This is a genomic window from Phascolarctobacterium faecium DSM 14760 (genome assembly GCF_003269275.1).
GTDB lineage: Bacteria > Bacillota > Negativicutes > Acidaminococcales > Acidaminococcaceae > Phascolarctobacterium > Phascolarctobacterium faecium.
Genome location: NZ_QLTS01000005.1, coordinates 1 through 57,671 on the forward strand (window position 1 = coordinate 1; position 57,671 = coordinate 57,671).

47 protein-coding genes, 1 tRNA gene, 4 riboswitches and 1 other annotated feature (1 of these 53 running past the window's edge) are annotated in these 57,671 nt (G+C 42.5%); of the genes, 2 read left to right on the forward strand and 46 right to left on the reverse strand.

The window, feature by feature from the left end:
• Window positions 1–216: 216 nt before the first annotated feature.
• From mce to C8D73_RS06895, 30 genes are all read right to left on the reverse strand, one after another.
• Window positions 217–633, reverse strand: coding sequence for a methylmalonyl-CoA epimerase (gene mce / locus C8D73_RS06750; RefSeq protein ID WP_113077726.1), 417 nt, complete (start codon window positions 631–633; stop codon window positions 217–219).
• A gap of 33 nt (window positions 634–666) precedes the next feature.
• On the reverse strand, window positions 667–1,605 hold the full coding sequence (meaB, locus tag C8D73_RS06755) for a methylmalonyl Co-A mutase-associated GTPase MeaB (RefSeq protein WP_113077727.1): 939 nt from the start codon (window positions 1,603–1,605) through the stop codon (window positions 667–669).
• A gap of 87 nt (window positions 1,606–1,692) precedes the next feature.
• Window positions 1,693–2,082 (reverse strand): cobalamin B12-binding domain-containing protein, encoded by a 390-nt coding sequence (locus C8D73_RS06760; protein ID WP_021718263.1) that lies wholly within the window; start codon window positions 2,080–2,082, stop codon window positions 1,693–1,695.
• 34 nt (window positions 2,083–2,116) lie between these two features.
• On the reverse strand, window positions 2,117–3,763 hold the full coding sequence (locus C8D73_RS06765) for an acyl-CoA mutase large subunit family protein (protein ID WP_021718262.1): 1,647 nt from the start codon (window positions 3,761–3,763) through the stop codon (window positions 2,117–2,119).
• A gap of 218 nt (window positions 3,764–3,981) precedes the next feature.
• Window positions 3,982–5,502 (reverse strand): succinyl-CoA:acetate CoA-transferase ScpC, encoded by a 1,521-nt coding sequence (gene scpC, locus C8D73_RS06770; RefSeq protein ID WP_021718261.1) that lies wholly within the window; start codon window positions 5,500–5,502, stop codon window positions 3,982–3,984.
• A gap of 609 nt (window positions 5,503–6,111) precedes the next feature.
• Complete coding sequence (locus tag C8D73_RS06775; RefSeq protein ID WP_021718260.1) at window positions 6,112–7,836, reverse strand: NADH-dependent [FeFe] hydrogenase, group A6; 1,725 nt, start codon at window positions 7,834–7,836, stop codon at window positions 6,112–6,114.
• 17 nt (window positions 7,837–7,853) lie between these two features.
• On the reverse strand, window positions 7,854–9,644 hold the full coding sequence (gene nuoF, locus C8D73_RS06780; protein ID WP_046430641.1) for an NADH-quinone oxidoreductase subunit NuoF: 1,791 nt from the start codon (window positions 9,642–9,644) through the stop codon (window positions 7,854–7,856).
• 26 nt (window positions 9,645–9,670) lie between these two features.
• On the reverse strand, window positions 9,671–10,039 hold the full coding sequence (locus C8D73_RS06785; RefSeq protein WP_021718258.1) for a (2Fe-2S) ferredoxin domain-containing protein: 369 nt from the start codon (window positions 10,037–10,039) through the stop codon (window positions 9,671–9,673).
• A gap of 1 nt (window position 10,040) precedes the next feature.
• Entirely contained in the window at window positions 10,041–10,595 is a 555-nt protein-coding gene (locus C8D73_RS06790; RefSeq protein ID WP_021718257.1) for an ATP-binding protein, read from the reverse strand.
• A gap of 5 nt (window positions 10,596–10,600) precedes the next feature.
• Window positions 10,601–11,098 carry an NADH-quinone oxidoreductase subunit NuoE gene (gene nuoE / locus C8D73_RS06795; RefSeq protein ID WP_021718256.1) on the reverse strand — a complete coding sequence of 166 codons (498 nt, stop codon included), beginning with the start codon at window positions 11,096–11,098 and terminating at the stop codon, window positions 10,601–10,603.
• 124 nt (window positions 11,099–11,222) lie between these two features.
• The gene (locus C8D73_RS06800) at window positions 11,223–11,993 is read right to left on the reverse strand and encodes a PHP domain-containing protein (protein ID WP_021718255.1); all 771 of its coding nucleotides are present in this window, start codon (window positions 11,991–11,993) and stop codon (window positions 11,223–11,225) included.
• Window positions 11,990–12,334 (reverse strand): hypothetical protein, encoded by a 345-nt coding sequence (locus C8D73_RS06805; RefSeq protein ID WP_021718254.1) that lies wholly within the window; start codon window positions 12,332–12,334, stop codon window positions 11,990–11,992. The genes C8D73_RS06800 and C8D73_RS06805 overlap by 4 nt, the downstream gene beginning before the upstream one ends.
• Window positions 12,321–13,700 (reverse strand): [Fe-Fe] hydrogenase large subunit C-terminal domain-containing protein, encoded by a 1,380-nt coding sequence (locus C8D73_RS06810; protein ID WP_046430634.1) that lies wholly within the window; start codon window positions 13,698–13,700, stop codon window positions 12,321–12,323. The genes C8D73_RS06805 and C8D73_RS06810 overlap by 14 nt, the downstream gene beginning before the upstream one ends.
• Window positions 13,701–13,713: 13 nt before the next feature.
• On the reverse strand, window positions 13,714–14,157 hold the full coding sequence (locus C8D73_RS06815; RefSeq protein ID WP_021718252.1) for an ATP-binding protein: 444 nt from the start codon (window positions 14,155–14,157) through the stop codon (window positions 13,714–13,716).
• A complete protein-coding gene (locus C8D73_RS06820; RefSeq protein WP_021718251.1) occupies window positions 14,154–14,516 on the reverse strand; it encodes a DRTGG domain-containing protein in 363 nt (120 codons plus the stop codon). The genes C8D73_RS06815 and C8D73_RS06820 overlap by 4 nt, the downstream gene beginning before the upstream one ends.
• Window positions 14,517–14,607: 91 nt before the next feature.
• Window positions 14,608–15,894 (reverse strand): O-antigen ligase family protein, encoded by a 1,287-nt coding sequence (locus C8D73_RS06825; protein WP_113077728.1) that lies wholly within the window; start codon window positions 15,892–15,894, stop codon window positions 14,608–14,610.
• Window positions 15,894–17,198, reverse strand: coding sequence for a bifunctional folylpolyglutamate synthase/dihydrofolate synthase (locus C8D73_RS06830; RefSeq protein WP_021718249.1), 1,305 nt, complete (start codon window positions 17,196–17,198; stop codon window positions 15,894–15,896). The genes C8D73_RS06825 and C8D73_RS06830 overlap by 1 nt, the downstream gene beginning before the upstream one ends.
• A gap of 70 nt (window positions 17,199–17,268) precedes the next feature.
• A complete protein-coding gene (locus C8D73_RS06835; RefSeq protein ID WP_046430632.1) occupies window positions 17,269–19,923 on the reverse strand; it encodes a valine--tRNA ligase in 2,655 nt (884 codons plus the stop codon).
• A gap of 43 nt (window positions 19,924–19,966) precedes the next feature.
• Window positions 19,967–20,189 (reverse strand) — a binding site (T-box leader).
• 97 nt (window positions 20,190–20,286) lie between these two features.
• A complete protein-coding gene (locus C8D73_RS06840) occupies window positions 20,287–20,697 on the reverse strand; it encodes a bactofilin family protein (protein WP_021718247.1) in 411 nt (136 codons plus the stop codon).
• Between the two features lie 15 nt (window positions 20,698–20,712).
• Window positions 20,713–21,648, reverse strand: a complete 936-nt coding sequence (locus C8D73_RS06845) for a M23 family metallopeptidase (protein ID WP_021718246.1) — start codon at window positions 21,646–21,648, stop codon at window positions 20,713–20,715.
• A 239-nt stretch (window positions 21,649–21,887) separates the two neighbouring features.
• The gene (gene feoB, locus C8D73_RS06850) at window positions 21,888–23,897 is read right to left on the reverse strand and encodes a ferrous iron transport protein B (protein ID WP_170123183.1); all 2,010 of its coding nucleotides are present in this window, start codon (window positions 23,895–23,897) and stop codon (window positions 21,888–21,890) included.
• A gap of 45 nt (window positions 23,898–23,942) precedes the next feature.
• Window positions 23,943–24,164 carry a FeoA family protein gene (locus tag C8D73_RS06855; protein ID WP_021718244.1) on the reverse strand — a complete coding sequence of 74 codons (222 nt, stop codon included), beginning with the start codon at window positions 24,162–24,164 and terminating at the stop codon, window positions 23,943–23,945.
• 263 nt (window positions 24,165–24,427) lie between these two features.
• Complete coding sequence (locus tag C8D73_RS06860; RefSeq protein ID WP_113077772.1) at window positions 24,428–26,800, reverse strand: heavy metal translocating P-type ATPase; 2,373 nt, start codon at window positions 26,798–26,800, stop codon at window positions 24,428–24,430.
• Window positions 26,801–27,281: 481 nt separating this feature from the next.
• Window positions 27,282–28,502: an S-layer homology domain-containing protein gene (locus C8D73_RS06865; RefSeq protein ID WP_346265869.1), complete on the reverse strand. Its 1,221-nt coding sequence runs from the start codon at window positions 28,500–28,502 to the stop codon at window positions 27,282–27,284.
• A gap of 166 nt (window positions 28,503–28,668) precedes the next feature.
• Window positions 28,669–29,742, reverse strand: coding sequence for an ABC transporter ATP-binding protein (locus C8D73_RS06870; RefSeq protein ID WP_370831913.1), 1,074 nt, complete (start codon window positions 29,740–29,742; stop codon window positions 28,669–28,671).
• On the reverse strand, window positions 29,678–30,469 hold the full coding sequence (locus C8D73_RS06875) for an ABC transporter ATP-binding protein (protein WP_021718240.1): 792 nt from the start codon (window positions 30,467–30,469) through the stop codon (window positions 29,678–29,680). Before C8D73_RS06875 ends, C8D73_RS06870 begins: the two co-directional genes overlap by 65 nt.
• A gap of 24 nt (window positions 30,470–30,493) precedes the next feature.
• Entirely contained in the window at window positions 30,494–32,071 is a 1,578-nt protein-coding gene (locus C8D73_RS06880) for an ABC transporter substrate-binding protein (RefSeq protein ID WP_021718239.1), read from the reverse strand.
• Between the two features lie 68 nt (window positions 32,072–32,139).
• Window positions 32,140–32,970, reverse strand: a complete 831-nt coding sequence (gene nikC / locus C8D73_RS06885; RefSeq protein WP_113077731.1) for a nickel transporter permease — start codon at window positions 32,968–32,970, stop codon at window positions 32,140–32,142.
• A gap of 1 nt (window position 32,971) precedes the next feature.
• Window positions 32,972–33,916, reverse strand: coding sequence for a nickel ABC transporter permease (gene nikB / locus C8D73_RS06890; RefSeq protein WP_021718237.1), 945 nt, complete (start codon window positions 33,914–33,916; stop codon window positions 32,972–32,974).
• Window positions 33,917–34,026: 110 nt separating this feature from the next.
• Window positions 34,027–34,155, reverse strand: a riboswitch (adenosylcobalamin (AdoCbl) riboswitch).
• Between the two features lie 66 nt (window positions 34,156–34,221).
• The gene (locus C8D73_RS06895) at window positions 34,222–35,544 is read right to left on the reverse strand and encodes an MATE family efflux transporter (RefSeq protein WP_113077733.1); all 1,323 of its coding nucleotides are present in this window, start codon (window positions 35,542–35,544) and stop codon (window positions 34,222–34,224) included.
• A 187-nt stretch (window positions 35,545–35,731) separates the two neighbouring features.
• On the opposite strand from C8D73_RS06895, the gene C8D73_RS06900 reads away from it, so the two are divergent.
• Both C8D73_RS06900 and C8D73_RS06905 read left to right on the forward strand, forming a co-directional pair.
• Window positions 35,732–36,694: a M14 family metallopeptidase gene (locus tag C8D73_RS06900; RefSeq protein WP_113077734.1), complete on the forward strand. Its 963-nt coding sequence runs from the start codon at window positions 35,732–35,734 to the stop codon at window positions 36,692–36,694.
• Window positions 36,695–36,764: 70 nt separating this feature from the next.
• Window positions 36,765–36,855, forward strand: a riboswitch (NiCo riboswitch).
• Between the two features lie 67 nt (window positions 36,856–36,922).
• Window positions 36,923–37,825 carry a cation diffusion facilitator family transporter gene (locus tag C8D73_RS06905; RefSeq protein ID WP_113077735.1) on the forward strand — a complete coding sequence of 301 codons (903 nt, stop codon included), beginning with the start codon at window positions 36,923–36,925 and terminating at the stop codon, window positions 37,823–37,825.
• 343 nt (window positions 37,826–38,168) lie between these two features.
• Window positions 38,169–38,313, reverse strand: a riboswitch (cobalamin riboswitch).
• A gap of 274 nt (window positions 38,314–38,587) precedes the next feature.
• Here the strand turns inward: C8D73_RS06905 and C8D73_RS06910 are convergent.
• The 16 genes from C8D73_RS06910 to C8D73_RS06985 all read right to left on the reverse strand — a co-directional run.
• A complete protein-coding gene (locus tag C8D73_RS06910) occupies window positions 38,588–38,881 on the reverse strand; it encodes a hypothetical protein (protein WP_046430270.1) in 294 nt (97 codons plus the stop codon).
• A 66-nt stretch (window positions 38,882–38,947) separates the two neighbouring features.
• Entirely contained in the window at window positions 38,948–40,129 is a 1,182-nt protein-coding gene (meaB, locus tag C8D73_RS06915; protein ID WP_113077736.1) for a methylmalonyl Co-A mutase-associated GTPase MeaB, read from the reverse strand.
• A gap of 3 nt (window positions 40,130–40,132) precedes the next feature.
• The gene (scpA, locus tag C8D73_RS06920) at window positions 40,133–42,319 is read right to left on the reverse strand and encodes a methylmalonyl-CoA mutase (RefSeq protein ID WP_113077737.1); all 2,187 of its coding nucleotides are present in this window, start codon (window positions 42,317–42,319) and stop codon (window positions 40,133–40,135) included.
• Window positions 42,320–42,321: 2 nt separating this feature from the next.
• The gene (locus C8D73_RS06925) at window positions 42,322–44,511 is read right to left on the reverse strand and encodes a methylmalonyl-CoA mutase family protein (RefSeq protein ID WP_113077738.1); all 2,190 of its coding nucleotides are present in this window, start codon (window positions 44,509–44,511) and stop codon (window positions 42,322–42,324) included.
• A 481-nt stretch (window positions 44,512–44,992) separates the two neighbouring features.
• Window positions 44,993–45,168, reverse strand: a riboswitch (cobalamin riboswitch).
• Window positions 45,169–45,296: 128 nt separating this feature from the next.
• Entirely contained in the window at window positions 45,297–46,328 is a 1,032-nt protein-coding gene (locus C8D73_RS06930; RefSeq protein ID WP_113077739.1) for an AbrB family transcriptional regulator, read from the reverse strand.
• Window positions 46,329–46,339: 11 nt separating this feature from the next.
• Entirely contained in the window at window positions 46,340–46,978 is a 639-nt protein-coding gene (gene yihA, locus C8D73_RS06935; RefSeq protein WP_021718227.1) for a ribosome biogenesis GTP-binding protein YihA/YsxC, read from the reverse strand.
• A 1-nt stretch (window position 46,979) separates the two neighbouring features.
• Entirely contained in the window at window positions 46,980–49,301 is a 2,322-nt protein-coding gene (lon, locus tag C8D73_RS06940; RefSeq protein ID WP_113077740.1) for an endopeptidase La, read from the reverse strand.
• A gap of 129 nt (window positions 49,302–49,430) precedes the next feature.
• A complete protein-coding gene (gene clpX, locus C8D73_RS06945; RefSeq protein ID WP_021718225.1) occupies window positions 49,431–50,681 on the reverse strand; it encodes an ATP-dependent protease ATP-binding subunit ClpX in 1,251 nt (416 codons plus the stop codon).
• A gap of 22 nt (window positions 50,682–50,703) precedes the next feature.
• The gene (gene clpP, locus C8D73_RS06950; RefSeq protein ID WP_021718224.1) at window positions 50,704–51,306 is read right to left on the reverse strand and encodes an ATP-dependent Clp endopeptidase proteolytic subunit ClpP; all 603 of its coding nucleotides are present in this window, start codon (window positions 51,304–51,306) and stop codon (window positions 50,704–50,706) included.
• A gap of 86 nt (window positions 51,307–51,392) precedes the next feature.
• Entirely contained in the window at window positions 51,393–52,676 is a 1,284-nt protein-coding gene (gene tig, locus C8D73_RS06955; protein ID WP_021718223.1) for a trigger factor, read from the reverse strand.
• A 167-nt stretch (window positions 52,677–52,843) separates the two neighbouring features.
• Window positions 52,844–52,918: transfer RNA gene (locus tag C8D73_RS06960), tRNA-Gly, on the reverse strand.
• An 83-nt stretch (window positions 52,919–53,001) separates the two neighbouring features.
• Complete coding sequence (locus tag C8D73_RS06965) at window positions 53,002–54,606, reverse strand: Na/Pi cotransporter family protein (RefSeq protein WP_046430254.1); 1,605 nt, start codon at window positions 54,604–54,606, stop codon at window positions 53,002–53,004.
• Window positions 54,607–54,821: 215 nt separating this feature from the next.
• Window positions 54,822–55,061, reverse strand: coding sequence for a thioredoxin family protein (locus C8D73_RS06970; RefSeq protein ID WP_021718221.1), 240 nt, complete (start codon window positions 55,059–55,061; stop codon window positions 54,822–54,824).
• Between the two features lie 143 nt (window positions 55,062–55,204).
• Entirely contained in the window at window positions 55,205–55,837 is a 633-nt protein-coding gene (locus C8D73_RS06975) for a cyclodeaminase/cyclohydrolase family protein (RefSeq protein ID WP_021718220.1), read from the reverse strand.
• A 1-nt stretch (window position 55,838) separates the two neighbouring features.
• On the reverse strand, window positions 55,839–57,371 hold the full coding sequence (locus tag C8D73_RS06980; protein WP_113077741.1) for a bifunctional metallophosphatase/5'-nucleotidase: 1,533 nt from the start codon (window positions 57,369–57,371) through the stop codon (window positions 55,839–55,841).
• 96 nt (window positions 57,372–57,467) lie between these two features.
• Window positions 57,468–57,671: the 3' end of a RuvC family protein gene (locus C8D73_RS06985; RefSeq protein WP_113077742.1), read on the reverse strand. It continues 213 nt past the right edge of the window; 204 of the gene's 417 nt are visible here — the last part of the coding sequence; its start codon lies off the right edge, out of view; its stop codon occupies window positions 57,468–57,470.

A 57,671-nucleotide genomic window follows, 5' to 3' on the forward strand; every position in this document is an offset into this window, starting at 1 on the left:
GTTTTTCGCCGCCTGCAGCCAGAATTACTTCGGACTTTTTGAGCATTTTCTCAATTTTTGCTTGAGTAGACAAATCTTACACCTCCATCATTATTGGGAGAACCTTATTTTATATACATCTACGCGGATGCAGACTCTTTGGTCCGCATCCGTGTAGTATGTAACAACTTAAAATAAAATCTTCAAAAGATTTTTGTAATTCCGTATTTTACGGAATTATTTTTTTGCCGGAGCGCAATACTCAAGCAAAATACCTACGGATTTCGGATGAACGAAAGCGATATCCATTCCGCCAGCACCGCCACGAGGAGCTTTGTCGATCATAGCAGCACCTTTTTCAATAGTGGTATCAATAGCTGCTTGAACATCATCAACGCGAACAGCGATATGTTGGATACCTTGTCCATTTTTAGCGATGTATTTGCCGATAGGGCCATCGCCATTTTCAGTGATATCAACAAGGAGCTCAAGCAAAGTTTCGCCACAGGGAATAAATACGGTTTTTGCACCTTGCTCAGGAACAGCTTCTTCACCAGTGCAGCTCAAGCCAAGAACTTCAGTGTAGAATTTCTTGGAAAGATCCAGGTCTTTGCAAGCAATACCTACATGGTCAACACAAATTGTTTTAAACATTTCAAATTCCTCCTAAAAGTAATTTTGGTTGTTTTATCTTAAAACTTTACCAACAATATCAGCGACAACAGAATACGGCTCAATTTCACGAATTTGAAGTTTTTCAACTAAAATATCAAATTCGGAAGTAGCTACAACATTCTTGTCGATATAACGGTTGACCCTGTCATTAAGCATAGCAGTAACCTCGTTTTTAATACGAGCTTTGCGTATTTTGCTCAATTGATCAGATTCAATCAAATATGCTTTGTGCTCTTCAATAGAGTCAACAACAGCTTCTATACCTTCACCCTTGCTGGCAATGGTCCGATTGATCGGAGGACGCCAGCCAAAATGTTCGGGATTTAATTCCAACATCATTTCAATCTCAATGTTCAGCTTGTCCGTACCTTCACGGTCAGCTTTATTGATCGTGAAAAGGTCACCGATCTCAAGTATACCTGCTTTAATAGCCTGAATGTCATCGCCCATACCAGGAATAACAACAACCATTGTAGTATCAGCAGTTTTAACAATATCTACTTCAGATTGACCAACGCCAACAGTTTCAACAATAATAACATCAAAACCATATGCATCCATCAATTTAACAGCATCGCCCGCTTTTTGGGATAATCCACCCAAACTCCCGCGAGTAGCCATGGAACGAACAAAAATGCCTTCATCGGCAGTAAGGTCCAACATTCTAATACGGTCGCCTAAAATTGCACCACCGGAGAAAGGACTTGTAGGATCAATTGCGATAATACCAACTGTTTTACCGCGTTTACGATATTCTTTAGCAAGCTTGTCGGTCAAAGTACTTTTGCCAGCGCCCGGAGGTCCGGTTATTCCGATGACATAAGCATTACCGGTGTGGGGATAAATGGCTGTCATTATTTCAACAGCGTTATCATACTCGTTCTCTACGGCAGTAATAGCTTTCGCTAATGCTAAACGAGAATGGTTTAATACGCCTTCAACAATATTCAATGATCACACCGCCTTGTTGAGGTCCAATAAAAATTGTATTATGCAAGCCGGGACAAGCCCGGCCTGCAAAATTTTTGAGAACCTTAATTATTTTACGTTAGCGTTGATGAATTCAACAATGTTGCCAGTCGGAGTGCCAGGAGTGAATACTTCGGCAATGCCAGCAGCTTTCAAACCAGGAATGTCAGCGTCAGGAATAACGCCGCCGCCGATAACCAGAACATCAGTCAAACCTTTTTCTTTCAGCAGTTCAACTACTTTCGGGAAAAGGGTGTTGTGTGCGCCGGAAAGCAGGCTCAAAGCAACAACTTTAACGTCGTCTTGCAGAGCAGCTTCAGCGATTTGTTCCGGAGTCAGACGAATACCGGTGTAAATAACTTCAAAACCAGCGTCGCGCAATGCACGAGCTACAACTTTAGCACCGCGGTCATGGCCGTCCAGACCCGGTTTTGCTACTAAAACTCTAATATTAGACATTATTTCTTACCTCCCTATTATTGTTGGCTCTAAATTACAGAGCAGTATGAGATTGATATTCGCCGAATACTTTTCTCATTACGCCGCAGATTTCGCCTTCAGTTGCATAAGCACGTACAGCGTCAAGAATCAAAGGCATCAGGTTAACGGATTCGTCAGCACAGCCTTTTTCCAGAGCAGCTAAAGTTTCTTCAACTTTAGCATTGTCACGACGAGCTTTAAGGGCAGCAATCTTATCAGCTTGCAATTTGCCAACGGAACCGTCAACACGCAGCAAGTTTTTCGGCGGTTCTTCTTCTTGTTGGAATTTGTTTACGCCAACAATAATACGGTCGCCTTTTTCAATGTCCATTTGCCATTTGTAAGCGGAGTCTTGGATTTCTTTTTGGATATAACCTTTAGCGATAGCTTCAGGAGCGCCGCCAATTTCGTCAATCTTTTTGATATATTCCCAAGCTTCTGCTTCGATTTTGTTAGTCAAAGCTTCAACATAGTAGGAACCACCCAACGGATCAACGGTGTCAGCCAAGCCGGATTCGTAAGCAACGATTTGTTGAGTACGGAGAGCGATGGTTACAGACTCAGTGGTCGGCAATGCCAAAGCTTCGTCTTTGGAGTTAGTGTGCAAAGATTGAGTACCACCCATTACAGCAGCAGCAGTTTGCAGAGCAACACGAACGATATTGTTGTTCGGTTGTTGTGCAGTCAGCATGGAACCTGCAGTTTGAGTATGTACGCGGAGCATTTGAGATTTCGGTTTTTGAGCGCCGAATCTTTCTTTCATAACTTTAGCCCATACACGACGGGAAGCGCGGAATTTAGCAACTTCTTCGAGTACGTTGTTATGAGCGTTCCAGAAGAAGGACAGACGACCAGCAAAATCGTCAACGTTCATACCAGCTTTGATAGCTGCTTCAACATAAGCGATACCGTCAGCGATGGTGAAAGCGATTTCTTGAGAAGCGGTGGAACCAGCTTCACGGATATGATAACCGGAAATGGAGATGGTATTCCACAGCGGTACGTTTTTGGAGCAATATTCGAAAATATTGGTAATCAAACGCATGGAGGGTTTCGGCGGGAAAATGTAAGTTCCGCGAGCAGCATACTCTTTCAAAATATCATTTTGAATAGTACCGCGCAGTTTGTCAGCGGAAACGCCTTGTTTCTCAGCAACTGCGATGTACATGCAAAGAAGTACGGATGCAGGAGCGTTGATGGTCATGGAAGTGGAAACTTGATCCAAAGAAATTTGGTCAAATAAGATTTCCATATCAGCCAAGGAGTCGATAGCTACGCCAACTTTACCAACTTCGCCTTCAGCCATCGGATCGGTAGAATCATAACCGATTTGGGTCGGAAGGTCGAATGCGCAGGACAAGCCGCTGCCACCGTTAGCCAAGAGGTAACGATAACGTTTGTTGGATTCTTCCGCAGTGGAGAAACCAGCATACATACGCATGGTCCAGAAACGGCCACGATACATAGTAGGTTGTACACCACGAGTGTAAGGATATTCACCAGGGAAGCCAAGATCCTTCTCATAGTCGAAGCCTTCGATGTCGAGAGGGGTGTAGAGCCTGTTGGGCTCAAGGTTTGCACGTTCGGGATTTTTAGCAAGTTTAGCTTCTACGCCAGCCATGTACTTGTCAAATCCAGCTTTCAGAGTTTCATTTGCCATTCTCAAATCCTCCTTAAGAATATTGTTTTTGCACAATCCGGTTTGGACTGACCGAATTATGGTGAGAGTGTCCGTCATAGACGGTGTATATGGCAAAGCCCGAAGGCCTCGTCAACAGAATTTATTTACAGATAAGCTGTAAAGTTTGCCGGCAGAACTAGCTATCTGCCGGCAAAATATTTCAGACAACAATCTCAGTCAATCGTCTTGACTAAGAATTATTTTTCCATGGTGCCGGTTTTTACGAAACGATCATGGAAGGAGAAAGCTTCATCCATAATATGCGGAGTTTGGCTATTGCCACAAGCTTCGCAAGCTCTCTTGAAGTAATCAAGAAGCAGCGGTTGATATTTCGGATTAGCAACTTTATCAATGATAACCAAAGCGCGTTCTTTTGGAGACAAACCACGAAGGTCAGCTACGCCGCGTTCGGAAACGATAACATCAACGTCATGTTCAGTATGGTCAACATGAGAGCAGAAAGGAACTACAGAGCTGATAGCTCCGCCTTTTGCAAGAGATGTAGTGAAGAATACGGTCAGATAACCATTACGAGCATAGTCGCCGGAACCGCCGATACCATTCATAATCTTAGTACCGCAAATATGAGTGGAGTTAACATTACCATAGATGTCAACCTCAATAGCAGTGTTCATTGCAATGACACCGATACGACGAGCAACTTCCGGGCTGTTTGCAACTTCTTGCGGACGCAGAATGATATATTTTTTATATTTTTCTACATTGTCATAGAATTTTTTGAGGCAATCAGGGGATGGGCTCAAAGCGGTACCAGAGCAAACGCGGAGTTTGCCAGCATCGATCAAGTCGAACATACCGTCTTGAATAACTTCGGTATATACAGTCAAATCTTCAAAATCAGAGTTAACCAAACCGTTGATAACTGCGTTAGCAACAGAACCTACACCAGACTGCAGCGGCAACAGATTAGCGGGCAAACGACCTGCAGCAACTTCAGATTTAAAGAATTCAACCAAGTTTTTACCCATTTTTTGAGCATCTTCGTCGATTTCGCCCAACGGACGAACTTTATCAGTAATATCGCAGGGAACTACTGCAACGAGTCTGTCCAAATCGCAAGGAATATAAGGAGTGCCGATTACATCTTCCGGTTTTTCAACAGGAATAGCTTTACGATTCGGAGGATCCAAAGGCACATAGGAGTCATGCATGCCTTCCAATTCTACTGGTTGAGAAGTATTTACTTCAACAATAACTTTTTCAGCACATTGAACATAAGAAGAAGAATTGCCCATGGAAGTTGTAGGAATCAAACCAACCTGACCATTGCCAAGGTCAATGATTTTGCAGGCTTCGACGATAGCAACGTCTACACATCTGCGGTTTTCCATGAAACCATAGCGAGTCATTTGAGCAACATGGCTCAAATGCAGGTCAGTATATTTTACGGAACCGTTGTTGATAGCTTTACGCAGATCATTGTTAGTTTGGTAAGGCATACGACGAGCAACGATACCAGCTTGAGTCATTGCGGTATCCATTTCAGGACCTACAGAAGCACCGGTCCAAACGTTGATTTGGAAAGGAGTTTTTTTGCCTTTTTCTGCCAGAGCAAGAGGCACAGCTTTAGGATAACCAGACGGAGTAAAACCACTGGTACCTACGTTGTCGCCATCCTTTACAAATTCTGCAGCTGCTTCGGCGCTCATAATTTTGCCGGCTACTGCTTCGCATACGCGATCTTTAATGTCGATCATGTTTACCTTCCTCCTTGTAAATAAAACAAATTGTGGCTAATGCCAGCGAAGTCTATTAACTTCACTAGTAAAAATACACTTAGTCGGCTAAATACCAACTATAAAAGCATAAAGTATTATTTGCCGAATAAGATTTTACCCATAAAAAGGAGCACTTAGAAGTTTTGATTTACTAAAACAAAACATAGCCAAGTGCCAGCTTACTTCTATCCAAAGTGGCTACGCTCTGAATCGCAAACTGTCAGCAGGTAAAGCTTTCAGTTGAACTTCTTCGTTCTTCTGTCTACCAACCGCTAAAACATATCCAAGATATTTAGTTCTGCTTAATTTACTTCGACATTCCAACAAAAAATCCTTCAAAAAAAACTTTAATTGTGATTTCTTTTTGAACTTTTTGTGTCCAGCTCTATTATAACACATAAAGAAGCAGTAAATTTTAGGCAAAATCACTACTTTTTTTAGTTTTTAAACATTTTTTCTTTAAAACGCTATACTACATATGATATCAGTAAAACTGTAACATGGCAAGCATTTTCTTTACAATTTACAAAGAAACACCCCTTGAGCAAAACTACTCAAGAGGTGTTTTGTGGTATCAAATTAGTACTTTCAACGTGTCTGTTGGTGATAGTGCGTATGCAGTAGACTATGAGCTTTTTCTCCGAGAGGTTTACCTAACCAAGTATCATAAAGCTCTTTAATTTCCGGATTTTCATGTGATTTTCGTAACTCATTGGCACTATCACAATCAAACAACCCTTCTCTACGGGCTCTTCTAATTTCTGCATTAACGGGAATCGGTTGACCGCCGCCGCCAATACAGCCACCAGGGCAAGCCATAACTTCAATAAACTGATAATCTGCCTCACCGGCTCTGATACGCTCTAATATCTTGCGTGCAGAAGCAAGAGTATGAACAACTGCTATTTTTACAGTATTTCCTGCAATAGTCAGTTCCGCCTCGCGGGTCTGTTCCATCCCCCGCACATCATTGTAATCAACAGTCTGCAAATTTTCACCTGTTAAAACATCAGCTACAGTACGCAGAGCAGCTTCCATTACACCTCCTGTAGTACCAAAAATAACAGCAGCACCAGTACCTGTACCCAGCGGAGAATCATAGCTGTCTTCAGGCAAATGTTTAAAATCCAGTCCTGCTTCCCGTATCATACGGCCAAGTTCTCTGGTAGTAATAACAACATCTACATCACGATATCCGGAAGCATTCATCTCCGGACGTGCTGCTTCCGCCTTCTTAGCAGTACACGGCATCACCGAAACGCTGACTATTTTTGCCGGATCAATACCAGCTTTTTCAGCATAATAGGTTTTAGCAATAGCGCCAAACATTTGCTGGGGTGATTTCGCAGAAGAAAGATGTGGTAACAAATCAGGATATTTAAGCTCTATCATATTTACCCAGCCAGGACTGCAGGAGGTTATCATCGGCAATACACCTCCGTTAGTCAAACGATGGAGGAACTCATGCCCTTCTTCCATAATCGTCAAATCAGCCGAAAAATTAGTATCGAATATCTTATCGAACCCTAGATTGCGCAATGCTGCAACCATTTTCCCTGTAACGATAGAACCTGGTTCCATACCCAATTCTTCACCCAAAGCCACGCGTACTGCCGGAGCTGTTTGAACTATAACAATCTTATCAGGATCATTGATAGCCGACCATACTTTTTCCGTATCATCTTTTTCCACTATAGCTCCAGTAGGACAAACACTCGCACATTGTCCACAGTAAGAACATTCTACTTTTCCAAGATCCTGTTCAAAAGCAGTAGAAACAATTGTGTCAAAGCCGCGCTCAGCAAAGCTGTAGACGCTCATTCCCTGCACATCACGACAAACACGTATACAACGTCCGCACAAAATACATTTTTCCTGATCGCGCACTAAGCAGGGGTTACTGGCGTCAATAGTATGTGCTTTACGGGCTCCGCCTTCGAATCTGATCTTGCGCAATCCCAAATCAGCAGCTATATTCTGCAGTTCACAGTCACCGCTTTTTTGGCACGCAAGGCAGTCCTTGGGATGATTGGCCAACAGCAATTCTACGACCATTCGTCTTGCTGCACGGACTTTATCCGTATTCGTTTTCACTACCATACCTTCTGCAACAGGATAAACACAGGAGGCTACAAGCGTACGCGCTCCGGTAGCTTCTACGACACACAATCTGCAGGCCCCTTCCGGAGCAAGTTCAGAATGATAGCACAACGTAGGAATATGAATGCCGGCAGAACGCGCGGCTTCAAGAATAGTAGCATTTTTAGGGGCCTGTACAGTCTGCCCATTGATCGTTAAGGTAATCATTTCCATATCTATATAATCCTCCCTTAACCCTTAGTAATGGCCTTAAACGGACAAGCCGCCATGCAGGCACCGCATTTTATACATTTAGTTACATCGATAACATGTTTCTTTTTCACTTCTCCGGAAATGGCATTAACCGGGCACTGGCGTGCACATAACCCACAGCCTTTGCATGCATCAGTAATTTCATAATTGGCAAGCTTTTCACAGGCACCGGCAGGACAGCGTTTTTCTTTGATATGAGCTTCATATTCATGACGGAAATATTTTAAAGTACTCAATACAGGATTAGGAGCAGTTTGTCCCAATCCACATAAAGCAGTCTCTTTAATATTTCTGGCCAGTTCTTCTAACAGCTCTATATCGCCTTCTCTCCCCTGCCCTTCAGTAATACGTGTCAGGACTTCCAGCATACGCTTAGTCCCCTCACGACAGGGAGTACATTTGCCACAGGATTCAGATTGAGTAAAATTCAGGAAAAATTTTGCAACATCTACCATGCAGGTATCTTCATCCATAACTACCAATCCGCCAGAACCCATCATAGCACCTGCCGCTGTTAACGAATCATAATCTATAGACAGATCAAGCATTGATTCAGGCAGGCAGCCACCAGATGGACCGCCTATTTGAACTGCTTTAAATTTCTTACCTCCGTTAATACCACCGCCGATATCATAAATAATTTCGCGCATAGTAATACCCATAGGAACTTCGGCCAGACCTGTGTTATTTATTTTACCAGTCAGCGCAAATACTTTAGTTCCTTTTGACTTTTCAGTACCAAAACCAGCATACCAGTCAGCGCCATTAGTAATAATTGCAGCTACATTACCAAAAGTTTCAACATTATTGATATTGGTCGGCTTTCCCCAAAGTCCGGCAACTGCTGGAAATGGCGGTCTTGGCCGCGGCATACCGCGTTTCCCTTCTATTGATGCCATCAATGCAGTTTCCTCACCGCAAACGAACGCACCGGCGCCTTCCTTGATATGCAGTTTGAAGCTGAACCCGGAACCAAAAATATTTTCACCTAACAACCCCATAGCTTCAGCCTGTTCAATAGCTATGCGCAGACGTTTAATGGCCAGCGGATATTCCGCACGTACATAAATATAGCCTTCATCTGCACCTATAGCATAACCACAGACAGCCATACCTTCTAATATCTTATGCGGATCGCCTTCTAAGACGCTCCTGTCCATAAATGCACCAGGATCACCTTCATCTGCATTACAGATAACATATTTTTTATCACTTACAGACGCTTTAGCAAACTGCCATTTCATTCCTGTAGGAAATCCGCCGCCGCCACGTCCACGCAGACCTGATTTTTTGATTTCTTCAATAACATCTTCAGGACTCATGGTAGTTACAGCTTTAGCTAAAGCTTCATAACCGCCGACAGCAATATATTCTTCAATTTGTTCAGGATTGATAGCGCCGCAATTTTCTAAAACTAACCGATGCTGTTTCTTATAAAAATTTATTTCCGAATAATTAGGTATACTTTCATGAGTAAGCGGTTCATGATAAAGCAACCGTTCAACAATACGGCCCTTAAATAAATGGCTTTCAACTATTTCTTCTACATCCTCAGCTTTTACCTGGCAATAAAAAGTACCTTCAGGATACACTATAACCAGCGGACCATGTTCACAGAAACCATGGCAGCCTGTTTCTACTACCATAACCTCGTCGCTCAGGCCTTTAGCTTCAATAGCCCGACTAAAAGCAAGCTGTACTTCCTTTGAACCGGCAGATTTACATCCTGTTCCTCCGCAAATCAGGACGTGTGCTCTAATGTGCTGCATATGATTTCCCTCCAAATTTTATCAAATCAGTCTTGCATAATTTTGCCTACAACCATTTCTTCAACAATACGGCCATTGACAACATGCTCTGCAATGATTTTTTTCACGTCCTCAGGTTTTACTTTACCATAAGTAATACGAGGTTCTCCAGGACGGACAATATCTACCAGGACTTCTTTCTCACACATACCGATACAGCCCGTCTGCTGTACCTGAACATCATTAAGTTTACGCACTGCAAGCTCATTCAAAACGGCAGACATCACTTCGCGCGCGCCTGCAGCAATACCACATGTACCCATACCTATGATTATTTTAGTGCCGTCATTCTGACGAACTTTCATGTCTGCCTTTAATTTTTCACGTAGGGCCTTCAAATCTTCCAACGTTTTCATTTTATACCTCCTGCTCACACCTCAACTGCGATATTTCCTGCTTTAAATATTCTTCAAACCATGTATAAACTTCAGGTCTGGTAAAGTCTGCTTCATCACCAAGGAGAGATCTGATAACCCTCGTATCAATATCAAATCCCGATGTACCTATCTTATAGATAAACTTCAGTTCCAGATACGGCGTGCCTACCAGCAGCACTTTAATACTTGATACAATATCACCCAAAGGCGGGCGATCAATATTATCCTTTGCAAAAGCAGCTTCTACGACAGTACCTTTACCCTTACGAGATTGTATTAACAAATGTCCTCCGCATTGTTTAGTGACCATGTCCATAAAAGGTATTCCCATACCTACTTTACGTGTAGTCCGCGTAGTCACAAAGGGATCGCGAATTTTCTGCACCATTTCCTCACTCATACCATGTCCATCATCACTGATACGAAAAACAAAAAATCCATTTTCATTCTCATTTATTTCTATTATTACATTATGAGCTCCTGCCTCTATGGAATTCTGCGCTAAATCAAGGATATGCAAAGACAATTCACGCATGATTGTTATTGATATTTAGCTAAAATAGCCGACAGTTTGTCCGGAGTCAAACGACCATGAGTATCTTCATTAACCTGCATAACCGGTGCTAAACCACAAGCGCCGATACAAGCAACAGTCTCAAGGGTAAAACGCAGATCTTCCGTAGTATGTCCGGCCTTAATTCCAAGCTCTTTTTCGATAGTCTGCAAAATTACTTTACCACCACGTACATGGCAGGCAGTTCCCTGACAAACGCGGATAATATTACGCCCGCGCGGATTAAGGTGAAACTGGGAATAAAAAGTAACAACACCATAAATTTGAGCAATGGGTGTTCCTGTACTGGCAGCAATGTACTCTAAAGCATCTTTGGGCAAATAATTGTATAGAGCCTGTACTTCCTGCAAAATCGGGATCAAAGATCCTTTTTTACCCTGATATCTAGCCAGAATAGCATCAATCTGCACCTTTTCAGGATTTTCTCCGCCGCAGCAACTGCATCTTTTGTCAACCATATTCATAGTACACTCTCCATTTCCCTAAACTTTAATGTACGAATACTACTATAGCAAAAAAAACGTATATAATCAACACTATTTATGATTTTCAAGCATGAATAGTGTATACTTTATACTTTTAGTGTAACTAATATTCAAGATCATTAATAAAATAACCCGGGAACCAACTACGCCCGTCTTTTCCTGCAAGTGCAAGTTTTAATTCTGAAATAGTCGCTTCTTCAATGGTAATTTTATTCTTGGGGCCTTCCAAAAATTCAAGCATTCTGTGAGCATCAGAATTAGTGACATAAGGTAAATTCCCAGATAATCTTTTCAATTTCAGCTGCTCCAACTCTGCTAAACTGTTACGGCTTATCTCTACTCCTTGCAAGCCCATATCATTAGGAATAAATCCCAGCTGTACAAGCAAACTATATGCCGGTCTATCTATATGGGCAGCTAAACACAGCCCGCCAATTTCGTTTACTTTTCGTACAACCTCCTGCGCAGATAGCTGCAATGGTCCTAAAAGCATTCTTTCCTCTTCTGCAACAAAATTATCATCATCATCAACGACAAATTGCGCTCCAAACCGTTCAGGAATGTTTTTGAGGCCACGCATTGAAAAATCGACTATTTTCTGCCACCGCCGCAGCTGTTTCAAATTGTCAAACAAAACCACTATATGCGCTTCTTCCCTGCATTCAACTTCCATTCCCGGGAACACCTTAATACCATAACGTTCACCAGCCTGAATCGCCGCCACAGCATTAGCCGAAGCATTATGGTCAGTAACCGCCAACAGCTGTATACCATATTCAGCAGCCTGCATCACTATATGATGCGGCGTCATTTCGATTTCAGCACACGGGGAAAGCAAGGTATGGACATGAAAATCTCCGATAACGGTTTTCATTTTACATTCCTGATACCAAGTTCATAAAGCTTTCCAATGACATCATAAGCAGGTAAAGATGTAGCCAATATCAAAACGTCGTTCTGTTCTGCTTTTTTCAGGGTATCCTCTTCTATAGGCGCATCGCCTGCCACAATAACTGCCGACAGACCAATCAAAGAAGCTACTGCCGCTATATTCTGATGCCCCTGCATTGTCACCCAAATCATACCGGGAGCCGCCTGCCCCATAACATTACTCAGAAGATCAGAGGCATAGCCACCAATAACATCCACATCCACAGGAACCTCATGTGTCATCAGCTTTAACCCTAAAGTTTCAATAACTTCACGTACTTGCATCGCTTTCACCATCCTCCCGCAGTTCTTCTTCCGGCTCGCTGGCTATAGGTATCTGCTTTGCCAGTTCAAGCATACCATGTGCCAGGCGTTTTACACTGCTCCTTAATTTAAAAATACAGTCAATTTCATTGGCTTTCCCCTGAACGATGTCTTCCGCCAGGCATTGACAGCTTGGTGCTCCGCAGGCTCCACAATCAAGCCCCGGCAAAGATCTGAGGACCTCCTCCATCTTTTCAAACTTTTTCATAGCCTCTAAAATATCGTCATCTAATTGCATCATCGGCCGCGGGATTAATTTTTTTACATAGGAAGCCGATTTGGGAAAATCCTCACATATCATACTCTGGGCCATGGTAGCCAGACGATCATCAGGTTCATTCTGCCTCATAATACTCAGCCTTAGCTTCAAATTTTTCTCAGCAACAAATTTATTCTCAGCAGTCAGCGGCCCGCCAATGCAGCCGCCACTGCAGGCAGAACACTCTACATAATCGACATCGCGCATCTTATTCAGGGAAATTTGCTCCAGCACGTCGTACACGTCATTAATACCGTGTACAGCCAGACCGTTTTCAATTCCTGCAGCTTCCAGTTCCCCACCATAACTGCCCCAACTCATACCATAAGAAGATCCAGCAGTCACCTTTTTATCCGGCTGAATCTCTCCGCCCATGATTTTTAATATTTTTCCATAAATCTCTGAAATACTTAAACTGCCGTTGATTTGTGTATGCCGGACATCAACGGACTGCCTGATATTAGCATTTTTAGAAGGGCAAGGTGCAATAAACCAGACACCTATTTCTTCAGACTTTAAGCCGGTACGCTGCATAACTTCATTTTTTACATAAATAGCCGCAGCTTCTGTTGGAGGAAGTACAGGCACTACCTGTTTGATGAGTTCCGGAAATTTGACCTGAATCAGCCTTAAAACCGCCGGACAAGTGCAGGAAATCAAAGGTTTTCTGCCACCGTTATAATTTTTCAGGTAAGCAGCTATTTCCAAAGAAATATATTCAGAAGCTACTGCTACATCAAAAATTTCATCAAATCCCAGTCTATGTAACCCTTCCCAAATAGCCGCCGCACTTGTTTCAGGCGGAAACTGCGCATATAAAGAAGGAGGAGGCAAAGCGATATTATATTTAAATTGTTCAGTTTCTTCCAGTTTATCCGTTTCCGCCACGATAGCATGATAGCCACAACGCCGTAAACACTCGCCGCAGTCAATACAACGTGCTTCTATAAGTTCTGCTTTACCATTGCGGACACGAATGGCCTCGGTCGGACAAGCTTTAACGCACGTTACACAGCCTTGACACTGAGACCGTAAAAGGCGTATGGAATGAAAATATCCTCCAGCCATCGTATCACCCCTCTTATAAGTCTTCACTGATATGTTTGAATTTCATCTTTATATTAGTACCTGAGCCAACTGTCGATTGGATATCAAAATCATCTGAACACTTCATCATATTCGGCAGACCCATACCGGCGCCAAACCCCATTTGTCTTACATGATCCGGTGCTGTAGACCAGCCTTCCTGCATTGCCAGTTTAATGTCAGGGATTCCCGGTCCCTGATCAGCAATATATACAACCGTCTCTTCAGGAAAAATTTCAGCATCAACCTGACCACCGCCGGCATGAATGATTACATTCATCTCAGCTTCATAGGTTCCAATAGCAATACGTCTGATTATATCTGCCGGAACGCCAATTTTCTGCAGCAACCGCTTTAATCCGGCAGAAGCTTCACCAGCCCTGTCAAAATCGTCACCGGCAACATCATAATGCATTTTTACTGATTTAGAATCACTCATTGCTCTTCCGCCTTTCTGGAACAGCCTCTCAAGCCATTACTATAAAGAATCCCGCAGGCTTCAAACAATGTATATTCTGTCGACATAATCGGGAGTTTGTTTTGGGCAGCTTCTTTCAGCATATCTTCTCCGGGCAGTTTCCCTCTTACCAAAATCACACCGCATAAATCAGTCATATCCGCTGTTCTTATAACCTGCATATTAGCCAACCCTGTGCAAAGCAGAGTTTTACATTTTGTAAAGGCTAAGACATCGCTCATAAGGTCAGACCCGCAACAGGTTTCAACCTGCCGACCAAGATATTCTTCACCTACGCAGATTTTAGCGTCTAAAAGTTTTCGCACGTCATTTAAATTCATTCCGCTCCCCCTACGATTCCATATTTCCCTGAATTTATTGTAACTTGCCAAGTTTTTCCTGTAAAGCTAAATCTAAATCTTCCTCTTATGGTTATGCTTTTGTTAATTTTCTGTTAAATTCTGAACAGACCATTATTAAAATTGCAAAAAGCCAAAACAAAAGCCCCATTTGCATATTAAAATAAACATGGTCAGTCAAACCGCCCACTAAAATACCTGCAGACGCCATTAAATAACCTCTGCCAAAACCCTGAAGCCATCTGCTTTTACCAAAACGGGCCAATTCAGCAGCTTTCCAGATAATACAGAACCATAAAAGCAAGAATACTGCCAATCCATGCCAACCCAGTTCTGCCGTAATATTCAGTAATAAATTATGACAATGATACATAATGACGTCAGGATTGTTAAGATAAAAATCATATTCCGGATAAATAAACTGATATCCATACCAGCCAACACCCCACGGATGTTCTTTAATAATAAATAACGTACTTTCCAGATAGGCAAATCTAAGAGCAACAGAAGTATCTTCAGTCCCAAAAATAGAAATTATCCTATGCCATACTGCGCCACGGGCAAACCACATTCCCAAAATACCAATGCCTATGAGAGGCAATAAAGCCCGACGGCAAAAGCATACGCAAAACAACAATAATCCAACAGCTAAAGCAACCCAATTCCCACGTGAATATGTGTAAAGCAAACAAAGCCCGGCTATTAAAATTCCGCTGCCAAGTACCAGCTGCCACATTTTTTCTTTACTTGTACTAAGCAATCCTGTAATCAATGAAATAACCAGTACAAGATATCCGCCCAAAATATTCGGATTGACCAGAGTGGAAATAACACGTGTTTTCAATTCCGGAAAAGCATCATTATCAACCCAGGCCTCAGTAGGTACAACCCCAGTAAAATGCTGTACAATGCCATATACCGAAACAAACAATGACATTCCCAAAAACACACTTATTATTTGCAGAGGCCTGGGCCACTCATGCCACTTGTGCAAATCCAAGTCACTAGCTGCAGATGTTTTTTTATCAACAGCATAATGCAAAATCAGCCAGACCAATAGCGCGTATTGACCGACAACATAAATAAAATTGTAGGTAGACAATACCTCATCAGCTGAATTATGCAGCGACCAATAACCAAGTAATAACAGTAACCATAATAAAATCTGTACAAAACGTGGTAAAACAGGCTTCCTTTTTTCATGGCGCCGCAAAAACGCAACAATAAAGCCACTGAAGCCAGTGACTGCCACCATTGCCGAAGAAACTTCCTGCTGCAGCGGGATAACAGCTATTGTCGCCAACAACAGCCAATATACATATTTTTCTAAATTGGCATATTTTACGGCCGCAGCAGTCATCAATGACACCCAGCTTTCGCTTTCAAAAGCATATTCTTAAAATTCCCTACCAAATAAAGGGAACCGCATACACATATTACACTGTCTGCATCAGCTCCGGTTACAGCGGCTTCATACGCAGATGCCAAACTGTTCATAGCTTCAGCCTGATTTCCAATAAGGCTGGCCAATTCTTCAGCAGATGCTGCTCTGCCACCTTCGTCTGCCTTTACCGTATAAACTGTATCCATAGGTCTGAAAAGCTTCCCTATGACGCTTTTCATATCCTTATCACCCATCATCCCAAAAACAAACGTCCTTTTCTGCTGCGGATAATATTTATCGAGAGCATTTCTTAAAGCATCTGCTCCAGCCGGGTTATGAGCTCCATCCAAAATCACGTCAGGATTTTGAGAAATACGCTCTAGTCTGCCTGGCCAAATAGTGTTAGCAACACCAATATGCAAAGCTAATTCATTGATCCTGTCATCCTGTTTGGAGACAAGTTTAGCAGCAACTACAGCTAAAGATGTATTCGCTATTTGATGTTCGCCAGGCAAATTAATATTGTAGTCAGAACTATAATACTCACCTGCATGCAAAGTAAAAGTCTGCCCCTCCATAGTGCTTTTCACTTCTGTGCCCCAAAAAGCACTGCCATAAATATACAATTTGGACTGCTTGAACATCGCGACAGCTTTAATCGGTCCCAATGCATCATCTCCATCTGCGGCCGTTACTACCGGAACATTTTCCTTAATAATTCCTGCTTTCTGCATTGCAATCCGTTCTACAGTCGCACCGCAGCGATCAGTGTGATCCAAACTGACATTAGTAATAACAGAAACTACCGGAATGATAACATTAGTTGAATCCCAAAGTCCCCCCATGCCAACTTCAATGACTGCATAATCTACATTTTCCAAAGCAAAATACATAAAAGCAGCAGCAGTCAAAACCTCAAACTGTGTCGGCTGCTCACAAATGCCCTTTGCCACCACACTGTCTGCCGCCTTTTTCACAATAGTAATCAGAACTGCAAAACTATAATCATCAATATCCTGCCCGTTGATAACAAGTCTTTCATTATACTTTACCAAATGCGGTGACGTAAATTTACCTGTTTTCAAATCAGCAGCAAGCAAAATATTCGCTATCATACTGCTGACAGAACCTTTGCCATTTGTTCCTGTAACATGAATGGTCTTTATTTTTCTTTCAGGATTCCCTAATTCCCGCAATAATCCTTCAATACGTTCCATTCCCAAACGAATGCCAAATTTCCCCAAACTATCCAGATATGCCAATGTCTCCTGATAATTCATTTTAACCTCCAATTAATTACGACAGTAAAAACACAAAAAGCGGCGCGGAGTATCCGCGCCGCTTCGGCTGTTACTTTAAAGTTGCCAAATAAGTCAGACGTTCTTTCACGGCTTCCATTTTACCGCTCAGTTCCTCTGCTTTAGCCTTTTCCTTTTCAACTACATCAGCCGGAGCCTTTGCCAAAAAGCCTGCATTATTTAGCTTACCGGTAACACGTTTGATTTCTTTATCCATACTTTCCAGTTCTTTATTAAGACGCTGGGTTTCTTTTTCTACATCGATCAATCCTGCCAGAGGCAAATATACCTCGATTCCGGCAATAACAGCGGCCATAGCATTTTCAGGCTTGCCAGCCCCAATATCATCAATTATAAGCTCATCGATACTGCCCATCAAATTGATATAATTTTTATTGGCTTCAACGATCTCACGCAGTTCTGCATTCACTAACAAAATAGCCGGCACCTTTTTGCCTGGAGCAGCATTGACTTCCGCACGCATATTACGAATAGCTTTAATGCTTTCCATAATTGCCGTCATACCAGTTTCTGCTTTATCATCAAACAATCTCTCATCAACAATAGGCCACGGTGCAATCATGATACTGTTACTTTCGTGCGGCAGACACTGATAGATTTCTTCAGTGATAAACGGCATGTACGGATGCAGTAACTTCATAGCCGATGTCAGCACCTCTGCCAGGACATGCTGTGCCGTAGCTCTTGCCTCAGGATCTTCCTTATTATAAAGCCGCGGCTTAGCCAGTTCAATGTACCAGTCACAAACTTCACTCCAGATAAAATCATAAATAAGACGCCCTGCTTCACCCAGCTCAAATCTGCCCAAAAGTTCAGTAACATCTTTAACCGTATGCTGCAGCCGCGAAAGTATCCATTGATCAGCAAGTGTATATGGAGCCTGCTTGGCTTCTGCATCATAACCTTCCATATTCATCAAAGCAAAACGTGATGCGTTCCAGATCTTATTAGCAAAATTGCGTGTTGCTTCTACGCGTTCCCAGTAAAAACGCATATCATTACCAGGAGTATTGCCTGTGATCAGCATAAACCTTAAAGTATCAGCGCCGTACTTTTCAATAACTTCCAGCGGATCGATACCATTGCCGAGTGATTTACTCATTTTACGTCCCTGGCTGTCACGCACTAAACCATGAATAAAGACTTTATCAAAAGGAATATCCTTCATAAACTCCATACCCATAATCAGCATTCTCGCAACCCAGAAGAAAATGATATCATAACCTGTCACCAAAACACTGGTTGGATAAAATTGCTTTAACAAATCTGTTTTTTCAGGCCAGCCCATAGTAGAGAACGGCCATAAAGCTGAACTGAACCATGTGTCCAAAGCATCTTCATCCTGATGTACCGCACCACCGCATTTCGGACATTTATCAATATCAACGCGCGATGCAATAACTTCGCCGCAAGCATCACAATACCACACAGGAATCCGGTGCCCCCACCAAATCTGACGGGAAATACACCAATCACGAATGTTTTCCATCCAGCCGGTATAAGTTTTGGTAAACCGTTCTGGAACAAACTGTGTTCTGCCGTCTTCAACACAATCTACAGCCGCCTTTACCAACGGCTCCATTTTTACAAACCACTGTTTGGAAACCAACGGCTCTATTACACTGCGACAGCGCTGACAATGGCCTACAGCATGATTATGCTCTTCTATTTTTACTAAGTAACCTTTTTCCTGCAGTTCGTGTACCAGATTTTTACGACATTCATAACGTTCCTGGCCTGCAAATTTGCCGGCCTCTTCAGTCATATAGCCATCCATACCGATAACTACGATACTCTCTAAATTATGACGCATACCCATTTCAAAATCATTAGGATCATGAGCAGGAGTAATTTTTACAGCACCTGTACCAAATTCTAAATCGACATAACTGTCAGCAATAATGGGGATCTGACGTTCGGTTAAGGGCAGCTGCAGCATTTTACCGACCAGATGACCATAGCGCGGATCTTCAGGATTGACTGCAACAGCAGTATCACCCAGCATCGTTTCAGGCCGTGTAGTGGCTATCGTAAGATAAGTTTCCATCTCACCAACAACAGGATAGCGGACATACCACAAATTTCCGGCATCATCTTCATGTTCAACTTCAATATCACTTAAAGCAGTATTGCAGTTAACACACCAGTTAGTAATACGGCTGCCCTGATAAATAAGCCCTTTTTCGTACAAAGAAACAAAAACCTCACGAACTGCCTGTGAACAGCCCTCATCCATCGTGAAACGTTTGCGTTCCCAGTCGCAGGAAACACCCAGGCTTTTTAACTGCTCGATGATACGGTCACCATATTTATCTTTCCATTCCCAGACACGTTTAATAAATTCTTCACGGCCCAAGTCATACCTGGTCTTTCCTTCTTCTTTTTTTAAAACTTCCTCTACTTTGATCTGAGTAGCCAACCCCGCATGATCATAACCGGGCATCCATAAAGTATTATCGCCCATCATCCTATGCCAGCGGATCAAAATATCCTGTAAAGTATTATCTAACGCATGTCCCATATGCAGCTGACCGGTAATATTCGGTGGGGGGATAACAATACTGAACGGCTTTTTATCTGCTTCTACCTCAGCATGGAAATAACGGTGTTCTTCCCAATATTTATACCATTTTTTCTCGACCGAAGCCGGATCATAAACTTTAGGAATATTGTGTTCTTCTGCCATTTTACTGCCTCCTAAAAATAAATAACGTCCTGTTCCAAATTAAGAACAGGACGAAAAACTCCGCGGTACCACCTATTTTCCCAGACTTAAATCAAAGTTTAGTCCGGACACTTGAAACGCGTAACGTGCGCTAACGGATAAACCTACTTTGATTTCAGCCTACCGACTCACGGACGACTTCAAAGCCATAAAGCTAGGTACGTTGCAGCCTGGCATACCCTCTCTGTGAGCTCTGTACTTTTACTACTTCCAGTCATCGTCATTTTAAATATAAATTTAGGTAGCTATAATATTATCAATTGCCGCTCACAGTGTCAAGCATTTCTTCTCGAATCAGCTATTTGTAAAAACAAAATTCTATTATTACTCAGAAACGCCAGCCTGAGACAGCTCAGGGTTTTCAATACCTTCGATGCCGCCTATGTTGCCACGCAGAACGGCCCCCGGCTCAACAACTAAACTTCCCGCTTTAATATCACCGTTTAAAACTCCAGAGGCTAAAATCTCTAAAGTGCCGCGGGCCACTATATTACCTGTAACATTCCCGGCCACAGTAACATTTTCCCCAAAAATATTCGCTTCTATCACACCGTTGGGCCCGATTAAAACATCGTTCTCCGAAACAATAATGCCTTTAAAGTGGCCATCAATACGCGATGCGCCCTTAGTCTGCAAATTGCCGCACAGGATCGAATTTCTTCCAAGCAAAAACTCAAATTCTTCCAAAGGCAAGGTGCTGACTGCTACTACATCTTTTTTATTTTTCCCAAACATAGTTTTCTCCTTTTATTATCTTACTAATTCCAACGGATCTGTTGTCTGCCCGTTGACCAACACTTCAAAATGCACATGCGGCCCAGTACTATACCCGCTGCTGCCAACATAACCGATGACATCACCTTTACTTACGCTTTGCCCTGCCTGAACTGCCAATTTACTCATATGACCATAAGCTGTTTCGTAACCATATCCATGCTGAATCCTTACATAACGGCCATAACCGGACACCCAGCCAGCCTCTTCAATAGTGCCAGACGCGCTGGCATAAACCGGAGCTCCATAGTCATTGGCAATATCAACTCCCGGATGCCAGTCATAAGAACGATTACCGAAAGGATCGCTGCGTCCGCCAAAATATGAAGTAATAGTCCCTCCATTAGTTGGCCAAAGTGTCGGCAGCGCTGCTTTGCGCTGGTTCAACTCGCGTAATCTGCCAAGTAAATCATTCAACGTAGCTTTTCTATCTTTGACCTTTTCCTGCAGCACCTTGTTCTGCGCAGCATAGATATCAACAGCTTCTACTTTAGCCGCCTGAGGTCCGCCTTGTCCAAGATACTGACTGCGGTCGATCCCGGAACGTGAAGGCTGCACTGCGCCTTCACCAAGCTCTCGCCGAACCGCCTCTTCCAGTTTGGAAAGCTCTGCCATTTCTTTTTCAATAGCTTCATTTTCCTGCAAAAGCTGACCTATTTTCTGTTCCTGAACAGCTTTTTCACTCCTGTAGGTCAACAGTTCCTGTTGATCCTGATGTGCCTTGTACAAAATATGCGAAGACTGAAAAAGAACACCTGCACCAAGTAAACAGAGCAAACCGCAAACAATACCAACCTTTTTCAACAGGCTGAGGCGAAAATGGATGCTCCTGGGTTCGTGCCCTTTATGAGGTATCAACATAATCGTATATACTGAATCAGACTCTTTTCTTTGTCTCTTTATCGGTTCCAATATTCTGCGCTCCTTTGATCCCTGACAACTTCAAACTTTTAAACTCAAACATATATTATTTTCTCACATCAGCCATAAAAATACTATACCTTTAAAAATTTTTTATATAAAAACGCTATAAAAAATTCAGTAAACATGCCATTGCCAACACATCTGCCATATTTGTGAACAATATGAAAAATAAAAACGCAGGCAAAAGCCTGCGTTTTTAAAGTAAACATCAAACTACAGCACAGTCATTACATTCTGCTGCCGATCTGGTATATCAGCAAAGCCATGCAATATGCCAAGCCTGTTTGATATAGGAGGGCAAAGAAAGTCCAATGCCAGCTGCCCATCTCGCGCCTGATCGCGCCAATAGCAGCAAAACACGGAGATGCCAGCAATGTAAAAATCATAAATGCATACGCACTGGCAGGCGTGAACATGCTTTGAATAGTGGTAATCAAAGTCGGATCTTCTTCGGTAGCTTCAGCAACTCCAGCCAAGATACCAAATGTAGAAACAACTACTTCTTTAGCTAAGAAGCCCGTAATTGCTGCGAAAGCAGTCTGCCAGCTGTCAAAGCCAAGTGGAGCAAACACAGGTGCCAGATAATGACCGATAACAGCCATCATACTGTCCTGAGCATCAACCATTTCAAACGAAAAATCAAAGGATTGCAATAACCACACCAATCCGGAGGCCAGGAAAATTATCGTGCCGGCTTTAACAATAAAACCGCGGGCACGTTCCCAAGTATGAATAAGAATATCTTTTGCCCGCGGCCAGTGATATGCAGGCAATTCCATAACAAAGTTCGCCGGTTCACCGGCAAAAGCCTTGGGTTTTTTCAACAGAATACCTGAAACTACAACCATCACTATACCCCAGAGATACATCGAAGGACCGACCCAAGACTGCTCTGGAAAAAAAGCTGCCGCAAACAGAGCAAACACCGGAAGTTTAGCATTACAAGGAATAAACGGCGTCAGCATAATCGTCAGTTTACGATCACGTTCATTTTCAATCGTACGTGCTGCCATGATACCGGGAACACTGCAGCCGGTACCGATCAACATCGGAATAAACGACTTGCCTGAAAGCCCGAATTGCCTGAAAATACGATCCATAATAAAAGCAACACGTGCCATATAGCCACAGTCTTCCAGGAAAGACAAAAATAAGAACAAAAGGCAAATCTGCGGTACAAAGCCAAGTACGGCGCCAACACCGCCAATGATTCCATCAAGTACGAGCCCTGACATAACTTCAGAAGCGCCAGCTGCTTCCAGCAAAGCACCTGCGTATTCACTGATGCCTTCAAATAATTCTTCCATCCAGCCGATAGTTTCATCGCCCAAGGTCTGGATACAAATATAATAAACAGCCCACATGATGCCTAAAAATATAGGTAATCCCAAAACACGGTTAGTTACAATACGATCTATTTTTTCTGAAACAGTATTTGCATAATCAACATTGGCACTTTTATAACAGCTGCGCAGCATTGAGTCTATTTTCTGATAACGTCCGGAAGCGATGATACTTGCCGCATCATCATCAGCCTGCTGTTCAAAACGGGTAATCAAGACCTCTAGTTTGTCAAACACACCTTGAGATAATTTCAGTTTTTCAAGCAGCTGCCCATCACGTTCCAATACCTTGACTAATTGCCAGCGGCGTTCTATATGCGGCATAGGCGCTACCATTTCGCCAATTTCCTGCAATACGCGTTCAACTTCTTCTGAAAAGCTGTTGGGGTCTTTTCTGTCACATTGTGTTTGAGCAATCTGCACCGCCCTTGCCACGAGCTGTTCCACACCTTCACCGCTGGTAGCTGTAATCGGCACAACCGGGCACCCTAACTCTTTAGAGAGCAGCTCCGTGTCCAGTACATCACCGTTAGCTCTGACAAGATCCATCATATTGAGCGCAACTACAACTTTACAGCCCATTTCCAAAAGCTGCATCGTTAAATACAGATTACGTTCCAGGTTCGATCCATCAACTATATTAACTATAACATCAGGATTTTCTTCCAAAAGATAATTACGGGTTATTACTTCCTCCGGAGAATACGGAGATAAAGAATAAATACCCGGCAGATCCATGACCTCAAAGCCATCATGTTTTTTAAGTTTGCCGCCCTTACGTTCAACGGTTACACCAGGCCAGTTTCCAACGTATTGTTTACTGCCTGTAAGATTATTAAATAGTGTGGTTTTACCGCTGTTTGGATTGCCCACTAGTGCTAATGTCTTACTCAAAATAGTCCCTCCTCGAATCAACTTTCACTAACTTTAAATCAAAATTTATTCCACCAGAATGTTCTGCGCATCTGCTTTGCGCAGCGAAAGCTCATAGCTGCGTACAGTTACTTCTAATGGATCTCCCAGTGGCGCGACTCTTCTGACGGTCACCGGTGTCCCCTTTGTCAAACCCATATCAACAATTCTGCGTTTCAAAGGTCCGGTGGCACAAACTTTTTTGATAGTTACGGTAGAACCGATAGGAACTTCTTTTAATGTCATCATACTTTTGCCCTCCTCACATTAGCTTACGCTAATTAGCCCACTTTTAAAAAGTTAGCTTTCGCTAACCTCTTAAAGTTTACTACTGCTAACTTATTTTGTCAACAACAATTTATTGCTTCTGATATTTTCACAATATTTCAACAAAATTATTTACCTGTACAATGATTTTATTATCCCTTTAAACTTTTAAATTTAAAGTTTTTTCAAAAAAACAGGACAGCATGTTTTAATCTGCTGTCCTTATAATGATTGAATAATAATATTTATATTTTTTTATACAAAATACGAATGGAATTCAAAACGCAGAGTATGGAAACACCAGTGTCGGCGAAGACAGCCGCCCACATAGACGCATAGCCTGCCAACCCAGCAGCCATGATAATAATCTTAATTGCCAAAGCAAAAAATACATTCTGCCAGGCAATTCTGGTTGTTTCCTTCGCTAGGGCAATTGCCTGAGGAATAGCCTGCATTTCCGAGTTCATAAATACAACATCTGCTGCCTCAATAGCAGCATCAGCACCACTGCCCATGGCAGCGCCAACATCGGCGCCTGCTAAAACGGGAGCGTCATTTATACCATCACCGACAAACATCACTCCACCATATTGTTTGCGTAAGCGGCCCAACTCATTGAGTTTATCCTGCGGCAGAAGCTTAGCTCTTACTTCGTCAATTCCAGCAGCACGTGCCACTGCCTGTGCGCTTTCTGCCGCATCACCTGTAAGCATGGCTGTAGTTAAATTCATCTTTTTAAGGGAGGTAACAGCAGCTACCGCATCCTCTTTCAATGTATCATCAATAATTATTTGTCCTAAATACTTTCCGGCTCTGGCAACCAGCACTTCCGTACCATAATTATCTTCTTCCCTAACAGAAAAATCAATTTCAAACCGTTCTAACAATTTTTTATTGCCACACAAAATTTTTCCATCTGAAACCTCGACAACTAATCCTTCACCGGCAATTTCTTCAAATGTTTGCGGCCGTTCGAGTTTCAACTCACGTTCTTTGGCCGCATTTACTATACTTGTAGCAATCGGATGACTGGAAACAAGTTCTGCGGAGGCACAAAGCTTCAACAGCTCATCTTCTTCCATGCCACTTACCGGAACCAGCTTTTGAACAACAAAATTCCCTTTGGTCACAGTACCTGTTTTATCCATAACCACTGCTTTAACATTTTTCAGGGCTTCTATTGTAACGCCGCCCTTAAAAAGAATTCCATATTTCGAGCCGGCTCCAATGCCTGAAAAAAACGCCAAAGGCACGCTCAGCACCAGTGCACATGGGCAGCTGATAACCAGAAATGTTAAGGCTGTATAAGTCCAATATTCCCAATTTCCTGTTATAAAGCCGGGTATCACAGCAGTTAAAACAGCTACTGCCACAACAAACGGAGTATAGATACGCGCAAAACGTGTTATAAACCTGTCTAACTGTGGTTTGCTGGCAGCAGCATTTTCTACAGAGTCTAAAATTTTGGTGACCATAGATTCAGCCAGGACTTTTTCTACTCTGATTTTCAGCATCCCTGACGTATTAATACAACCAGAAATAACTTCATCGCCAAAACTGCGTTTTACCGGCACAGGTTCTCCTGTCACTGGAGAAGTATCAAGCAGGCTTTCACCTTCTATAACTACTCCATCCAAAGGAATACGATCACCGGCACGTACCAGTAAAATGTCACCAACATTGGCTTCCTCTGCCGGGATAACACGCACATCTTCACCAATCAGCAAATTAACTACTTCCGGACGCATATCGACAGCTTCCATAATCTGACCACGACTTTTTTCAACCGCACGATGCTCAAAATATTCTCCGATACGATAAAACAGCATAACTCCAACAGCTTCTTCATATTGATTGATAGCAAAAGCACCTAAAGTAGCTACTGTCATCAGGAAGTTTTCATCAAAAACCTGTCCCTTCGTACTATTTTTTAAAGCGGTTAAAACAATCCTTCCGCCCAAGAGAATATATGCGGCAACAAGACAGTAAATATGATAAGCTTCCGGCACGAGTCCGGTAATTTCGCTGATTATAAACAAAATTCCGCCAAACACTATTTCTGCCAGTGAACGCTGTTCATCCGACATTGAAAGTATTCCACCGCTTTTTTTACGCTGATTAATATTTTCAGCCAATACCGGCTTGCCTATACGTTCAACTACTTTTACACCTGCTTCGATCGTACTGCAAATTGCCTGGACCTGTGGCAGCAATTGTGCGTGATTCTTCGCTGTCAGCCGCAGTTGTTTCGTAGCATAAGTTATCGTTGCAGCAGAAACATCCGGCAAATCATTGATAGCCTTCTCCATTTTTGCGGCACAATTGGCACAGCCCAGGTTCTCTAACAGGTATACCTTGCTTTCAAAGTTGAACGGCATCATCCCACTGCGTGGCACAACTTCTACATCCGATTCTATAGAAGCACAGATTTCACGAATGGCCGGCAGCAATACCTCGTGATTTTTGGCCGATAGACGCAGCTGTTTTGTTACAAAACTTACTGAAGCATATTCTACTCCAGGCAATTCTTTAATCTTATATTCCATTTTGGCGGCACAGTTGGCACAACCCAGATTTTTTAAAGCATAAACTCGTTTTATACAATCAGCATCAGGCATTCTGCAGATACAATTTTCCAAGCTTTCACCACAAACATCGCAATATTCCTCATGTGGATGGCAGAGCTCACATTGACAGTCATCTGCATGCCCGGGCACATGATGATCATGCCCACAGCCACAGGCTGCATCATGGTCATGGCCGCTTTCTCCTTTGTGATAATGTTCGTGTCCGCAGCCACAGGCTGAATTATCGTTATGGCCGCTTTCATCTTCGTGATGATGATCATGTCCGCAGCCCTGACTGTTATGTTCATGTAAATTTTCTAAAGCATGCTGTGTTTTGCTCATTTTCCAGCCTCCTTACTTTTACTGTAATCTTATTATAACACATGAGCAAATATTCATATATAGTTTTTTGAAAAATTTTACAAAACTTTTGAGAAAAATAATACAGGCAGCTTCCATTCATTTAATATGGAAACTGCCTGTTAAAATAGCCTTAATCTTTCTCAAAATACCTGCTTCAGTTACTGCAAATTTAGAAGGTTACCTGTAAACGATTCCAAATAATCTGAGAATCACGTCCGCTTTCTTTACCTTCCAAATCATAGTAATCCAAATTATAAACCATATTCTTGGCCAAAGTATAATTTATACCAACACCATAACCTTTAAAGCCTTCTTTAGTGAAGTATCCCCAGTCACCAGCTTTCATCGTATGAGCAATAAATGTACCTGCCCCCTGATCATAATAATTTCCCCAAAGTCCCCAGGTCCCCTGTTTGGCGGCCTTGGCACCCTTATAAGCAGCACTGATGACAAAGCCGTCCGTATCAGCACCTTTTTCAACAGCTTTATCAGAAATATCAGAATTAAGATACATCGCCCCTAAAATAAAGTCACCAAAATTATAATTTGCCCCTGCATTCCAGACCGCGTTATTAGAAATTTTCGTAAACCCGGCATCTAAATCTTCAAATCTATCATAACCGGCAGCTAAATCCAAGCGGCCGATTTTACCAGATAAACTGGCGCCATAGCCCTTATCTGCCATATAACCGGAATCTTTTTCAGTAATTTGCCCCCAATAGCCGCTAATTTTTACATTTTTACCATATGTTAACTGAATAACTTCTGCAGTATCGTCATAAAGGTTGCCATTAGCTAAAAATACTGGCGCTTTCCCTGCCATAACATTAAATCCACCCAATTTACCTGTAACATAGGCTTGATTGAGTTTGGTATCTTCATCACCGGAATCATTAGCAAGATTCTGGTCATTTTGAATACGGGCCGTATAAGTCCAGTCTTCATTTACACTGCCATTTACAAACAAACGAGTGCGCAGACGATTTTTTGCAACACTGCCTTTGTCTTTCTTAAAATCTCCGTCACGCCCTGCATATTCATAACGGATTTGTCCTGTAATCTTCACATTATCCGCTTTTTTCTCTAAAGCTGCTACGCGTACTCCCAAGCTGTCCAGTTCATCGGCAAATTCTACAGCCAGGCGGTCAACATTAGCGCCTTTAGCCATAGCTTTTGCTACAATTTGTGCCATTTCATAACGTGTCATCAGACGTTCGCCGCCAAAATTACCATCGCCATAACCATCAATAATTCCGGCTGCCGCCAGTCTGTTAACGGCATCATAAGCCCAATGCCCGGCCGGAACATCAGAAAAAGGATTAGCGGCATACACTGAAGCAGTCACTCCAAGTACCATTGCCATAGCAAGCACCAAAGTTTTTTTCATCATAATCAACTCCTAAAAAATATATATGCTAAGCACACTTTGACCGATTTTATATTTTTAAAAGCGTACTTATTTGGCTGTGTTTAAATATGAATAAATAAGTATTTATTCATCAAAAAATATTTTTATATTGCAGCACCCATTAAGACTGCTGCAATATACTAAAAAATTATTTAACAAAATGACAGGCTGCAAAATGACCTTTCTTAATTTCTTGCAATTGTGGTTTTTCGCTTCTGCAAATTTCCTGGCAATACTCGCAGCGACTCTGAAATGGGCAACCCAGCGGCAAAGCCAATGGACTCGGAATATCGCCTTCTAACGGCTGAATTTTTTCTCCAGGTTTGAAATCCACTTTAAAGATAGATTTTATCAAAGCTTTAGTATAAGGATGGACACCATTAACAGACAAACGACCTTTTTCCAATAATTCCACTACATTACCAAGATACATGACCGCGACCTGATGGCTCATCAAATCAACCAGACCAATATCATGACAGATAAAAAGATATGTAATATCTTTTTCCCGTTGCAGCCGTACCAGCAATTCACAAATTTTTTCCTGTACAGAAACATCCAGCGCTGAAGTGGCTTCATCGCAGACAATAATCTGCGGTTCCAGAGAAAGTGCCCTGGCTATACCCAAACGCTGACGCTGACCTCCGCTCATACTATGAGGAAAACGGTCTTTGAATTCCACTGGCAGCTCCACCATTTGTAATAACTCTGCAGCTTTTGCGTCAACTTCAGAATTTTTCAGTAACCCAAAATTCAATAAAGGCTCACATAAAATATCTTTTACCCGCATTTTCGGATTAAAAGCCGCTGTAGGATCCTGAAAAACCATTTGTATTTTTCGGCGGTTCTGGCGAAGCGCTTCTCCCTCCAATTTCAAAATGTTCTGTCCTTCAAATATTACTTCGCCCTCTGTCGCCGGATGGATCTGTAAAATAGTTCTGACCAGAGTACTTTTGCCGCAGCCGCTTTCACCAATAATGCCAAGAGTCTGTCCCTTGTAAGCATTTAAATTTACTTTATCACAGGCAGTGAGAACCTTGCCGCCATCTACCTGAAACTTTTTCGTCAGATTTTTTACTTCCAATACTATTTCTGGCGGTAATGCAACTCCATCACGGTCGCAGTTACAGTTCTCATGCGGGTGTAATTTTACGTTCTCAGGCATAATAACGCTTACCTCCCACAACCGGAACAGCCGCCAGCAGTTCCTTAGTATATTCATGCTGTGGATCGCCGATAATCTCTTCCCGCAGTCCGCTCTCCACAACCATACCATTCTGCATCACAACGATTTTATTTGACATATACGAAGCTACACCCAAATTATGAGTAACTATGATCACCGCGGCATTGTATTCGTCACGAACATCAACGATCTGCCTGATGATCTGCGCCTGCGTTGTGACATCAAGCGCGCTTGTAGGCTCATCAGCCAAAAGCAGTTTCGGGCTGAAGGTCATCGCCAAAGCTATACCTACACGCTGGCGCATCCCCCCTGATAATTCGAACGGATAACTGCGCATTACATTGTCAGGATTGGGCATCCTTACATCATCAAGCATCTTAATAGCCAGATCATAAGCTTCCCGTCTGGAAATCTGCGGCGCATGAGTCAGAATATAATCAATAAACTGTTCGCCGATACGGCGAATAGGGTTGATCATATTACCGCTGTCCTGAAAAATCATAGAAATCTCAGTCCCACACATTTCACGCCATTGCTGCGGCGTATTATCCAGCAGGTTTCTGCCGTCAAAAATGATATTGCCGCCGCTTACATGTCCATTACCCGGCAAACAGCCCATAATAGCACGTATCACCGTTGTTTTACCGCTGCCGCTCTCGCCAACGATAGATAAAATCTCACCCTTTTTCAATTCTATATTGGCACCAGTTACGGTAGCCTTGCTGCCGTAACTGATATCCAAATCTGTAACTTTTAAAAGCATTACAGTGTCCCTTCTTCCCACAGATTATTTCTGGGCAGGCTTGATCTCCTTCGTCAGCCAGTAATAATCACACGGTAAAATTTCTGCATTGGCAATAGAATTATTACTGATCATGTTTGTCTGCGGATAACCAAAAATAATCGTTGCCGCATCATCAAGAATAATTTTCTGCATATCGATTACTAATTGACGACGTTTCGCCGGGTCAAATTCTACTGCCAGCTTATCGCTCAGAGCATCATAGGCAGGATTGCTGTAACCGCTGCCGTTCTGCGGATTATTACCGTTAACATTTGTTTTCCAGTACTGATTGATAAAGACCTCGGGGTCGCCTGCCTGCAAAGTAAGAATATTGGAAATCAGCAAGTCATATTCACCTCGCACACCAATCCCGTCCAAAACATTGTAATCAACATTTTTCAGGTTAACCTTGATACCAACCTTTTTAGCATCGGACTGGGTAGCTTCAGCAAACAAAGGCAATTCTGCGCGACCGCTGTAGAAAATAAAGTCCATCTCCAGATTTTTACCTTCTTTATCAACATAGCCATCGCCATTGGTATCTTTCCAGCCAGCCTCTTCCAACAGTTTCTTAGCACGTTCTACATTATAGGTATTAGGATCTTTTAACTGATCAAATCCATAATCGACAGAAGGCGGCATCAACGGCCCGCCAGAAGTAAATGTGTCCTTCAGTAAAACCTTACAGTAGGTTTCACGGTCCAAAGATGACAGCAACGCTTCTCGAACACGTTTATCATACATCGGCTTGCCTTCCTTAACGTTCATACGTGCCAATACGTCACGCAGGGAAGCAATAGCACTGATATTGTACTTATCTTTGTTGCTGAACAACGACATGTCGCCTGGAGCAATATTGATTGCCATATCAATCTCACCGGACTGCAGGGCCATAGCGCGTGTATTGGGATCATCAATAGTCGGGATCTCAACATGCTTAAACGGTACTTCGCCATCCCAGTAATTAGGATTAGCATCCATAACAGCTTTAGCTTTACTGTACGTATTGACCATATATGGACCGGTACAGATAGGCCCTTGCTTAGCATAATCACGGTCAGTTACACTGGTGTCAATAATAATAAAAAGCGGATCACCAAGCATTCCCGGTAATGTAGCAACAGGAGTGTGAGTTTTGATCATCAACGTCTGCCCGTCAGCACTGATATTGTCATATTCAAACATTGCTCTGGCACGGGCGGCTTTTTCAAAAGTACGTTCAATAGATTTTTTTACAGCCTCTGCAGTTACTTTGTTACCGTTTGAAAATTTTGCTTTATCATTGATTTTAAAAGTCCAGGTAAGCTTATCGTCACTGACCTGCCAATTTTCTGCCAGCCACGGAGTAGAATTCATTTTTTCATCAAATTTTACCAGACATTCACCTAAGCCGTAACGCATAACAATCCAGCCAAAGTAGTTATCTGTTGGTTCCAGACTGTCGGCAAAATTAGTAACGCCAAATTTCAAAGTGTCTTTGGCTGCCGCAGCTTTTTTGTCATCGCCGCCACAACCGGCTGAAGCAAATGCCATCAAGCCTATCATTGCAACAGCTGCTGTAAATTTAATAGTTTTTTTCATCATACATCTCCTTTTCAAATCCTTTTTATTTTATTGACTGTATATAAAACTTTATTCAACAGCTGAACTTAATCTTCCTGACGCGGGTCAAGCACATCACGCAAACTGTCGCCCCATAGGTTAAAGACTACTACCGTCAGAAAAATAGCCAGACCGGGAAAAAACATCAGCCAGGGAGCCGTCTGCAGCTGCTGACGGCCTTCATTTAGCATCAATCCCCATTCAGGAGCCGGCGGCTGCGAACCGAAACCTAAAAATGAAAGCCCTGCCAGTTCCATCATCATAGCGCCGATATCCGAAGCTGCTGTAATAATCATTAACGGTAAAATATTAGGCACGATATGTTTCCACAAAATATGTGTCGGTTTACCGCCGTTGACAACTGCCGCTTCGACAAAATCACGTTTTTTTATCTTTAATACCATACTGCGTGCCAAACGAGCGTATTTAGTCCAGGTAACGATAGTCAAAGCGATAATCGCATTGATCAGACTGCCGCCCATGATACCGGCAATAGCAATGGCCAGTATCATCCCGGGAAAGGAAATCATCATATCAGAAATACGCATAATAACCGTATCTACCTTACCGCCAAAATAACCGGCCAGAACACCCAGCGAAGTGCCTACTGCAAAAATGACCGCTACCAACAGCAAAACACTGCTCAGAGAATAGCTGGCACCATACAAAACCCGACTGAAATTATCTCGCCCCAGCTTATCAGTTCCAAAAAGATGTTCACTCGAAGGCGGCAGATAAGCATTTTTCATCGTAGCTTCCAACGGATCATAAGGAGCTAGCAGCGGCGCCGCTAACGCAATCCCTATCAAAAGCAGCACCAAAAAACTGGAAAAGGCAAAAGCACGATTATTCTTTAATCCGTTAATAAGATTCTCCATGCTATCTACCTTCCTTTCGCAGGCGCGGATCAAGCCGGTTATAAGAAATATCAACAACTAGATTGATGACCATATACATAAGGGCGATCCATAAAACAATCCCCTGTACAAGCTGAAAGTCACGATAAATAATTGACTGGACCGCTAAATAACCAAGTCCCGGCCAGGAAAAAACGATCTCTACTACTGCCGCACCACCCAGCAGGTTGCCGAATGACAGCCCCAGCAATGTGATCAAAGGCAGCATCGCATTCGGCAATACTTCCCGCCAAAGGATATAGCTTTCACTCATGCCTCTTGCCCTAGCACCGACAACGTAATCCTGATTGAGTTCTTCCAAAACCGTCGTCCTTACCTGACGTGTATATTTGGCTGCCATAACTATACCCAACGTCGTAGCTGGCAAAATCAGAGTCTCCAGACTTACTCTGCCACCGACAATTGGCAGCCAGCCTAATTTTAAACCAAAAATCCACAATAGCATCAGCCCCATCCAAAAATTAGGGATTGAGACACCAAAAAAAGTCAGACCTCTCACAGCATAATCAAAAACACTGTTGCGTTTGACAGCAGAATAAATACCCAAAGGCAGTGAAAACACCAACATAAAAAGTGTAGAAGCCAGCGCTAATATCAATGTCGCCGGCAGTGACTGCATCAATTCTTCAACAACAGGTTTTTTAACCATATAGGAAAACCCAAAATCACCCTGTACCGCTCTTCCTAACCAATCTAAATATTGAAAAATAAAAGGCTTATCCAAACCCAATTCATGTCTCAGCGCATCAATCTCAACCTGACTGACAACAATATCCTCATTACCGGCAATCATTTGCCTGACCGGATCACCTGGCGACAGCATAACTAAAGCAAATGTTACAAAGCTGATACCCAAAAGCACCAATACGATTTGCCCGATCCTGCCCCAAATCTGTTTGTTTTTCAAAGCTTCCCATCTCCTTACAAAAAAATCTCCTGCAGCCATGAACCACGGATGCAGGAGATCATAAAATATTGTTTAAACAGGCAAGACTGCCTATTTAAGTCAAATTTCAGGAACTAGCTGCTGATCCGTCACCCGCGGATATGGCAAAAATCAAAGGCTGCGATCTGACTTACGCAATATGCGCTTACAGTGGCGTGACCGTGCCGGATTTACACCGGACTTCCCTAATTTAACCTTGAGGCACCTTTGATAAAATTATTAAGTTGTATTAATATTAGCACAAACCATATACTTAGTAAACACTTTTATTTAATCTTATAAATCTTTTCTCCAAGCTTTCTCAATGAATAAAATAATATTAAAGACTGAATCCCAACAAATATTAAAAACGATATCCATAAGCCATCATTGCCAAGTAAAGGTACTAACAGTCTCTCCACAGGCCAAAATACAGCTAAAGCAATCAGCATCATATTTCTTATAGGAACCGTATAAGTAGCACCTGTAAACATTCCATAAAGAGCTAGGCCTATGCCAGCTATCAAAGGATAAATAAGAACATAATATTTGTAAGTTTCTGCTAACACAGCTACTTCCTCTAAGTCTGTAAAGCAATTTATTAAAAATGTACTGCCAAATGTAAATCCAAGCATTAACAGAAACACCAACACAAACAACCATTTATAGGTCATTTTTAAAATCTGCCAAAATAATGCCCTGTTTTTCTGTCCCAGAGCCCTTCCTGAAAAAACAGAAGCACCATTAGCCATACCGTCGACCAAGAACGACATGATATCTTTCAGCTGAAACAGTACGGCATTCGCTGCCAGCACTACAGTTCCTAATGCAGCACCGGCAGCAGCAATAATATTGTTAACTGTCAGCAGGCAAGCCGTACGAATCATTAAATTAGTATTGACCAAAAGTATTTTCGTTAGCTCCTCAGGCTCTATAACCGTTTTATAATCAAAATTTTTATAATCAAAGTTACCATAAAGATACATTAGCCAACAGCCTGCGGCAGCGCCATAGAGCTGACTTAAAAGTGTAGCCCAGGCTACTCCTTCAATATCAAAATGTAATACAAATACAAACAATACACTAAGTATCATATTCAGGACATTGCTTGAAACCTGCATAAATACAGAAGCACGTACTTTTGTCTGCCCCATCAGCCATCCTAACGACACATAATTGAACAGTACCAGCGGCGCTCCCCAAATCAAAATTTCATAGTAAGCCGAACAGAGTTCTGCTACATCCGAAGCCGGAGTAACCAATGACAGATAAGCTGTCAAAATAGGTTTTTGCAAAATTATACAGCTGCAGCTTACTATCACAGCAATGAACAACGGTCTTAAAAAAGCCAGTAACCCTTCTTCTCTGGAACCAGAACCCAAAGCTTGAGCGGCATATCCAGAGGTACTGACACGCAGAAAACCAAAAAACCAGTAAATATTATTGAAAAGAATTGCACCTAAGGCTACAGCCGCTATATACTTAGGATCAGGAAGCTGTCCCATTACAGCAGTATTAACCGCTCCCATCAGCGGCTGTGTCATCGTTGAAAGCATAAAGGGTATTGTAATTCCCAAATATTCCCTGTCTGTCAAAACATTTGTACACACTGATATATTTCCTTCCGTCGAGATCCTCTAGTATTTTAGTTATTGTTCTAAAATGTTTTTGAGTTTAATTGATAATAGGTATTGTATGAACATGCTATCATATGTTATACTGATTAGCAAGAATAAAATTAAAATAATCGTATCAAAACTTACAAAATAAAACTTGATAAGCAAAGGAGTTATAAAAATGTCAGATACTATGGATATTTGCGGTTTAAAAGCAGAACGAGGGCAGAAACTGCAAACTTACATTCCTGTCCTTGACTCTAATACAAAAATACCTATCACTATCATCAACGGTCAAAATGATGGTCCTACTCTTTTAATAACAGCCGGCATCCATGGTGGCGAATATCCTGGTATCGCAGCGGCAATAGAAATATCTCAGGCTATAGAACCAGAAGTTATCTCCGGATGCCTGATTATAATACATCCCGTCAATATTCGAAGCTTTTGGGAACGCAGTGCTTTCGTTACCCCCGATGATGGTAAAAACCTCAACCGGGAATTCCCCGGCGATGTCAACGGAACACTTTCACAAAAAACAGCCTGGCTGCTCAGTCGACATTTTTTCCCTTTAGCTGATTTTTATGCTGATCTGCATAGCGGTGATATCCATGAAGAATTGTATCCATACGTATATTATCCCGGGCTGCCCAACTCTGAAATTTCTGCAAAAGCGCGCGAAGTAGCCTTGGTTCTGGATATGAAATTTATGGTTCGTTCAACTGCTACAACAGGTGCCTATAATTATGCCGCCATTTCAGGTGTCCCTTCTCTCCTTATCGAACGAGGCGGAGCCGGATTATGCCGGCGTGAAGACATTGACGCCTATAAAAACGATCTTCATAATATCCTTTGTAAACTCGAACTTCTTTGCAGTCCACAGCAACAACAAAAACATACCCCTGTTGATGTCACTGACGTTATTTATCTTGAAACTGATAAGGCCGGCTGTTGGTTCTCCAGTTGCCGTTGTGGCGACAAAATAAAACAAGGTGATAAACTAGGTTACCTGACTGATCTTTTCGGCAATACCATTACTGTCTATAATGCCGAACAAGATGGTATTATTCTCTATCAATACTCTGCTCTAGCAGCTCCTAAAGGCACTATTTTAGTAACCTATGGTAAAGTTAAGAATAATTAAAATAATGTTGCTTGACAAAGCCCAGCTAACCAATTACAATCAAAGTAATCTCTTTGCACTGCATATCGCTACAGTACAAACTGAACAGGCGGTAAACCTTTGGTTTTAGCGGCCGGGCCCATCGGGCAGCAGATTCGTAAACAAACATCTGCGGGACAGTAGTAGTTCCGCAGATGTTTTTATTATATCTGTGCCGCTGCAAGAGTAACCCCAGGGAGGTTATCCACCATGCAAGACAAAATTGCCCAGTCCGAACGTCTGGCCATGCAAGTTTCTATTAACAGTATCATCGTAAATCTAATTCTTTCAGTTGGTAAATTAGCAGCAGGGATACTGGCTAATTCTGCCGCAATGATTTCTGATGCCATTCATTCCGCTTCCGACGTCTTCAGTACCTTTATAGTTATGGCCGGCGTCAAGATATCCAATAAAGCTTCTGATGCAGAACATCAGTACGGACACGAACGTTTGGAATGTGTCGCCGCCATCATTTTAGCGATAGTTTTAGCACTGACAGGTATTGGTATAGGTTACGCAGGTTTAGAAAAAATATTTCACGCTTCAGCCGAAGATTTGAAAATACCGGGCAGCCTTGCTTTGATCGCCGCAGTAATTTCCATTATCGTTAAAGAAGGTATGTTCTGGTACACTAAAAAAGCAGCTGCCAAAATAAATTCCAGTGCTTTAATGGCAGATGCCTGGCATCACCGCAGTGATGCATTGTCCTCAATAGGCAGCTTTATCGGTATTCTAGGCGCCCGTATGGGCTATCCTGCTTTAGATCCTCTTGCCAGTGTAGTCATTTGCCTGATGATCGTTTACGCATCATACGAAATTTTTAAAGATGCCATAGACAAGATGGTCGACCGCTCCTGTGACGAAGCCACTATCAATACGATGACAGCTCTGATAAACGCTCAAAAAGGCGTTGACCACATAGACGTACTGCAAACCAGAAAATTTGGCTGCCGCATCTATGTAGATGTCGAAGTAAGCGCTGACGACGACCTGACTTTACTGGAAGCACATACTATCGCCGAAAATATTCATAAAGCAATTGAAAGTAATTTTTCGGAGGTAAAACATTGCATGGTCCATGTAAACCCATGCAGCGAAGTACACCATGACTAAATAAAAAAACCACCACTGTTCAAGTGATGGTTTTGGCAGGCGCACCCCTACGCCTGCCAACGAAGGAGGAGAGAAAGGATTTTCTATTCTTTTAAGAAAGCCTTGAAAACAGCAAATAAATCAGAATATATCTGCCGGACAGAGTGAAAATGTGTCCGGCATTTTTACTCTGTAGAACAATCAATATTTCGACCAGCAAGAATAAAACGACAATCATAAGAAAAGACCGTCTTCTCAAGGCGCGAAGACGGTCAAATGTTATCAGTCAAAGCGGTTCTGCCACTCTCACATAAACAGAACCTCATTGGTTAAAAACATCTCCTTCCTGTCTCTCGCAGGTCAAGCAGTGATGCTTATATAGGCTGCTGTCCGGCTTCAGGTATTACCTTGGCTTGTGCAAGGACTGACCTGTTACGGTGACGGGATCGCATCGGATTTACACCGATCGACATTTAAGTTCATAGAACACCCATATGAAATATTGATTTGTTATATTAATTATAAGCATTACTAATTATCTTGTCAACACTTTTAGTAAAAAAACTTCTAAATATTTTTTGCGTTATATATTACTAATAAGTATTAGCAGCAATTTTATGTTATGTGAAAATATTTGCACTTCTACCGTAATTTTTAAATACGCTTATCTTATGCTGTAAAAAGATAAGCGTATTTTTCATTAAGCGTTAATAACGTCGCCTCTGCAACAGATAATACACACACTAGCTCTGGTTTTTCTTTAGTCATCTACTCTCACTTCTTTCATTCTTTTGACAGCAGAGAATCTAAAAGCAAAAGGATATTGTTGCCAATAGCAGCGTGGAATCTAATGTTATCTTTATCGTCAATGCTCCACGCAACATGCATGGCGCTAGTTTTATTCGAATATAAGCGTTTAAATTCGTCAAGCATCTGTTTTGGTAATTTGACATACAGCATCATATTATATTGTTTAAATTTTTCATCAACCAGGACGTAGTGAGAGTCGAGAACTTCCAATCCATAACGTTTTTCGATTAATTCTATCAGGCCTTTAATAGCCGGGTTATCATTCATATGTATTGCCTCCTTAAAAAATGGCGCGGCCCACAGGCGGCCGCGTCTCAATGGAGAATCTAAAAATTATTTTATTTCAAAAGGCGAGCTGTCTTTAACATTAACACCGCTCAGCTCAGCAGCAGCAAATCTGTTGATAAGATCTTGAACCGCCATAGTAGCCGAAATTTTTCCAACCACTACTTCACGCTCGATCTCTTCTTTGCAGCCAATAATGGCTGGCGAACGATAAAACAGATTATGCAGATGTTCTTCAACCATGGTATATACCCAGGAAAGCGTCTGCTGTTTCCTGCGTTCAGCTAACACGCCATTTCCCCAGCCTTGTTTCATAAAGGCTTCGATAACATCATTCCACAGTTCCATAATTCCCGCTCCTGTATAAGCAGAGCAGGTATAGGCATGAGTCGTCCAGTTTTCGGTAGCCTGACGTAAAAATTGCAGGATACGTTCATACTCAGCTCTGGTAACCATTGCCCGCTGTTTATTATCACCATCGGCTTTATTGACGACGATTGCATCGGCGAGTTCCATTACGCCTTTTTTCATCCCCTGCAATTCGTCGCCGGCGCCTGTCAATACGACCAGCAGAAAAAAATCTACCATCGAACGTACGGTAGTTTCACTCTGCCCTACGCCTACGGTCTCGACTAAAATGGTGTCATAGCCGGCAGCTTCGCACAAAAGCAGTGTTTCACGGCTTTTACGAGTCAGACCACCCAAAGTTCCTCCCGAAGGAGACGGACGGATAAAAGCATTCGGTTCGCGTGAAAGCTGTTCCATACGTGTTTTATCGCCCAGGATACTGCCTTTGGTAACAGTACTGGAGGGATCGACCGCCAGTACTGCGACTTTATGTCCGCCACGACACAGGTTTGTGCCAAGAGCCTCAATAAAGGTGGATTTACCTGCACCAGGCACACCGGTGATCCCAACGCGTGTCGATTTACCAGTGTAAGGCAGCAGTTTTTGGATAACCTGCTGTGCCGTCTCAAAATGAGCGGCAGCATTACTTTCAACCAAAGTGATGGCGCGTGATAAAATTGCGCGGTCACATTTTAGGACACCTTCGACGTAATCGTCGACTTCCAGCTTACGGCGTTTGATAGCCGGAGCTACTTTGTCTTTTTTATCTACTGTCACACCTGGAGTTCCTTCATGACCGCCTGTAACACCGTACATTACCCGGCAGGCAAATTTATCGTTTTCTTCTTCAGGCACCCACGAAGGTTTATAAGTATCTGTCATGGCTTAATCCGCCAAGCGTCTGTTCAGCTCTTCCAGTACTTTTTTAGCGCAGACAGGTATAATGGTGCCGGGTCCAAAAATAGCTGCTGCACCGTGTTCGTAGAGATAATCATAGTCCTGGGCAGGAATTACGCCGCCGATAACGACCATGATATCCTCACGTCCGCGTTTTTTAAGTTCTTCTACCAGTTGCGGCATCAAGGTTTTATGACCTGCTGCCAATGAGCTCATACCAACGATATGAACATCATTATCTACTGCATCCTGCGCAGCTTCTTCCGGAGTTTGGAACAGAGGGCCGATATCTACGTCGTAGCCCATATCTGCGAAGGCGGTAGCAATAACTTTCGCCCCGCGATCGTGTCCGTCTTGTCCCATTTTAGCAATATAGATACGGGGACGACGGCCTTCGCACTGTTCAAAGTCATCTGTCATCTGACGAACTTCCTTGATAACATCTTCGTCAGCAAATTCGCTGCTGTAGACGCCGGAAATTGAACGGATGATAGCTTTATGACGGCCGCAGACTTTTTCGACAGCGTCAGAAATCTCGCCTTTGGAAGCACGAGCACGAGCTGCGTTAACTGCCAGCTCCAGCAAGTTGCCTTCACCGGTTTCCATGGAATGGGTGATAGCGTCCAAACAACGGCGAACTTCATCGTTGTCACGGTTAGCACGCAATTTTTTCAGACGTTCGATCTGCGCCAAACGAACTGCAGTGTTGTCGACTTCCAGAATATCAAGCGGATCTTCTTTTTCCAGACGGTAATCGTTTACGCCGACAATTTTTTCGGCGCCGGAATCGATATGAGCCTGACGACGTGCTGCCGCTTCTTCGATACGCATTTTAGGAAGACCGGTATCAATAGCTTTGGACATACCGCCGAGCTGTTCGATTTCCTGGATATGTGCCCAGGCTTTTTGGATCAGCTGATTGGTCAGTGCCTCTACATAATAGGAACCGCCCCACGGATCAATAACTTTGCAGACTTTGGTTTCGTCCTGAATGTACAATTGAGTATTACGAGCAATACGAGCCGAGAAATCTGTCGGCAACGCGATAGCTTCGTCCAAAGCGTTAGTATGCAGCGACTGGGTATGCCCCAAAGCTGCTGCCATAGCCTCGATACAGGTACGCGTAATATTGTTGAACGGATCTTGCTCTGTCAGGCTCCAGCCGGAAGTTTGCGAATGTGTACGCAAAGCCATAGATTTGGTTTTTTTCGGGCCGAAGGAATTAACGATTTTCGCCCACAGCATACGTCCTGCACGCATTTTAGCAATTTCCATAAAGTAGTTTTTACCCATTGCCCAAAAGAATGACAAACGCGGTGCAAACTGGTCAATAGTAAGACCATGCTCAGTACCTGTACGCAGATATTCGAGACCGTCGGCTAATGTATAGCCAAGTTCGATATCAGCAGTAGCGCCTGCTTCCTGCATATGATAACCGGAAATCGAGATACTGTTGAATTTGGGCATATAAGCGGAGGTATATTCGAAAATATCACCGATGATGCGCATGGAAGCTGTAGGCGGATAGATATAGGTATTACGAACCATGAATTCTTTCAGAATGTCGTTTTGGATCGTACCTGCCATAACTGATTTGTCTACGCCCTGTTCTTCACCAGCCAGGATATAGAAGGCCAATACAGGCAGCACTGCGCCGTTCATTGTCATTGATACAGACATTTGATCCAGAGGAATGCCGGAGAAAAGAATCTCCATATCCAAAATAGAGTCAACGGCAACACCGGCTTTACCTACGTCACCGACAACGCGCGGATGATCAGAGTCATAACCGCGGTGAGTTGCAAGGTCAAATGCGATAGACAGACCTTTTTGCCCTGCCGCCAGGTTACGGCGATAGAAAGCATTTGATTCTTCTGCAGTAGAGAAGCCTGCATATTGACGTACTGTCCAGGGTTTGGTTACATACATCGTTGAATAAGGTCCACGCAAAAATGGCGGGATACCTGCCATATAATGCAGATGTTCGCAGTCTTTATAGGCATTCACATCATATAAAGGAGCTACGTTGATTTGTTCCATTGTACGGTAAAAATTTTCTTCAAAGGATTTACCGGTTTCAGTTTTTAATTTTTCCTTCCAGGCAGCAAACTCGGTGTCGCCTTGTGCGGGTGCCTGCTGAAAGGGAATTTGACTAAAATCAGGAATTCTGGACATTATCAGAACATCCCCCTTTCTTTTTGCATACGGAGCAAGGTTTCATAGCAGTTGGATTTGACGCTGATGTAATCATCCATACCTGCAGCATCACAGATTTCTTTCAGTTCTGCACTGGGAGCACCTGCCAGGAATACCTTCATTTCCGGATTTACAGCTTTGATGCCTTTCGTAACTGCTGGGGCCAGTTCCGGATAAGTAGCGTCAGTCGAGCAGACGATGGCTGCATCGGCACCGGACTCAAGCGCTGCTTTAACAGCTTCTTCGACAGTGAGGAAGCCATTATTTGTCACAACCTCAAAGGCAGCCACCTGCATGAAAGAGGTAACAAAATCGGCACGTGCTTTATGCTGCGGGATCGGTCCCATATTGGCCAGGAAAATTTTAACGTTTGCACCGGTTTTATCAACAAAATTTTCCGTACGCATACGCAGTTCTTCATAGCGTTCAGTCCAGCGATGCGGAGCAATAGCTTCAACCTTTTCGCCATTAGCGCTGCCGGTAAGAGCTGCTGAAATTTCACCCATAGTTGCTCCAGCCAATAATGCTTTTTCAGCATCAGCGATCAAAGAACCCAACTCACTGGCATCACGTTTGCCAAGGTCGCTGAGTACAGCTTCTACATAAGCATTGTCGCGTACTTTTACGTTGACTTCCAAATCAGTTTTGCGTGCTTTAAGGATTCCTGCGAAATCAACTTCAGGCACTTCCAAAAGTTCTTCAGTCATGTTCGGGTACATGTTATTGCCGACTGCACGATCTTTTCTGGTAGCAAGATTTTTAAAACGTTCTTCTAAAATAGCTTTAACCGCTGCCTGTACTTTGCCGCTTTCAAGCGCTGCCAGTAAGCCGCCGTGGCTTTCGATTTCCTGGAACTTAGCCCAGGTTTTTTCCGTAAATTCTTCTGTCAGCGGTTCAATATACCAGCTGCCGCCGGAAGGATCGATCGGCTGAATAAAGTTGAATTCATGCTGTTCCATGATCTGGATATTACGGGCAATACGGCGGGAAAATACATCACTGGGACGAATGCAATGATCGAAAGGTTTGACATACATGCCGTCCATACCGCCAACAACCGCAGAGAAGGATTGTGTTGCCGCACGCAGCAGATTTACATAAGGATCGTATTTCGTCTGGCAGAAGGTAGAAGTGCTGACATAAAGATTGATCTTTTGTGCTTCTTCATCCCCACCGCAATTTTTAACGATTTGCGCCCAAACCATTTTCAGACTGCGCAGTTTAGCAATTTCCATAAAGAAATTAGCTCCGATACTGAAATGAAAACGCAGGTGGCGACAGAAGGTGTTGACATCAATACCACGGCGTTCCATAGCGCGCATATAAGTTACAGCTGCATTCATAGCATAAGCTACTTCCTGAATGTCGTTAGCACCGCCATTATGATAAACATCGGTATTGACAACTACTGTTTTAAGCTGCGGAGCATTTTTTTCAGCCCAGGCAATGCTATGTGCCATTTCGTCATAATATTCGTCCAGCGGACGAACTAATTCGCCGTCCAAAGCAAGTTCGCCAATCGGATCGACAGTAATAGCGCCATGTAATTTTTCGAGAGCCAGACCTTTTTCCCCGCAGACAGTGATTACAGCAGCCAAAAGAGCGATGTTGGAAGCGCCGGCATAAATATCGATTTCGAATTTTTCCAGATCAACATCATCCAGCAGTTTTTCCACATCAGCTACAGTAGCCAAAGATACGCCTATATCAGCAACATCTTTTACTTCTGCCTTATCAGGATCATAGCCTTTGCGTGTCGCAGTATCTAAAACGACACTGGCAGCGGTAGTTCCTTTCAACAGCTCGTATTTAACCATTTCATTGGCTTCGGCAGGAGTTTTTCCATCACACTCCTGAGCAATAGTCCATACTTTATGGATATAACCTCCTGCATTAGCACCGCGCAGGTTGCTTTCCATGCCGGGATAGGTTTTATTGTGAGTAATCTTCTCCTGATCCTCTAATCTATAAATAGGATTCAGGGTGATATCCTCATAAGTTTTAGTGAACATACTCTTTTCAAAAGAACCGCCTTTAAGAGCAGTCACTACTTCTTGCTTCCACTCCTCATAGGACGGCGGCGTAAATTCATCGAAAGTAACCGGAGGGATAGTTCCCACTAAAGTTTCTTCCTGCTGAATCTCTGCTGTAAGGTTTTTATCTTGTTCCATATACGGCATCCTTTCATTAATTATTTTCTGTGCCGGGGTAGTAAATGTTCACCTCCTGTACTTTGCTTACTTATGTATCGCAGAATGGTTCGAGAATCTCCTACCGAAACTGCCTCTATAAGCCCCTTATCAAAAAAAGCAACCATCACAAAAAATGTGATGGTTGCTCTTGCCGCGCACCCCTACGCAGGCAATTGAGAAGAAGGTTCTTGCACAAAGAGAATTTGAGAATGGCAATAAACCCGGCAGGTTGTCCAGACCTGTCACAAATAAATATATACACTGATGGCTGACCTTATTTTCGAGGTCTAGCCATCACACTTCGACCTCAACGCGCTTACAAAAGCACAGAAAAACAGAAAACCGTTTTCTTAAAATAATATTAAGAAAAACGGTCAGAAATTCATAGCAAAAGATTCGCACTTCGTATTTACCTAAAATACGAACTCTGCAGCATCTCCTCCCCGTCTCTCGCAGGTCAATCAGCGATGTAGCTAAGGCAGTTCTTCTGACTCCGATTCATAGCTCACTTCACCTTCCCAGTATTACTACCAGTGGCATTTGAAGTTTACTCCTCGTTACAGCGGCGGGACCGCGTCGGAATTGCACCGACTTCTCTATTAAGCTCCGTAGAGCACCTTTAGCTTACAATATTCATTTGTTAGCTTAATTATATTTATTACTATTTCTTTTGTCAAGTCTTTTAATATATTTTTTCATATATTATTTTTCGCAAATAAAACAGTATCGTAGCTTACTGTTTTATTCAGTAAGCTACGATACTGCTAATCAAGACTTTTATTTTTAAAATACATAGTGATTCCCAAAGGAACGCAGATATTCAAAAACAATAACCGTACTAATTGGTAAGTAAGAATGATTGAAACATCTTCTCCCATACTCATTCCAGCCAGACACATTTCCGCAATTCCGCCGGGAGCCATTGCTAAAAAAGCGGTTACTAAAGAAAACCCATACCGTTCTGACAGGGACCAGGCAACAACAACACTGACACCAATCATCAAAACGATACCACTAAAAATATAAGGCATCAATTCCTTAGTAGCCGAAAGTTTTTTGGGATCCAGCATTACGCCCATGTATAATCCAATACTTACCTGTGCCAGCATCATAAGCAAACCAGGCACAGGCTGTAAACTTCCCCAAAAATACGACCCTGCCGCTGTTGCCAGAATCGGCCCCAGCAAACGCGGTGTTGGCACCTTTAACTTAGTCGCAACAAAAGCGCCTAAAAACGACAATGGGACAAGAATAAGCCAATGCGTACCGTCTGTTGTCTGAACAATAGCATTGTTTTGCATAACCTGAGCACCTAAACCATGGATTACCAGAAATGGTACTGCTACAATAACGCCTACCAGCCTCAGAGTCTGCATAACGACAACAACATTTGCGTCAGCCCTTGGATCATCCTCCGACATCAGCATCATTTGCGTCAGCCCGCCAGGCATAATGCCCATCACACAACTGATCAGATTAGCCGAAGTATGTCTCGCTGTCCACCAGGCAATTAAAACAGCAACAGCTACAGCTATCAGCGTGGCTTCCAGTACCCCAAAGGTCTGATGCGTCATTTTCTCCCATGTATCAGCTGTAAAATTACGGCCAATACCATACCCAGCTACAAGTAAACCCAATTCACGCCAATTCTTAGGCCAGGTAACAGGCGAACCAGCTATCTTACAGGCTACTGCAGCAAAAATGCCGCCTAAAAGATATGGTATAGGCAATTCCATTTTTAAAAATAACGTTCCTAAACAGGCGGCCATAACAAATAGCAGCAAACGATTCAACATATTTCCCTCGCTTAATAATGCCCTTCCAGTGCCGTCATGATCCGCCCTATCAATTCACTGCGCATTGTATTCTGAGTTACAGAATAGGTCATAATACGGCTGTCATCCAGTCCCAGTTCCCGTTTGAATAATGCTTTTTGAGCCATCGCTGCATTTTTCGACAATTTATCTGCTTTGGTCAAAATAACCTGAACCTGCAGTCCACAGTCCAGTAACCAGTGATAGCTTTCAATATCGCTGTCCAAAGGCTTATGCCTGATATCAATAAGCTGACAGACCAGTCCTAGATTATCAGATCCGGAAAGATATTTACTGATAAATCCTGACCATTTATCTTTGTTCGTTTTAGCTGTTTTGGCAAAACCATAACCTGGTAAATCTACTAAATAAAAATCAGCACGTTCTTCCTGCCCTTCAGTAGTGCGTTTAGCCTGCAAACCATAAAAATTTATAGTCTGTGTTTTGCCTGGAGTCGAGCTCACTCTTGCCAAGCCGTTACGTCTGCAGAGCGAATTGATCAGTGATGATTTGCCAACATTAGAACGCCCTATAAAAGCAGCCTCTATCAACGGTGGTGTCGGATATTGGTCTGCTCTGACAGCAGATGTGATATATTGGGCATGAATAATATCCCAGGTTCCTTTATTCATCTTACTCCTCCAAAGCTAATTTCAACACTTGATCCATATGATTAACAGGAATGAATTTTATTGCCGCACGCACATTGACAGGAAGTTCTTCCAGATCCTGCATATTCTGTTCTGGAAGCAGAATGGTTTTTACACCATAACGATGCGCCGCCAGCATTTTTTCTTTAATTCCTCCTACCGGAAGCACTTTGCCAGAAAGAGTGATCTCTCCAGTCATGGCAATACCCGCTTTTATGCAACGTTTAGTCAGTGCTGAAACCATAGCCGTCACCATAGTAATGCCGGCGGAAGGACCATCTTTTGGGATTGCGCCTTCCGGTAAATGAATGTGGATATCAGTAGTTTCATAAAACTTTTCATCCAAATGCAGCTCTTTAGCCCGAGAACGAATATAAGTATAACCGGCCTGAGCAGATTCTTTCATAACATCACCCAACTGCCCAGTCAATACCAGACCGCCTTTACCGTTAGTAGCCAGTACTTCTACCTTCAGTAATTCACCTCCAACACTGGTCCAGGCCAAACCTGTGCAGATACCTATTTCTGCCTTGGCAGTCAGATCGCTTTCCAGAAAAATAACCGGTCCTAAATATTTAGTCAGATTTTTTTCGGTAACTTTAGCACTTTTTACCTGTTTCGTCACAATACGATGTGCTGTTTTACGGCAGATCGCCGCTATTTTCCGTTCTAAATTACGTACACCAGCCTCACGTGTATATTCGCGTATAACATGACGCAGAGCTGTTTCTGTAATATTCAAAGTTTTTGCAGTCAAGCCATGTGCCTGACGTTCCTTCGGCAATAAATGCAATTCGCCGATTTTCACTTTCTCGTCCTCAGTGTAACTGGTAAGTTGAATCACTTCCATCCTGTCTAATAGAGCAGGAGGGATAGTTTCTACCGTATTAGCCGTTACAATCCAGAAAACATGTGACAAATCAAAAGGGAATTCAATATAATGGTCACTGAAAGTGTTGTTTTGTTCCGGGTCTAATACCTCCAGCAAAGCCGAAGCCGGATCCCCCCGAAAATCAGAAGCCATTTTATCAATCTCATCCAGAAGAAAAACAGGATTCATGCAACCGCTGGTTTGCATACCATGAATAATCCTGCCTGGCATTGCGCCGATATATGTACGACGATGACCGCGGATTTCTGCTTCATCACGAACGCCACCTAAAGAAACACGGGTAAATTTACGCTCGATCGCTCTGGCAACCGAATGTGCCAGAGAAGTTTTACCCACACCAGGAGGTCCGACTAAACATAAAATCGGTCCCTTACTTTGTTTGGTCAAAGCACGTACTGCCAAATACTCTAAAATACGTTCTTTTACTTTTTCCAAACCGTAATGGTCTTTATCCAGTACTTTAGCAGCCACTTCAAGATCAAAATTATCTTCTGTAAACTTACCCCAGGGCAAACTTAAAAGCACATCGATATAATTGCGGATTACGGCGCTTTCAGCCATCATCGGCGGCATTTTATAAAGACGGTCAAGTTCTTTATTGATTTTTTCAACAACTTCAGCCGGCAGATCAAGCTCTGACATCTGCTTCTTATATTCGTCTATTTCGGCCTGACGTTCATCACCTTCGCCAAGTTCTTTATTAATGGCTTTCATCTGTTCACGCAGATAATATTCTTTTTGGTTCTGTTCTATCTGTTTACGCACCTGCTGTGAAATATTTTTTTCCAGACCGGCAATTTCCAGTTCTTTGCATAAATACGTATAGAGCTTATTCATACGTTCTTTAACATCAACCGCTTCTAACAGCTGCTCTTTTTCTTCGATATTTATCGACAGATAACCGGCAATCATATCCGCAACCCGTCCTGGGTCAGTTTGGTCCTTAAAGGTCAGCAGCACTTCACTGTTAACTTTTTTGCTGGCAATAATCCATTGCTCAAACGTTTCAATCAGCATCCTGCGCAGCGCTTCCACTTCATTATCTTCACTGACAACAGAATCCATCGGCAGTGCATTAGCCTGGAAATATGTATCGACAGCCGGAGCTTCGATAATAGTTTCTACTTTGGCTCGGGCTAATCCTTCTACAAGTATCCGCAAAGCTCCACTTGGCAATTTCAATAATTGTTTGATTTCCGCTATGACACCATATTTAAATAAATCCTTCTGCCCGGGTTCCATCGTTACGGCTTCCTTCTGTGATACCAGAAGTATCTGCTTATCGGAAGTCATCGCAGCTTCTACTGCATGAATGGAACGCTCCCTGCCTACATCAAGATTTATAATCATACCTGGAAATACCAGCATTCCTCTTAAAGGAAGCAACGGCATTAAACGTGGTTTTGTTTCCATATATTACCCTCCTTTGCCAACAGTATTAACTGCAGCAAACGATATTTTTAAAGCATTTTCATTACTCAACTTTATTTTAACATAAAAAGGGGAAAAGGCTATGCCCCTTCCCCTTCTTTTTTTAATTGCTTAACTAGCAACCACCATTTTCGGTTCCATGTGTTCTCTGATTGCCGCTTCTGTAACTACACATTTTACAACGTCGATACGTGAAGGCACTTCATACATCACATTACGCATTACCTCTTCGATGATAGAACGCAGACCGCGGGCGCCGGCATTACGTTTAAGAGCTTCTTCTGCAATAGCCACTAAAGCACCGTCTTCGAATTCCAGTTCTACATTATCCATAGCCAGGAAATGCTGATATTGTTTAATCAAAGCATTTTTAGGCTCTTGCAGGATTTTGATCAAAGCGTCTTTATCCAAAGAATCCAGTGTCACAACAACAGGCAGACGACCTGCAAATTCAGGAATCAAACCGAATTTCATTAAATCTTCAGGCAAAACTTTTTTAAAGATCGTATCAGCTTTTGCTTCTTCTTTTGTTTTGATATCAGCACCAAAACCAAGATTCTTTTTGCCGATACGTGCACCGATAATATTTTCAAGTCCGGCAAAAGCACCGCCACAGATAAATAAAATATTAGTAGTATCGATCTGAATAAACTCCTGATGCGGATGTTTGCGTCCTCCTTGCGGCGGAACGCTGGCGACTGTACCTTCCAAAATTTTCAGAAGTGCCTGCTGCACACCTTCACCTGATACATCACGTGTAATAGAAGGATTTTCTGATTTACGAGAAATCTTATCGATCTCATCAATATAAATAATGCCTCTTTGAGCACGCTCAATATCAAAATCAGCGTTCTGGATCAATTTCAGCAGGATATTTTCAACATCCTCACCTACATAACCAGCTTCTGTCAAAGCAGTAGCATCAGCGATTGCAAAAGGTACCTGCAAAATCTTTGCCAACGTCTGTGCCAGCAAAGTTTTACCGCTGCCGGTAGGCCCCAGCATTAGAATATTTGATTTTTGCAGTTCTACTTCTTTATCCTTCGCAGGATTATTTAATTCATAGTTAATACGTTTATAGTGGTTATAAACCGCTACAGCCAAAGTTTTTTTTGCTTCTTCCTGACCAATAACATACTCGTCAAGAATATTTTTAATTTCTTTCGGCTTCGGCAGTTCGTTTACACTGACAACAGCAGCATTTGTTTCTTTCAGGTCTTCTGTCAGCATTTCATTGCAAAGTTCGATACATTCGTCGCAGATATAGACGTTATGACCGGCAATCAGCTTGCGGACCTGGCCTTCTCTTTTTCCACAGAAGGAACAAGTTATATTGCTGTCGTTCCCCTCGCCAAAGTTCATATTGTTATCTCCTTAGTATGCATCATTTCGCTTCTTCAGCTGCTGCCTTACGGGTTACAACTTCATCAATAAGCCCATAAGCTTTAGCTTCTTCGCTGGTCAGGTAATAATCGCGTTCAGTATCCTGTGCGATTTTTTCTTTCGACTGACCTGTATGTTTAGCTAAAATACCATTCATCTCTTCACGGATACGCAGAATTTCGCGCGCATGAATCTCAATTTCTGTAGCTTGACCCTGAGCCCCTCCCAGCGGTTGATGAATCATCACGCGGGAATAAGGGAGCGCGTAACGTTTTCCCGGAGTTCCTGCAGCTAAAAGTACAGATGCCATACTGGCTGCCATACCCATGCAAATGGTAGAAACATCAGGTTTGATATACTGCATCGTGTCATAAATAGCCAAGCCGGCACTTACACTACCGCCAGGACTATTGATATAAAGATGTATATCTTTATTAGGATCTTCGGATTCCAGGAAGAGCAGCTGGGCGATAACGACATTTGCCATCGCGTCGTCAATAGGGCCGGTCACAAAAACGATTCTGTCTTTCAATAAGCGGGAATAAATGTCATAAGAGCGCTCACCCCTGCTGGATTGCTCTACAACGATAGGCACATAGTTCATGTCTTACACCCCTTTTCTTTAAGGTTATATTTTTTAATAAAGTCACATCTGCCGCCGGAGCTTAAAGCGCCGGCGGCAAAATGCCATTATTTTGCGTTGTCAATAACAACGTGAGCAGCTTTGCGACGCAGAATATTTGCAAGCAAAAGTCCCATGTTACCATTGGATTTAATGATATTCTTTACTTCGTCCAGCGTAGCACCATGTTGAGCAGCAATAGCAGATAATTCAGCATCAACGTCTTCCATAGATACCTGAATGTTTTCTGCTTTGGCAATAGCATCCAGAACCAGATCAGTTTTTACGTTTTCAGCGGCAGTCGCACGCTGGTTTTCGCGGATCTTAGCCATATCCATACCAGTATACTGCATATACATTTCTAAAGTCATTTTACGGCTTTCCAGACTCATACGCATTTCGTCAACCATTTGGCTGATGCGGTCTTCGACCATAATCTCAGGAACTTCAAATTTAGCATTGGCAACAGCAGCATCAATCAATGCTTTTTCATATTCAACCTTCGCATTGTTTTCAGCATTTTGCTGCATACGTTCTTTGTACGAAGCTTTCAGTTCAGCAACAGTTTTATATTCACTGTTAGCTGCAACATATTCGTCATTCAGCTCAGGCAGCTCTTTGCGTTTTACATCTTGAACGTTAACTTTGAACACAGCTTCTTTACCAGCCAGTTCTTTAACGAAATAATCTTCAGGGAAAGTTACTTCTACATCAGTAGCATCGCCTTTTTTTAGGCCAACCAGCTGATCTTCAAAACCAGGGATAAAGGAGTTAGAACCAACTTCCAGAGGATAGCCTTTACCTTCACCGCCGCTGAAAGCTTCACCGTCTACAGTGCCGGCGAAATCAATAATTGCAAAATCACCTTTTTCAATAATTGTACCTTCTTCAGCAATTACCATTTTGGCCTGACGGCTGCGCAGTTCTTCTACTGCAGCGTCAACATCTGCATCTTCAACAACAGCTTCTTTTTTCTCTACAGACAAGCCTTTGTATTCACCCAGTTCTATTTCAGGTTTCAAAGTGACTTTGATAGTCAGTTCCATATCTTTATTTTCTTCAAAAACAGATTCTTCAACTTTGGGGTCGGACACAGGAATCAGGCTCTCCTGATCAAGTGCTTTAGTATAGCAATCATTAGCAACGATTTCGAATGCTTCTTGTTTAATGGCATCTTTGCCATAGTGCATTTCAATAATGTTGCGGGGTGCTTTGCCTTTACGGAAACCGGGAATGTTTACGCTGTTAGCGATTTTGCTTATAGCTTTTTTAAAGCCTTTATTCACTTCCTCAGCGGGTAAAGTAATTTTGAGGGTTGCGTCATTCACAACTCTTTCAACAGATACGTTCATTAAAAAATCCTCCCTTAGGTTTTATATGTGTACAAAATTAACAGCTTGTTCAAGGCCAATATCAAAAGATACTGACATAAATCGCTCATAATATCATATCACAAGGATCTAAAGTTGACAAGAAGCAACAAAAAACCCGGCAGGTTTCTGCCGGGCCAATATTCAAGTGGAGCGGAAAACGAGATTCGAACTCGCGACCCCCTCCTTGGCAAGGAGGTGCTCTACCACTGAGCTATTTCCGCATTGATTAGCAACAAGATGTATTTTAGAACAGAACGCCATCTTTGTCAACATTTTTTTGAAAAATTTCTATATTTTTTTACTTTTAAAAAATTCCCAAAACTAACTGGCTGATATTTTTTGAATGATCGGAAACGCGTTTCATATTTATTAATAATTCCAGCATTACAAAGCCAGCAACCGGATCACAACGTTTTTCATTCAATCGTACGATATGATTTTTACGAATCTCTTTCTGATACTGTTTAACCTGACGGCACAATGCCCAGGCTTCTTCAGCCAGTTTCTTATCGTCTTTTTCCAAGGCTTCCAAAGCTTTACCGCTGGCTTCTAGCACCATCTGCCCTAAAGTGTGCAGCTCGGCTTTAGCCTCATCTGAAAATTTTACATTATCTTCGTAAATCATCCGTACTTTTTTCGCTAAAGTTTCACCATGGTCACCAATACGCTCAATATCGTTACAGGCATGTAAAAGACCTGTATGCCGGGCTGATAATTCCCTGCTCATCTGCGTTTCACTCATTTGCGTCAAATATTTGGTAACTTCTTCTTCCAATGCATCTATCACTGGTTCATGTTCTAAAACATAAGCGATTTTCCTGCTGTCCATGTCTTCCATTGCCGCTATGCTCAGTTCAACATTATGACGAGCCATGGTTCCCATGCGCACAACCTCTTTGCCAGCCAGAGTCATAGCGATAGACGGGGTTTTAAGCATATTCACATCCAAATATATCGGTTTGCGCGAAATGACACCGTCACTGCCAGGCAGTAACCGTTCCACAAGCTTGATAAAAGGAGCAGCAAAAGGCAGAAAAATAAGTGTATTGATAATATTAAAGGCTGTATGCGCATTAGCGATCTGACGCGCTATATCATGAGCAGGTGATACTGCCAAAACAAGTTTTATGAACAATCCCATAAAGGTCACGAAAAGAATGCTGCCAATCAGATTGAACAACACATGCGCTAATGCAACACGTTTTGCCGTAACATTTGCACGCCAGGCCGCCATGATTGCTGTAATGCAGGTACCGATATTATCGCCCAGAAGTACAGGAATTGCACCTTCTAAAGGTATCAACCCCTGGCTTGCCATGGCAATCAAAATACCAATAGTAGCGGAGCTGGATTGAATAAGTACTGTCATTACAATACCTACGCCAATGCCTAGAATCGGATTATGAGAAAATTTGCCAATAAAATCAACAAAGCCCTGATACTCGCGCAGGGGCAAAACAGATTGTCCCATCATACTCATGCCCAGCATCAGGATACCAAACCCAAGAAGTACCTGCCCCAGATATTTCCCACGACGGCGTTTAGCAAGCAACTGCATTGCAAACCCTATTGCCAAAATCAAAGTAACATAATCAGTAAGTTTAAATGCAATCAACTGGGCGGTAATAGTGGTACCAATATTAGCACCCATAACGATGCCGAACGCCTGTTTCAGTGTCATCAGCCCGGCATTTACCAAACCAACAGTCATGACTGTTGTTGCACTGCTAGACTGCAAAACAGCAGTTACAGCTGCACCCAACGCTACTCCGACAATCAAAACCCCGGTCAATGCTTCCAGTATTTTCTGCAATTTTTCACCAGCAGCACGCTGCAGACCATCACCCATCAATTGCATGCCATATAAAAACAATGCCAGACCACCTAGAAAGCCAAAGAAATATACCATAATTGCCCCCAGTTCTCACCTTTTTATTTTGTACTTGACTTTTATTATACTAGATTTTACAACGAGCTTACAAGAAAAAAACTTTTCCGCAGCGTCTTATTTTACTGTCCCAGCGGGACTTTTATGCAGCAACAAAAAAATCCCCATATCAAAATGATATGGGGTAAAAAATCAATATAACATTTGTATACTCAAGCAGCTCACTCTAATGCCATTTAATTCAAATGTCTGATAATCTCCATTATTTCTTCAACAGGCAGCACACTGCCGCCTGCAACAACTTTTTCATCAATAACCAAAGCTGGTAAGGCCATAACTCCGTAAGCGACTACACGCCGTAAATCATTAACACGTTCAAACTCAGCATGACATTTGAGTTTTTTAGCCGCGATGGCTGCATTTTGCAATAACAATTCGCATTGTTTCGTCATAGGCCCTAAAACCTTTATATGCATTTATATCACCTTCGCTTTTCTTAGTGCTTGGCTTACAGTTATAGGATACCAAAAGCCTTTGTCCTAAGTTGGGCTAAAAAGTGAACTGTTTGTGAATTTTCAGACAATTCATCCTGCTTCGCTCAATATTGACAAATTTTACTTTATGACAGAACTTTATCAGTATGCTCCAAAATATTTTTTTCTGCTGATAAGGCTTCTTGCTCCAATGCTGCAATTCTTTCGACAAGAACTGAGCAATAATCCTGATCGCTAATCAGATTAAGATTTATTTTTACATTATAAACTGCGCTACGTACAGCTGCCCTGGCCATCAATGCCGCTACAGCAGCATCTGTAATTACGGCTGGATTACCTAATTCTGCCGCTTCTGCCGCCAAAAGTAAAACTGCCAGAGCTTTTTCACCGATTTTCAAAGGTATCTCTGCTGCCATTTTAGCAGCTTCCTGAATTTTTATTTGGCGCAGTTCTTTTTCCAAATCTGTTGCTTTCGGCATCTTATAACATTTCATGAATGCTTCAAAAACGCTGGCATCCTCTTGTACCAACTGAAGCAATTCTTTTCGCAAATATTTACTTGCGGCTGCCAACCTAATCATTTCACCTTCTACCGATAAAAATTTTTCTTTTCCCACAGTAAGATTGGCAACCATTGAAGTTAACGCCGCACCTATGGCTCCACCTAATGCAGCGGCACCTCCACCTCCTGGTACAGGTTCTTTAGATGCAAGTCTTTCTAAAAATTCATCACAGTTAAGTTTCATAAAATCGTTCATTTTAGACTCCCTGTTTTTTTATTTGTAATCGCTCATCATGAGCAGGATAGTCAACCATTTTCAAGCTTCGCAGCGCAAAAGCAAAAAAAGTCTTATCCTTACCACAATCCCTCAAATGCCGTGCATTTTGCAGGCTGTAAAAACCATCGCCGCCACTGAACATAAAATCATTACTTATGACCTTATAATATTTTTCATCCGCTAATGTGCTGCCATCAGACAAAGTAACACTGCTAATTCTCTGTCCTTCCTCCCTTCTGATATCAGCACTGATCTGCAACCCTGAAAAACGCAGCCTGCTGATATCCGGGTTGCCAATACCATGTTCCAGAACCTGCCTCAGATCACTGCCTTTTACTTCTGCTGTATATATGGTACTGTCAAAGGGAAAGATTTTCAATAAATCACGAACCGTTACCCTTCCAGACGGCAAAGTATCACGTATAGCTCCACCGTTATATAAAGCAACATCAGCCTTAAAGCCGTTTTTCAAAACATCCATAAAAAAGTCTCCGACTCTTGATTCTCCATTACGGTCATTTGTCAGCACCTGGCTATTGACAGCTAAAATCTCATTATATTTAGAATCTATGTTTTTAAATATTGGTTCCAAAAACCTTTCCATTGCATTATCCTGTACTCTCGGTAATTCGCTTAATTTATAAACACGCGAATTTGCAGAAACAACCTTCTGAGCTGCCATGGAATATAACAAATTGATTCTGCCAACTGCCTCCCCATAGCATCCGGCCTGAATTACCGGAATATCTTCATATGTCCCGCTGACACACAAATGTGAATGTCCTGTGACAACGGCATCTACTCCATGAATTTTTTGCAAAATCGGTACTATCTCTCCTGTAATACCATGTTTCTCCCCTTGGCGGCTGCCAATATGTGTCAGTAGAACAATAATTTGTGCCCCTTGCCTTCTCAACTCATCAACATATACCTGTGCAATCTGTTCCGGCGGTAAAATTTTTACCTTCTGCAAATTAAACTGCGATGCTTTTTCCTTAGTTTCAACCGTAGTAAGACCCAATATACCAATTGTCAAACCATTCCTCTGCAACATTATATATGGTTTAAAAGGTTCCGCAACTCTATCACCTGCAGCCTCAACAATATTTGCTCCCAAAATAGGGAAATTTGCTGCGGCAGCCTGCCTCTTTATTACGTCCAGAGGATAGTCAAAAATATGATTGCCTGCTGTATTTGCACTAAAACCCATCTTATTCATCGCTGTCACAACTGGCAGTCCCTGATACTCATTGGCATCAATTGTTCCAGAAAACATATCACCACCGCCCAAAAGTAAGTATCCTACAGGATTTTGCTTCATCAGTTCGTTAATTACTCCTGACAAAACAGCAATTCCAGGATCAGCAGCTTCAGCACGCAGGTGCCCATGGAAATCATTCACACTGTAAATATCTATTTCGACAAAGTTTTTTTCTGCCGCATTTACGGCCGTTGCGATCAACAATAACAGTAGTGTTAACCATATCAGACTACATTTTTTCAGCCTGATCATTTTTCCACCCCCATTTTAAACTGCCTTGATTTTATTCGCCGCTGCCCAATATTTTCCCTGCTAAAAAAGCACAGGGAAAATTTCCTGTGCTTTTTATTATACTGTATTTATTTTTTTCAAATAACGACGTACCAAAACAGCCGCTGCGTAACCGTCTAAATTAACAGGCGGAACTTGCAGACCCAAAGGAAGTAAACGGCGCCAGCCCTGCGGAGGGTTTTCCTGCCAATACAATTTTCTGGCCTCTTCCGTACTGTAGCCTTCTTCTATCATTAATATCTTAATTACAGTAGTTACTTC

What these genes read in the sequence shown, in the direction of transcription:
- mce (WP_113077726.1), bottom strand. Translation starts at nt 633, where the DNA reads ATGTTTAAAACAATTTGTGTTGACCATGTAGGTATTGCTTGCAAAGAC.
- C8D73_RS06760 (WP_021718263.1), bottom strand. Translation starts at nt 2,082, where the DNA reads ATGTCTAATATTAGAGTTTTAGTAGCAAAACCGGGTCTGGACGGCCAT.
- C8D73_RS06765 (WP_021718262.1), bottom strand. Translation starts at nt 3,763, where the DNA reads ATGGCAAATGAAACTCTGAAAGCTGGATTTGACAAGTACATGGCTGGC.
- scpC (WP_021718261.1), bottom strand. Translation starts at nt 5,502, where the DNA reads ATGATCGACATTAAAGATCGCGTATGCGAAGCAGTAGCCGGCAAAATT.
- C8D73_RS06775 (WP_021718260.1), bottom strand. Translation starts at nt 7,836, where the DNA reads ATGGAAATGATTACCTTAACGATCAATGGGCAGACTGTACAGGCCCCT.
- nuoF (WP_046430641.1), bottom strand. Translation starts at nt 9,644, where the DNA reads ATGCAGCACATTAGAGCACACGTCCTGATTTGCGGAGGAACAGGATGT.
- C8D73_RS06785 (WP_021718258.1), bottom strand. Translation starts at nt 10,039, where the DNA reads ATGAAAACGTTGGAAGATTTGAAGGCCCTACGTGAAAAATTAAAGGCA.
- C8D73_RS06790 (WP_021718257.1), bottom strand. Translation starts at nt 10,595, where the DNA reads ATGCGTGAATTGTCTTTGCATATCCTTGATTTAGCGCAGAATTCCATA.
- nuoE (WP_021718256.1), bottom strand. Translation starts at nt 11,098, where the DNA reads ATGAATATGGTTGACAAAAGATGCAGTTGCTGCGGCGGAGAAAATCCT.
- C8D73_RS06800 (WP_021718255.1), bottom strand. Translation starts at nt 11,993, where the DNA reads ATGAAAACCGTTATCGGAGATTTTCATGTCCATACCTTGCTTTCCCCG.
- C8D73_RS06805 (WP_021718254.1), bottom strand. Translation starts at nt 12,334, where the DNA reads ATGCAAGTACGTGAAGTTATTGAAACTTTAGGGTTAAAGCTGATGACA.
- C8D73_RS06810 (WP_046430634.1), bottom strand. Translation starts at nt 13,700, where the DNA reads ATGGCTGGAGGATATTTTCATTCCATACGCCTTTTACGGTCTCAGTGT.
- C8D73_RS06815 (WP_021718252.1), bottom strand. Translation starts at nt 14,157, where the DNA reads ATGAGTGATTCTAAATCAGTAAAAATGCATTATGATGTTGCCGGTGAC.
- C8D73_RS06820 (WP_021718251.1), bottom strand. Translation starts at nt 14,516, where the DNA reads ATGAATTTAAATGACGTGCGAAAACTTTTAGACGCTAAAATCTGCGTA.
- C8D73_RS06825 (WP_113077728.1), bottom strand. Translation starts at nt 15,894, where the DNA reads ATGACTGCTGCGGCCGTAAAATATGCCAATTTAGAAAAATATGTATAT.
- C8D73_RS06830 (WP_021718249.1), bottom strand. Translation starts at nt 17,198, where the DNA reads ATGAATTATCAGGAGACATTGGCATATCTGGATAGTTTGGGGAAATTT.
- C8D73_RS06835 (WP_046430632.1), bottom strand. Translation starts at nt 19,923, where the DNA reads ATGGCAGAAGAACACAATATTCCTAAAGTTTATGATCCGGCTTCGGTC.
- C8D73_RS06840 (WP_021718247.1), bottom strand. Translation starts at nt 20,697, where the DNA reads ATGTTTGGGAAAAATAAAAAAGATGTAGTAGCAGTCAGCACCTTGCCT.
- C8D73_RS06855 (WP_021718244.1), bottom strand. Translation starts at nt 24,164, where the DNA reads ATGATGACATTAAAAGAAGTTCCTATCGGTTCTACCGTAACTATCAAA.
- C8D73_RS06860 (WP_113077772.1), bottom strand. Translation starts at nt 26,800, where the DNA reads ATGCCTGATGCTGATTGTATAAAACGAGTTTATGCTTTAAAAAATCTG.
- C8D73_RS06865 (WP_346265869.1), bottom strand. Translation starts at nt 28,502, where the DNA reads ATGATGAAAAAAACTTTGGTGCTTGCTATGGCAATGGTACTTGGAGTG.
- C8D73_RS06870 (WP_370831913.1), bottom strand. Translation starts at nt 29,742, where the DNA reads ATGAATATACTAAGGAACTGCTGGCGGCTGTTCCGGTTGTGGGAGGTA.
- C8D73_RS06875 (WP_021718240.1), bottom strand. Translation starts at nt 30,469, where the DNA reads ATGCTTTTAAAAGTTACAGATTTGGATATCAGTTACGGCAGCAAGGCT.
- C8D73_RS06880 (WP_021718239.1), bottom strand. Translation starts at nt 32,071, where the DNA reads ATGAAAAAAACTATTAAATTTACAGCAGCTGTTGCAATGATAGGCTTG.
- nikC (WP_113077731.1), bottom strand. Translation starts at nt 32,970, where the DNA reads ATGGAGAATCTTATTAACGGATTAAAGAATAATCGTGCTTTTGCCTTT.
- C8D73_RS06900 (WP_113077734.1), top strand. Translation starts at nt 35,732, where the DNA reads ATGTCAGATACTATGGATATTTGCGGTTTAAAAGCAGAACGAGGGCAG.
- C8D73_RS06905 (WP_113077735.1), top strand. Translation starts at nt 36,923, where the DNA reads ATGCAAGACAAAATTGCCCAGTCCGAACGTCTGGCCATGCAAGTTTCT.
- C8D73_RS06910 (WP_046430270.1), bottom strand. Translation starts at nt 38,881, where the DNA reads ATGAATGATAACCCGGCTATTAAAGGCCTGATAGAATTAATCGAAAAA.
- meaB (WP_113077736.1), bottom strand. Translation starts at nt 40,129, where the DNA reads ATGACAGATACTTATAAACCTTCGTGGGTGCCTGAAGAAGAAAACGAT.
- scpA (WP_113077737.1), bottom strand. Translation starts at nt 42,319, where the DNA reads ATGTCCAGAATTCCTGATTTTAGTCAAATTCCCTTTCAGCAGGCACCC.
- C8D73_RS06925 (WP_113077738.1), bottom strand. Translation starts at nt 44,511, where the DNA reads ATGGAACAAGATAAAAACCTTACAGCAGAGATTCAGCAGGAAGAAACT.
- C8D73_RS06930 (WP_113077739.1), bottom strand. Translation starts at nt 46,328, where the DNA reads ATGTTGAATCGTTTGCTGCTATTTGTTATGGCCGCCTGTTTAGGAACG.
- yihA (WP_021718227.1), bottom strand. Translation starts at nt 46,978, where the DNA reads ATGAATAAAGGAACCTGGGATATTATTCATGCCCAATATATCACATCT.
- lon (WP_113077740.1), bottom strand. Translation starts at nt 49,301, where the DNA reads ATGGAAACAAAACCACGTTTAATGCCGTTGCTTCCTTTAAGAGGAATG.
- clpX (WP_021718225.1), bottom strand. Translation starts at nt 50,681, where the DNA reads ATGAACTTTGGCGAGGGGAACGACAGCAATATAACTTGTTCCTTCTGT.
- clpP (WP_021718224.1), bottom strand. Translation starts at nt 51,306, where the DNA reads ATGAACTATGTGCCTATCGTTGTAGAGCAATCCAGCAGGGGTGAGCGC.
- tig (WP_021718223.1), bottom strand. Translation starts at nt 52,676, where the DNA reads ATGAACGTATCTGTTGAAAGAGTTGTGAATGACGCAACCCTCAAAATT.
- C8D73_RS06965 (WP_046430254.1), bottom strand. Translation starts at nt 54,606, where the DNA reads ATGGTATATTTCTTTGGCTTTCTAGGTGGTCTGGCATTGTTTTTATAT.
- C8D73_RS06970 (WP_021718221.1), bottom strand. Translation starts at nt 55,061, where the DNA reads ATGCATATAAAGGTTTTAGGGCCTATGACGAAACAATGCGAATTGTTA.
- C8D73_RS06975 (WP_021718220.1), bottom strand. Translation starts at nt 55,837, where the DNA reads ATGAACGATTTTATGAAACTTAACTGTGATGAATTTTTAGAAAGACTT.
- C8D73_RS06980 (WP_113077741.1), bottom strand. Translation starts at nt 57,371, where the DNA reads ATGATCAGGCTGAAAAAATGTAGTCTGATATGGTTAACACTACTGTTA.